Raw genomic sequence first — 47,076 nt, forward strand, 5'->3', positions numbered from 1 at the left:
CTGGTAGTAATCCGTACTGAACATATTATACATTATTTTCAGTATAGTTGAGCTTATTATTGACTAGAGTCATGCTCCGTCCCGCTTACGCGAACGGCAGGGGCTGCCTGGGCTGGTCAGCGGGGTTGTGCTGCTCTTGCTGGGGTTGCCCGCGTTGGCCCAGCCTGTTCCAACTTTTCCAGGACTCTTGACGATGCAAGCCCAGACCCACTCCACCTATCGCACCGGGTTTCAGCGCTGGCGGGCGGGAGAAGCTCAGGGGTTTCAGGACTGGTCAACCCAAGGGATCTGCCTGAACGCCCGAGGGCAATTGATCTTGGATCCAGAGGGTTTGCGGCAAGAAGTCAGCCTTGAAGAGCCTGAGGTGGCGCTAAGGACTCCATCCCGCTTACGCGATCGGGGGCGCCCTTTCTATCCCCTTGGCCCCTACTGGGTGGGAGAAGCCACCAGCCCAGCAGTCCTCACCAGCTTCCCTATGGTCGGGGCAATCGCTTCCTGGAATGCCACCACGCCCCCCGGTACCTGGTTGGAACTGTGGATTCGGGCCAAGCTTTCAGACCGCTGGACAAAGTGGTATCACGGCGGGGTATGGGCTGCGGATCCCTTGACTCTGGCCAGCCACTCAGTGCAAGGACAAGGGGATGAGGATGGCAACCTGTACACGGACTTGCTGGTGCTCAAGGATACCCTCAACGGAGCAGAAGCCTTCCAGGTCAGGGTGCGCCTGTTCACGCAAGAGCCAGGCCGTTCTGCCGTTGTGGATCAGGTGGCAGTTGCCATTTCCAACGAGCCGGTCAGGCCCAGCCGCCTATCCCCTGGGGATCCCAGCCGCTGGGGCAAAATCTTGGATCTGCCTTGGTGCTCCCAGATGGTGTACCCCGATGGGGGAGAGGTCTGGTGTAGCCCCACCTCTTTGGCGATGGTGATGGCCTACTGGAAGCGGGATCCCCGCCCCTGTGAGCTGCTGGTGCGCGCAGCGGTGGCCGGTGTGTACGACCGGGTCTACGACGGCCATGGCAACTGGGCTTTCAACGTCGCCCATGCTGCCGAGCAAGGTTTGTCCGGCGTGGTGGCGCGGCTGGAGAGCTTGGCCCAAGCAGAAGCCTGGATCGCGGCAGGGGTTCCGGTGGTCCTCAGCTATGCTTGGGGTGAGGGAGAACTGGAAGGGGCGCCGATCCCCAAAAGCAAGGGTCATTTGGCGGTGCTGGTGGGGTTTGCTCGCGGCAGCGGTGCGGAGCAGTTTAGCCATGGGGATCCCATCCTCCACGATCCGGCAGCCAAAACCAACGAAGAGGTTCGCCGTACCTACCGCCGCGAACAGCTGGAGTCCTTGTGGCTGGAGCACTCCGGGGGTACCGTCTACTTGATTCATCCGCGAGAATGGCCTGTCCCCACTCTATAGCCGAACCGGGCGAACGCGGGCAGCATCGACTTACAGCGCTACCGCTATGGCCTGGATGATTTCCTGGCCGCTGAAACTGCTATCTGGTCTTTCGGTGGGGATTTGAGTAAGGATAGATGGAGTGAGGAGTGCGACTCACCTGCGGGTGAGGATGGTTGGTCATGAATAGGAATGCGGTTCAGGGGCCAAGGCATTGGTCGAGGTGGCTCCTGCGGCAGAGAGGGTGCTGGGCAATTCTCGCCGGTTTGTACGCTGATGAAGGTAAGCGTGGGGGTTTGGGTTTCCGCCATTTCCCAGTTTGTGGGAGGGGATGAGCTGCATCATGCCACGACGGGCTTCCCTGACACCGCTACCTTGGCCTGCGCTGAGTGCCTTGGTGCTGGCTCTCTCGGGCTGTGGCGAGCTTTCTTCTTCTAGTCTGTCTCCCAGCGTTGTTCCCCCTGCGGCCCTACAGCCGGTTTTAACTCCAACTCCTCTCCCTCCCTCCCCGCTTTCTCTGACTTTCGAGCAAGCCCGCCAGTCCGGCTTGTCGGTGCCCAGCAACCGCATTGTTCTGCTGCTTCAGGAACAGGGATCCGATCTGGTGGCCCAGCTACCGGCCTCAGAGGTGGATCGCTGGCTGGCCCGCACCCCCACCTGGCCGGGGGTGGAAGGGATCGACCTGAGCATTACCCTGGGCACCTATCGCCAAACCGCCACTGCCCCTCTGCGCCCGGGGCAACCGGCCACTTTCACCTTCACCAATCCTCCCGCCGGGGAAGCGGAGCTCAGCGCCATCGCCTATCGGGGATCCACCACTCTGGCGCAGGGGAAGGGATCCCTGACCCTTTCTGCCCGCTCTGGGAGTTCTGGCGGTGCTAACCGTCCTCCCCAAGACACAGAGCGCCAGCGCCGCCTTTCTATGTTGGTGCTCTCTGAGGTGGGGGTACCGCTGCTGCACACCAGCTCGGCAGCGCCCACCCTTGGCCAGCCGTTGCTGCTCTCAGGGGAAAATTTGGAGCGGGTGGAAACAGTTCTCTTTGCTGCAGCAGCCAATCCCGAGCGCATCCTGAGGGGGGAAATTCGCTCCCGCAGCGGTGACCGTTTGGTGGTGATGCCGCCTTCTTCTCTTTCCGGCTCAGTTTGGGTTGCCGTTGCGGATGCTTCCGGGCAAGGGTTGGGCACTCTGGTCTACGATTGGCCTGCCGCTACTCCTTCCCCCAGCCCCTCTCCCACCCCCACTGCTCCGGCAGCATCGGCCTGGGTGGTGGAAACTTTGCTGGATGGCCGCACCTCGCCCGCGGCAGATCCTGTCGGCAACGCCCCTGATAACACCGGCACTGAGTCCAGGATCTACCTGCAGCAAATCAGCGGCATTGCTGTGGATCCTGAAGGAGCCTTCTATTTAGCCGATAGAGCCCAGCACCGCATCTTCCGGCTGTCTCCAGAGGGGGAATTGGAAGTTTGGGCCGGCACAGGCCAAGCAGGCCGCCGCGACGGAGCAGCCAATCAAGCTCAGTTTGACTCCCCACAGGGGCTGCTCTGGGATCCCAAGGGGGGATTGTGGGTGGCCGACAGCGGCAACCATTGCCTGCGCTATATCAACCTGCAACGACAGGTGAGCACCTTTGCCGGCACTTGTATAGCCGGATACCGAGATGGGGGGCTTGACCGAGCTCAGTTCCGGGAGCCATCTGGGCTGGCTTTGGGTTCAGATGGCAGCCTCTACGTTGCCGACCGCGCCAATCGCCGCATCCGCCGCATCACCCCTGCAGGTGAAGTGACCACGGTTGCCGGCACCGGCCAGCCGGGATCCGTCGATGGCCCAGCAGAACAGGCCCAGCTCCTGCAGCCCACGGCTCTGGCGGTGGATAAGGAGGGGAACCTCTGGATTGCCGATGGACATCGCCTGCGCCGGCTCTCTGCTGGCGGACGAGTGACCACCCTCTCCGGGGCAGAGCCAGGCTATCGGGATGGCCCCCTGGCAGAGGCCCGTTTTCAAACCCTGGGGGGGCTGGCCTTCGATGCGGCAGGCAACCTCTGGGTGGCCGACCGAGATAACCATCGCATTCGTCGTCTTCAGCCTGGGGGACAAGTTTCCACCTTGGCCGGACAGAATCAGCGCGGTTGGCAGGATGGCCCCACCTCGGCAGCCCGGTTTGAGCAGCCTGCCGGCTTGGTAGTCTTAGCGGATGGCAGTGTGGTGGTGGTGGATGCCGGCTTGCCGGGCTTGCGTCGCATAAGCCGCGTTGCTTCTGGGCCTGTCACCCCAACCCCTGGGGGATCTCTGTAGGCTCTTGACAGGCCGCCGTCTCTCAGGTTTCACAGGGATCCCCATCTACTCAATCACCACACTCTTCGGGCCGGCGTTCACCTCTGGGCGACCCTGATTGAAGTTGGCCAGGAAGGTGTCTGGATCTTTGAGGCTGAAGACCAGCTTTTTGCAGGGCACTTGCAGCCCCACCGGCCCCAGCAACGGAATAAAAAGAGGCTTTTCCTGCACCAGTGGAATGGCAATTACCCCTTGGGTGCTGGTGACCGGGCCAACGATCCCCTGAAAATCGGTGCGCACGCCCACCCCGTAGTACCAGGGCCAGGGAAAGCGCTCCCCTCGCCCCAACTCGCTCAAGGAGAACGTCTCGTTGAACAGGCTGCCCGCCCGCACAATGAGCTTGTCTTGCAGCAGATCGACATAGGCCGCCTCGCTGCTCACCCCAAACAGAGCCAGCTGCAAACTGGCTAGGGGATTGGAGTCGATGGCCATGTAATAACGCATGAGAAGTCTCCGAGTTCACAGATGGGTGACCAGGTGAGCCGCGGCCCCTAGCCTTGCCAATTATAAAAAATCTTCCCCGTTGCCAGACTGACCAAAAGGGATCCCATCTGCCCATTAGCTAACCGAGTATGATGGGTTGCTTGGAGCGTCCTTTGAGGACTCCGTCCCGCTAACGCGAACAGCAAGCCACTGGCCAGCGAGGAAAACAGGATGGATCTGCGAGCCCTCATTCGCTTGGTGCCCGATTTTCCCAGACCCGGCATCCTCTTTCGGGATATGACCCCCCTGCTGCAGGATCCGGCAGGCTTCCGGGCGGCTATTGAACAGTTGGCCGCCGGCACCACCGGCATGGGATCCCTAGATTATGTGGTCGGCATCGAGTCGCGGGGGTTCATTTTAGGGGCTGCTTTGGCACAACACCTGGGCTTGGGCTTTGTCCCGGTTCGCAAGCCAGGCAAACTGCCGCCGCCGGTGCTCAGCCAGACTTACAGCCTGGAATACGGCCAAGACCAGCTCCAACTGCACGCCCACGCCCTGCGGCCTGGAGAGCGGGTGTTGATCGTGGATGATGTCATTGCCACCGGGGGTACAGCCGCTGCCACCGCCCAATTGGTGGCCCAGAGCGGCGCTGAGGTGGGGGGATTTGCCTTCTTAATCGAGCTGGCCTTTTTGTCCGGCTGCAAGGCTCTTCCCCCTGGGATCCCTGCCCATGTGGTGATGGTAGAGGAAGGCAACTGAGTTCCTCAAGTAAGGTGCACCGACTGTTGGACGAGGATCCCTGGTGTTTTGGGCAAAGGTTGGCTCAAGCGGCTGATCTGAGCCTGCGCCTGCAGTTGTTCGTCAATCCAGTCCGCCAGTTCCCGCATGTAAAGCGCCACATGGATCGCCTGGTCGCGCTGTGCTGGCTCCACACCTTTTTCCGCCAGGCGGGCCAGAATTACGGGATCGCTCAGCTCCTCCAGGGCGGCAAAGTCTTCCGGTTGGTCGAACCCCAGCTCTGCCATTTTCTCGAACACATACCCCAGCCGCAGGCCGGTGGCCTCGCACTGCCCCTCCAGTTGCCAGGGATCCCTCAAGGCCAGGGCAACAGTTCGGTAGGCGGTTTGGGCGATGGAGCGCCAGGTGCCGCGGTGGATGCGCAGGCTGAGTTGCTGCCGAGCCCAGCCCAGGGCTTCTCGCACCAACAGGCCGCAATTGCAGCGGGTGCTGTCCCGCCAGCAGTACTCCCAGTCCCAGAAGCCCCAGTGTTGGGATTGGATACGATCCGCGGTGCGGCGCAGGAGAGCTGCCAACTCAGGTGTGGGGCGCATGAGGCAACACAGAGCTAAACAAAAAACAACAAAACAAAAAACAACAAATATAGAGCGCCTCCAGTCTAGGCAGGCGAGCGATGGAGAACAAGCCCAGCTCAATCTTCTTTACATTCCTGGTCGCAACAGCATTGCGGAGCAACATATTCCTGTTCGGGCCTGTCCTCCGAGGGCAAAGCTCGTTGCCGTTGCCAAGCCCCCCAAGCCACCCCTGCCAACACCAGCGAGGCCCCGCCCAGGTAGGTGCCCCCTGCTGGCAAGCCCGCCAAGGCCAAGGCCAGGGATCCCCCCCAGAGGGTCATGGCGTAGATGAGCAGCACTGAATGCCGATGGGATAGGCCGGCTTTGAGCAGACGGTGGTGCAGGTGGCCTTTGTCGGGATGGAAAGGCGACTTCCCCCTGGCCAGCCGCTTGAGGATTACGGTGGACATATCCAGGATCGGCACCGCCAAGATAAAGAAAGGCAGAGCCACTGCCAGCGTGGTCACCCCCTTGGCCACCCCGATCACCCCGATCCCAGCCAGGGTAAAGCCCAAAAAATAGGCCCCCCCGTCCCCCATGAAGATCTGCGCTGGGTTGAAGTTGTAGCGCAAAAAGCCTAGGCAAGCCCCCGCCAAGGCCGCCGCCAGCATGGCCGCCGCCGGTCGATCCAGCAGCAGGGTTACGATCAGCATCACCACTGCCGCGATTCCCGACACCCCTGCCGCCAGCCCATCCAGCCCGTCCATGAAGTTGATGGCGTTGGCCATCCCCACCAGCCAGAACAGGGTAATCAGCAGGCTCAACCACACCGGAAAGGGCCAGATCCCTCTCCCGGGCAGACTGATGAACTCAATGCGCACCCCTACTCCCCAAGCGGCAGCAGCCACGCCGAATTGCATCAACAAGCGGGAAAAAGGCGACAGGTGAAACAGGTCGTCCGCCAGGCCAATCAAAAAAAACAAAACCCCACCGATCGTCACCCCCCAAATCTCGTACTCCTGCTCGGTGCGCAAGCCCCCAAAAGCTCCGGCTCCCCAGAGCAACAGCAGGGCCACCAAGTTGCCAAAAAAGATGGAAACCCCCCCCAGGCGCACCATCGGTTGCTGGTGGATCTTGCGCTCGTCGGGAAAGTCCAACTGGCCACTGCGGATCCCGACCGCCTTCACCACCGGGGTTGCCCACAGAACCACACAGGCAGCAGCCAGAAAGGCAACCAAGTAGGGCATAGCAAGCCGTGGCGAGGATTGCGGTTATCCCAAGTGGGGGTAGAGGGGGAAACGACGACAGAGCTGAGCCACCCGCTGGCGACACTCTTCCAATACAGCAGGCTCCTCAGGCTGAAACAGACAATCGGCGATGATCTCCCCAATTTCTTCAAATTCTACTGGCCCCAAGCCGCGGGTGGTCAAGGCTGGGGATCCCAGACGCAGGCCGCTAGCTACAAAGGGCGGCTGTGGGTCGAAGGGAATGGTGTTCTTATTGGCGGTGATGTGGATCTCCCCCATCAGCCGATCCGCCCGTTTGCCCGTCATTACCGGATCCGCCGCCCCAGTTTTTTCCAGCACCGCCGAAACCGAGCGCAGATCCAGCAACATCAGGTGATTGTCGGTGCCCCCGGAAACCAGTCGAATGCCTCGCCGTTGCAGGGATCCCGCCAGGGCTTGGGCATTGGCGATAACTTGGGCCGAGTACTGGGCAAAGCTGGGCTGCAGGGCTTCTCCAAAGGCCACCGCCTTGCCAGCAATAACATGCTCCAGCGGCCCCCCCTGGCTGCCGGGGAACACTGCCTTATCCAGCTTTTTGCCCAATTCTGGGTCGCGGGTGAGAATGAGTCCCCCGCGCGGCCCTCGCAGCGTCTTGTGGGTAGTGGTGGTCACCACATCGCAGAGGGGCACGGGGTTGGGGTGATGTCCAGTGGCCACCAAGCCGGCAATGTGGGCAATGTCGGCCAGAAGATAGGCCCCCACCTCGTCGGCAATGGCGCGGAAAGCGGCAAAGTCAATTGTCCGCGAATAGGCAGAGTAGCCGCAGATGATCAGCTTGGGCCGGTGCTGCAGGGCCAGATCCCGCACTTGGTCAAAATCAATCCGCTCCGTCTGCGGATGCACCCCGTAGTGCACCACGCGGAACCACTTGCCGGAGACGTTTACCGGGGAGCCGTGGGTAAGGTGGCCGCCGTGGGCCAGATCCATGCCCATAATTGTGTCTCCTGGCTGCAGCAGGGCCAGGAAAACGGCGAAATTGGCCTGCGCCCCCGAGTGGGGCTGCACATTGGCGTGGGCTGCCCCGAAGAGTTGCTTAGCCCGGTCAATGGCCAGTTGTTCAATCTCGTCAATAAACTCGCAGCCGCCGTAGTAGCGCTTGCCCGGCAGCCCTTCTGCATACTTGTTGGTGAGCACCGAGCCCTGGGCTACCAAGACGGCAGGAGAGGTGAAGTTCTCGCTGGCAATCATCTCCAGGTGATCCCGCTGCCGGTTGAGCTCTTCCTGGATCAGGCGGTAAACAACGGGATCCGTTTCCGCCAGGATGGCCAAGCTATCCCGTGGGGTGGTCAGACTTTGTGGAGCAGCTACCATGATGACGCCAAGACCGAACTTCGCAGGAGAAATGGGCAAGAACTGCTTCGCCGTCGCGACGGCGTTGCGGAGCAACATCGTAGCATGACCCGCAAACCAGCAGCGCAGGCCCCGGCCTTTCTGCCTGGGGTAAAACCCCAAAACTGAGAAAGAATCCCTTGCTTTAGGGGTGGGGAGAATGTCAATCGATCCAAGCAGAGGATCTGGGAGCCACGGTCAAGCGGGATGGGCAAGGGCTGCTTTGTAAAGAATGTTGAGCTTTTCTTCTCGGTGTCAAGGCTACCCCTCAAGCTACGGTAGAGTGAGGGGGCTAACTTTTGTGCAATTCCACTGTTAGGGAGTTGGTTATGACGGACGCACAAGTTTTCACCATCCTGGCGATTGCCTTGGTGCCGGCAGTGATGGCTCTGCTTTTGGGATCCGCCCTGGCCCGCAGCTAAAGCTCCTGCATCTCCCAAAAAGTGCCTCTGGATCCCTTCGGCCTGCCCCGTCACGACAGTGTTGCGGAGTAATAAGGCAGGCTTTTTTCTTTATCAAGGAATGGAAGGTGTGGCTTGCGCTGCTGCACTCCTTCGGTTGTCCTGCCGTTGTTGGCTAAAGTTGGATTGATAAGGAGCACTCCCGGCAGCCAAGCAACTTGAGCCAGGTGGATCTACAGCGGCTTCAGCGCGCCCTTTCCCTAGAAGCAGAGGTGGGGTTTACCGACCTGCGGGGGCGAGAGCAGACCTTCTCCCAATTCTTGGGGAGTGTGTTCGGACAGGATCCCCCCTCTGACTGGGCGCTGAGTGGAGATGACCGGCGGCGATGGAAAGAACTGGGATCCCGCTATACCCTGTATTCCGAGCTGGAGCTGCCCGAACGCCAGCACCTGGTGGCCGAAACCCGCCGCTGGCTGGAGCGAGTCCGACGTCAGCAAGAGCTGTCCCGACCGAGTTCCCACCAACCTGGCTCGTTTGCAGCCTCGTTGCCACAGCGCTCTGGTTTCCCTGCCGTAGGCGTAGCAACAACCCCCCCAGAGGCAGGGCGGAGCACGATTTCCCCATCTCTCCCCGCCGGCCTCAGCCTGGAGCAGCCGCTGCAGTTTCTCAAAGGCATTGGTCCCAAGTCAGCGGAGAAACTGGCACAACTGGGCCTACACAGCGTGCGGGATGCCCTCTACTACTTCCCCCGCGACTACCTGGACTATTCCCGGCGGGTGCTCATCCGCCAAGCCAAGGTGGGGGAGACCGTTACCCTTGTAGGGACGGTGAAAAGTTGCAGTTGCTTTACCAGCCCTAAGAATCCCTCGCTGACCATCTTCAACCTAAAGATTGCCGACAAAAGTGGTGTAATTACCCTCAGCCGCTTCTACAGCGGGCGGCAGTTTGCCCAGCGCAGTTGGCAAGCTTCCCTGGAGCGGCAATACCCCAAGGGGGCCCTGGTGGCTGCCAGCGGCCTGGTCAAAAAGGGCCGGTTGGGCCTAACGCTGGATAACCCGCAACTGGAGGTCCTGGGGGGAGAGGGCGAGGAGCTGGACAGGCTGGGCAAGATCTTGCCAGTTTACCCTCTCTCAGAAGGGATCCCCGCCGATCTGGTGCGCAAGGCGGTGCAACTGGCTTTGCCGGCGGCGGCCTTGGTGGAGGATCCCTTGCCGGCGGATCTCAAGCGGCAGTTGCAGCTTTTGGACTTGCCTGTTGCCCTGCAGCAGATCCACTTTCCTGAGACCCGAGAGCTGCTGGCCCAGGCCCGGCGGCGGCTGGTGTTCGATGAGTTTTTCTACCTACAACTAAGCCTATTGCAGCGGCGACACCGCTATCGTGCCCAAGCTCAGGCCATACCTCGTTACCAGCCGGCTAGAGGGGAGCTGTTGGATCGCTTCTACCAAATCCTGCCCTTTCAGCTTACCGCTGCCCAGCAGCGGGCCATCGACGAGATCCTAGCGGATCTGCGGGATCCCTTGCCCATGAACCGCCTGCTCCAAGGGGATGTGGGATCCGGCAAAACCGTGGTGGCGGTGGCGGCTTTGCTGGCAGCCATTCAATCCGGCTGGCAAACGGCCCTGATGGCTCCCACCGAGGTCTTGGCCGAGCAACACTACCGCAAGTTGGTGGAATGGCTAAGCCAGCTGCAGGTGCCCGTCGAACTGTTGACTGGATCCACGCCCCCTGCTAAGCGCCGGGAGATCCTGCGGCAGTTGCAGACCGGGGAATTGCCCTTGGTGGTGGGCACCCATGCTCTCATCCAGCCGGCAGTGCAGTTTCGCAACCTGGGCTTGGTGGTCATCGACGAGCAGCACCGCTTTGGCGTGGAGCAGCGGGCCGCTCTGCAACAGAAAGGGGATCACCCCGATGTTCTCACTATGACCGCCACCCCCATCCCCCGCACCCTCACCCTGGCCCTGCATGGGGATCTGGATGTTACCCAAATTGACGAGCTGCCGCCGGGGCGCAAGCCCGTGCACACCCTGGTGGCCCGGCCAGGGGATCGCCTGCAGGTGATGCGGCTTATCGAGCGGGAAATTGCCCAAGGGCGGCAGGCCTACGTGGTGCTGCCGTTGATTGAAGAGTCGGAGAAGCTGGATCTCAAATCTGCCATCGAGGAACACCAGCGTCTGCAGGAAAAGGTCTTCCCCCAATTTCGGGTGGGCCTGCTGCACGGGCGCTTGACCAGTAGCGAGAAGGAAGCTGTCATTGCGGCCTTTCGCCGGCGGGAGCTGGATATTCTGGTCTCTACCACGGTGGTGGAGGTGGGGGTAGATGTGCCCAATGCCTCGGTGATGCTGGTGGAGCATGCGGAGCGCTTTGGGCTCTCCCAACTGCACCAACTGCGGGGGCGGGTAGGACGGGGATCCGACCAAGCCTATTGCATCTTGATGACGGGATCCAAAGGAGAAGATGCTCTGCGGCGGCTGAAGGTGCTGGAGCAATCCCACGACGGGTTTTTCATTGCCGAGATGGATCTGCGCTTCCGGGGGCCGGGGGAAGTGATGGGTACCCGCCAGTCGGGGCTGCCGGATTTTGCCCTGGCCAGCCTCATGGACGATCAAGAGGTGCTGCACCTGGCCCGCCAAGCGGCAGAACAGCTCCTGGCCCTTGACCCCGACTTGAAGCGGTGGCCCCCCTTAAGCCGCATACTGGAAGAGCGGCAGGCCCGTCTCCTGGGCCCTGGGCTGCTGACCTAATGGCTATAGGCGATGTATACCCTCGAAGACTTAAAGGCCCACGGCCTTTCCCCAGACGAATACCAGAAGATCCAGCAGCAGCTGGGACGGGATCCCAACCCCACGGAGCTGGCCATGTTTGGGGTGATGTGGTCGGAGCACTGCTGCTACAAGAACTCCCGCCCTCTGCTGAAAAACTTTCCCACCACCGGAGAGCGGGTGGTGGTGGGGCCGGGGGAAAATGCCGGGGTGGTGGATTTGGGGGAGGGGGATTGGCTGGCTTTTAAGATCGAGTCCCACAACCATCCTTCAGCGGTGGAGCCCTTTCAGGGGGCGGCCACAGGTGTGGGAGGGATCCTGCGGGATATCTTTACCCTGGGCGCCCGTCCCATTGCCCTGCTTAACTCGCTGCGCTTTGGGCCGCTAACAGATCCCCGCAACCGCCGCCTCATGGCCAGGGTGGTGGAAGGGATCGCCCACTACGGCAACTGTGTCGGGGTACCCACAGTGGGGGGAGAAGTGGCGGTGGATCCCTGCTACAGCGGCAATCCCTTGGTCAACGTCATGGCCCTGGGGCTGCTGGAGACCCCTACGGTTGTCAAATCTGCAGCCCAAGGGGTGGGAAATCCCGTTTTGTATGTAGGCTCCACTACAGGGCGGGATGGGATCCGCGGGGCCAGCTTTGCCAGCGCCGTTCGCGTCAGCGGGACGGAGTCCTCACTTGGGGAGCACTCCCAACGGGATCTGCCGGCGGTGCAGGTGGGGGATCCCTTCCTGGGCAAATGTCTCATCGAGGCCTGTCTGGAGGCCTTTGCCACAGGAGCTGTGGTGGCTGCCCAGGATATGGGGGCAGCCGGGATCACCTGCTCCACCGCGGAGATGGCCGCCAAGGGAGGGGTGGGGATCCGCTTTGACCTCGACCGAGTGCCGGCGCGGGAAAGCGGCATGGCTGCCTGGGAATACCTGCTCTCGGAATCCCAGGAGCGGATGCTGCTGGTGGTGCAAAAAGGCCGCGAGGCGGAGGTGATGGAGATCTTCCACCGCTGGGGTTTGCAAGCTAGTGTGGCCGGGGAAGTCATTGCCGAGCCGCTGGTGGAGATCTGGCACCAGGGATCCTGCGTGGTGCAGGTGCCGGCGCGGGCTTTGGCCGAAGACACCCCCGTCTATGTCCGTCCGGTGTTGCCAGAGCCGCCAGCCTACGTGCAGGCAGCGTGGCAATGGGATCCCGCCACTCTACCCCCTTGTGATTGCCAGGGGATCCACCTCGCTCAGGCAACGCTGGCATGGAAAGAGGTGCTGCTGCAGCTTTTGGCCAGCCCCACCCTGGCCAGCAAAGCCTGGATCTATCGCCAATACGACCACCAGGTGCAAAACAACACCGTCCTTTGGCCGGGCCAGGGAGATGCGGCGGTTATCCGCATCCGTTCCCAAAAGTTTGGCGTGGGCGAGGTGCCGCCCCTGCGAGCTTCCCGCAAGGCCATCGCTGCCACCCTGGATGGCAATGGCCGCTGGGTGTATTTGGATCCCTACGAGGGGGCCAAGGCAGCCGTGGCGGAAGCTGCCCGCAACCTCACCTGTGTGGGGGCCGATCCCCTAGCTGTTACCGATAACCTTAACTTTGGCAATCCCGAAAACCCGGTGGTGTACTGGCAGCTGGCCCTGGCCTGTCGGGGGATTGGAGATGCCTGCCGTGCCCTCGGTACGCCGGTAACGGGGGGAAACGTTTCTCTCTACAACGAGACCCTCACCCCCCAGGGATCGCAGGCTATCTACCCTACCCCTGTCATTGGCATGGTGGGTCTTATTCCCGACTTGAAATGCATCTGTGGCCAGGGGTGGCAGCAAGAAGGGGATCTCATTTACCTCCTGGGATCCCAGGCCCTCACCAGCTTGGGGGGCAGCGAGTATTTGGCGGTCATCCACCAGCAAGTTACGGGCCGGCCCGCGCCAGTGGATCTGGAATTGGAAAAGCGGGTGCAAGCTGCCTGTCGCCATGGAATCCGCCAGGGCTGGGTGCGCTCTGCCCACGACTGCAGCGAGGGGGGATTGGCTGTGGCTTTGGCAGAAGCCTGTTTGAGCGGAGGCCGCGGCGCAACCCTCTCCCTGGCTCCTGGATCCTTGCGCTGGGATCAGGCCCTGTTTGGCGAGGGATCCAGCCGCATCCTGGTTTCTGTGGATCCGGCCCAGCGCTCTGCTTGGGAAGCCTACTTAGAAGCGCAGCTTGCCGGCCAGTGGCAGCTTTTGGGAGAGGTGGGATCCCCTGCGGATCCCCTGCTCTTAAGGACGGCAGAAGAGGATCCCTTACTGGTGGTGTCTTTGGCAGCCATGCAGGCCGCCTACCACGGTGCCTTTTCGGACTAGCTGAGCCTCGGTTGGGAAACCGTTTTCTGCGCCCAGCTCCCTTCTCCCTTGGGGAGAGGGGCCAGAGGTTGGAGAGGACAACATCCTTAGGGGGATTTTTCCTCACACAAATTGGCCTGGATCACCTCTCGATATTGGGATTTGGGCTTAACGCCCACCAACTGGGCCACCAGCGTCTTGTTTTTGAAAAATTGCACCGTCGGGGTGCCCGCCACCCCCCCTGCCTCTGCAATCTCCGGATCTTTCTCAATATCGATCTCCACCACGTGCAGCTTGTCCGAGAACTCATCGATGATCTTGTTCAAGATCGGCTTGAGGGCATGACAAGGGGCACAGGTGGGGGCGGTGTACTTGACCATGAGCAGGCGGTCGCTTTCGTGGTAGAGTCGCCGCAGGGCATAGCTCCCCTCATGGCAAGTCTTGCTGAAGTCTAAGTCATCCTGTCCATTTTCCTCAAAGCTGGCCTCCTCAACAGCAGGATCCCCAGCAGACTCTGCCGCAGAAGTCGCAGCAGGGCTGGGTTCAGGATGGCTTTGGGGAAGGACGTGATACTCCTGGGCCAAGCCGTGTTCCGAGAGCCAGCGCTCTGCCAACATGGCCGCCATACAGCCGGTGCCGGCAGCGGTAATCGCCTGACGAAACTCGTGATCCTGCACGTCGCCGGCGGCAAACACCCCCTCCACACTGGTGGCCACGGATCCCGGGCGGGTGACGATGTAGCCGACTTCATCCAGTTCCAGTTGTCCTTTGAACAAGTCGGTGTTGGGCTTGTGGCCAATGGCATAAAATAGGCCACCCACTGACATCTCGCGTGTTTCGCCGGTTTGGTTGTTCCGCACTTTCACCCCGGTCAGACGCAGACCATCCCCCACCACTTCCACCGCTTCGCTGTGCCAGTGCACGGTAATCTTGGGATTGTTGAGAACACGATCCTGCATGGCCTTGCTGGCCCGCATTTTGTCGCTGCGCACCAGCATGTGCACGTGGGATCCAAACTTGGTCAGGTAGGTGGCCTCCTCACAGGCAGTATCGCCGCCGCCGATCACCACCAATTCCACCCCTCTGAACATGGGCATAGCCCCATCGCAGACAGCACAAGCTGACATGCCCCGGTTCCAGTAGGTCTCCTCCCCCGGCAGGTGTAGGCGCTTGGCTGTGGCCCCGGTGGCGATGATCAGGCTGTGGGTGCGCAATTCCCGCTCGTCAGAACGGACGACAAAAGGCCGCTGGCTTAAATCCACAAAGGTGACATCTTCGGTGTAAAGTTCTGCCCCCCACCGCTGCGCTTGAGCCCGCATGTTCTTCATCAGTTGGGGGCCGGTGATGCCCTCGGGAAAGCCCGGAAAGTTCTCCACCTCGGTGGTGGTCATCAGTTGCCCGCCCGGGATCCCGCCCGCCTGGAACCCCTCAAACACAACCGGCTTCAGGTTGGCACGCCCAGCGTAAATGGCTGCTGTAAACCCAGCAGGGCCGGAGCCGATAATCACCACATTCTCAACCCGACTTTGCTCTGTCATCCGATGTCTCTCCTTCTGCAATGGGAATAAAAGCCAAACTCATAACGACTACGCTTTAGCTTAACACCCCTTGGCGAACCGGTCGAGGCCGAGGCCTATTAGCCTCATTTTCGCTCGCCTCAGGCCATTGGGGCCTTTTTTGCCCATCCCATAGGGTTATCTCTGCCCAGAGGTTGGCAGGGTGGCGGCCATTGCCCAAGTTTTGGATCCCCAACACCCAATCCCGGTTGACCCAAGCCAGAAGGAAAAGAGGTGTCTGAGATGGCCAGCAATTTGGTCTTGGTCAGAAAGCGGAGCTCAAATGAATTTTGTATCAGAAACTACAAAATACCCGTGTTGGCCTTTCTAGGATGAGTGAGCGTTTTTGGCCTGTCTGGGTCGAAGCGTGGGGATCACCTGCTGGGATCCCATTTGTTTCAGCCACAGTTCCCCCAGTCTTAACCGCAACCCAATCAGGAGAGAGTAATGGCATCCACGCCCCAAGAAGTGCTTCAGATGATCCAGGACAACAACGTCCAGATAGTGGATCTCAAGTTTGTGGATATCTTTGGCACCTGGCAGCATGTTTCCTTCCACACCTCGATGATCAAGGAAGAAACCTTCACCGAGGGGCTTCCCTTTGACGGATCCAGTATCCGGGGCTGGAAAGCGATCAACGAGTCGGACATGTACATGGTGCCGGATCCCAAAACGGCTTGGATCGATCCCTTTCTGGAGGTGCCCACCCTCAGCATAACTTGCAGCATTGTTGAGCCGCGCACTGGCCAGCCCTATAGCCGCTGTCCCCGCAGCCTTGCCGCCCGTGCCGTTGCATATCTGCAATCGACGGGCATTGCCGATACGGCTTACTTCGGGCCGGAAGCGGAGTTTTTCATTTTTGAGGATGTTCGCTTCGACCAAACCCAAAACTCGGCCTACTACTTCGTGGATTCCATCGAAGGTCGCTGGAACTCGGGCCGCGAGGAGAAAGGTGGCAACCTGGGCTACAAGCCTCGCTACAAAGAGGGCTATTTCCCGGCCCCGCCCACCGATGCCCATCAAAACATCCGCACCGAGATGCTGCTGACCATGGGCAAGTTGGGGGTGCCCATCGAGAAGCATCACCACGAGGTGGCTACCGGCGGGCAAGGGGAGTTGGGCTATCGCTTTGCCGATCTGATCACGGCTGCCGACTACATGATGGTTTACAAATACGTGATCCGGAACGTGGCCCGCAAGCACGGCAAAACCGTCACCTTCATGCCCAAGCCCCTATTTAACGACAACGGCACTGGCATGCACACCCACCAGTCCCTCTGGAAGGATGGCCAGCCCCTGTTCTACAGCGAAGGCACCTATGCCAACCTGAGCGAGACAGCTCTCTACTACATCGGTGGCCTGCTCAAGCATGCCCCGGCAATCCTGGCCTTCACCAACCCCACCACCAACTCCTACAAGCGCTTGGTGCCCGGCTTCGAGGCGCCGGTGAACCTGGCTTACTCCCAGGGCAACCGTTCCGCTGCCATTCGCATTCCGGTGACCGGCAACAATCCCAAGGCCAAGCGTCTGGAGTTCCGCTGCCCGGATGCCACCTGCAACCCCTACATCGCCTTTTCGGCCATGCTGATGGCTGGCCTGGACGGGATCAAGAATAAGATCCATCCCGGCGAGCCCTTGGACAAAGATATCTACGATCTGGAGCCGGAAGAGCTGGCCAAGATCCCTTCCACGCCTGGATCCCTGCTGGATGCCCTGGAAAACCTGCAGAAGGATCATGCCTTCTTGCTAGAGGGCGGTGTCTTTACTGAGGATCTGATCCAGACCTATATCGAGTACAAGATCGACAACGAGATCAACCCCATGAATCTGCGGCCTCACCCCTACGAGTTCGCCCTCTATTTCGACGCCTAGACGGTGTGGCCGATTCTGCAGCGGGATCCCTGATGGGATCCCGTTTTTTTCCGAGGAAATAGCACCCCTCAATTGTGGATCCCTTAGGCAACTTAGCTACTTTTGGTCAACAGCACCTCGTGCCAGCGTTGAAGCGTCCTGTGCCGTCCATCGACCTGAGGAAGCTCAACCCAGAAACCAAAAGGGGATCCCCAGCCGGGATCCCTTCTCGCTGAGCTCATGCCAGAGCATCAACAGTTACGGGCAGATCAGCTCATGCTGACACGGCTACGGTCGTAGTTGAGCCGAAAGGTGGGATGCACTTTTCCTTGGATGCGGTTCCAGAAGTTGCGCACGTTGACATGCAGGCCAATCTGCTCTGTACCGCGGAGCAGCATGGATTGCTGGCGAATCCGAATCAAGCGTTGATGGCTCATCATCAAGCGGCGAGACAGCTCATCCAAGACATGAGAACGGCCATTGGCAGCCACCGGGGCAGATGCCTCTGCCGTCTGAACGGGTTGAGCCGGCCCTTCGGCCGCCTTGAGATGATGAGCAACACCCCGATAGAGCAGGTCAAGGTTGGTGGGCAAAACCACCGGCTTGCTCAGGTGGCGGAACCGCCAGTCCAGCCCCCGGTAACGACCCCCCACTTTGCCGGGAGAAACCGCTGCAGTTGCAGAAGAGGGGGTGTAATCGACGCCACGGTAAAAGAGTGCCATGATCTTCGCCTCCAATGAGTTGAGTTTTCATCCGTTCGCCTTCTCCTGAGAGACAAGAGAAGCCACACGGTTACCAGAAGAGTTGAGGCGCGTTCCTTCGGGATATCTCCCTACTTCCGTCCTCTGGCCGTGATGTCGCTCTACCTACATTAACGAGCCGCCCAGCACGCGAGAGGATGAACGATTTCTATCTACATTCTGTATTATAAGCTACGGTTTTGAGGTATTGCCAGCAAGTTTTAACAAAAATTTCCACTGAGTTTCTGGCCAGCTTCCTCTAATCGGGACTAGTCAGCCGGGATCCCTGGGGGAAGTAAGGTGCAGGGCTTGGGGCCAGGTTCTCCACTCTGTCCGAGATGCCAGAGGAAGCATTATCGTGGAAGAATCCTCAGGATTGGCTACAAAAGTTCACATTCCTTGGTGGGTGCCCTGTGCAGGAAGACTTTCGTCTGATTTTGGACATTGTGACGGTATTGGCGGCAGCGGCAGCAGGTGGATTCTTGGCTTCGCTGCTGAGGCAGCCGGTGTTGCTCGGCTACTTACTGGCCGGGATCTTGGTGGGGCCAACCGGGTTGGGGTGGATCAAAGAGTTGGTTCAGGTGGAAACCTTGGCCCAGTTTGGGGTGACCTTTTTGCTGTTCACCTTGGGGGTGGAGTTTTCCCTGAAAGAATTGCGCAAAGTGCGGGGGATCGCCGTTGGCGGAGGCATTTTGCAAATTGGCCTGACGATTTTGATCACGGCGGTGCTGGCGGTGGTCAGCGGCTGGTTGACGCCGGTGCAAGGGATCTTTTTGGGGGCCGTGCTCTCCTTGTCCTCGACTGCCGTGGTGCTGAAAAGTCTCACTGAGACCAACCAAATGGGCACTCCCCAAGCCCAGGCCATGCTGGGGATCCTGATTGTGCAGGACTTGGCGGTGGGGCTGATGCTGGCGGTGTTGCCGGCTTTGGACTCTCCCCTGCCGGAGCTGGCGGGATCCCTGGTCAAGTCGGTAGCGGAAATTGGCCTGGTGGGGCTGGGGGCAGTGGTGAGTGGCATTTGGCTCGTTCCGGCCTTCTTGCGGCTTTTGGCTCAGCAGGAGAGCAAAGAGGTGTTTTTGCTGGGGGTGATCAGCCTCTGCGTGGGGATTGCCCTGTTGACGGAGCGGCTGGGCATTTCCAGCGAGATTGGGGCTTTCATTGCCGGTCTGATGATCTCGGAGGTGGAGTACGCCGACCAAACCCTGGACTATGTAGAGCCTTTGCGAGATGTGTTTGCTGCTCTCTTTTTTGCGGCCATCGGCATGCTCATCGATCCCAGCTTTATCCTCGGCCATCTGTTGCTGATCCTGGGGCTGGTGGGTCTGGTGATGGTGGGCAAGTTTTGCATCGTGGCTCCCTTGGCGCGGCTGTTTGGTTACACTCTGCCGGCAGCGGTGGTGGTGGGGCTGGGCCTATCGCAAATCGGCGAATTCTCCTTTGTGCTGGCCAGCGAGGGGCAGGCTTTGGGATTGGTGTCGCGGCAGATCTATTTGTTGATTGTCAGCACCACAGCCGTTACCCTTCTGCTCACTCCCTTTCTGCTGAGGGGCGCTCCTCGACTGTTTTCCGGGCTACACGGGATCCCCTTCTTGGCCCGCTGGTTGGAATCGGGCGAGCGGCCCCGCGCTTTGGCCCCCGATGCTCCTCAACAGGGGCACGTGGTGGTGTGCGGCTATGGGCAGGTGGGGCAAGACATTGTACGCATTCTCGAAGCCCGTCGTCACCCCCTCTTGGTCATTGATCAATCGGAACGGGTGATCCAACACCTGCGTTCCCGTGGGATCCCTTACCTCTACGGAAATGCGGCCAGCCCGTTGGTGCTGGAGAAAGCTTGCCTGCCCCAGGCCCGCGCCCTGGTTATTGCTCTGCCGGATCGCATGAGCATCCGCCTCTGCCTGAAACGAGCTCTGGAGTTGGCGCCGCAATTGGATGTGGTGGTGCGAGCTACCGACAAGGAAGACATCGAACAGCTCTATCAGTTGGGGGCCAGAGAAGTCGTCCACCCCGAATTTGAGGCCAGCCTGGGGCTGTGCAGCCATGTGTTGCTGGAGTTGGGAGAACCCCCAGACATCATTCAGCAGGAGATCCTGGCCATTCGCAGCAGCCACTACCGCGATCTGCGCCCTCTCCACCCCAGTTGTCTGATCCCCGCGCCTGTCAGTTGGCTGACACCGCCGGCCCCACCTCCCTCTCCCCCCCTCCCCGCCAATGCCAACGGCAGCCAAGACAGCCACCCACCTGAGTCTGTGCTGGCCTGGTGGGAACGCTGGCAGCGGCCTGTTCAACCCGAATGGGCAGGGATCCCTGGCTCTGCCGAGTAGAGATTTGCACCTCAATCTTCGTAGTATCCTGCAAACTGGAGGTGTGGCCACTGCAAGTTGCAAGCCTCGGGACAGTTCCCCCGCTGCCTTTGCGGATGGAGACGCTGGGAGGTTTTCCAGAGGCAACGGAAAGGGTCCTCGGCGTTGCTCGGCACTCTGGGGGGAGGGGTGCCCCATCTGTTTCTGGCCTAGGTTGCCATGCCGACCGTTAACTATCTGCGCATCAGCTTGATCGATCGCTGCAATTTCCGCTGCCAGTACTGCATGCCTGACGAGGCGGAGTTGACGTGGCTGCAAGCCCCAGAGCGTTTAACGGATGAGGAAATCCTCACGTTGGTTCGAGAGGTGTTTTTGCCGTTGGGGATCGATTGCTTTCGCCTCACCGGCGGCGAACCCCTGCTCAGGCCGGGGCTGGAGCACCTCATCCGGGCTCTATACAGCCTGCCTGGGGTGAGAGATGTGGCCCTTACCACCAACGGCTTCAACCTCAGCCAAAAAGCTCAACTCCTCTATGAAGCGGGGTTGCGCCGCATCAACATCAGCTTTGATTCCCTCAACCCCGAGACCTTTCGACTGATCACGGGGCGGGATCGCTGGCGGCAGGTCTGGGCCGGGATCCAAGTTGCCCACCAAGTGGGGTTTGATCCCCTCAAGTTGAATGTGGTGGTGATCCCTGGGCTCAACGAATCGGAAGTGGAAGATCTGGCTGCCCTTACTCTGGAGCGACAATGGCATGTGCGCTTCATCGAGTTTATGCCCATTGGCAATGCCGCCCTCTTTCAGCAGGCCGGCTGGGTGGAGTCTGAGGTGCTGCGACAGCGAATTCGCGCTCGCTTTGGCCTGGAACCCGGGTTTGTGGCCGGCAATGGGCCGGCGGATGTGTTTCGAATCCCGGGGGCAAAAGGCACCTTGGGCTTTATCAGCCAGATGTCGGAGTGCTTTTGCGATCGATGCAACCGCATGCGGCTATCCAGCGACGGTTGGCTGCGCCCTTGCCTGCTCAACGAATCCGGCCAAATCAACCTGCGGGATCCGCTGCGAGCTGGGATCCCTGCCGAAAGGCTAAGACAGCAGGTGCGAGAACTGCTGGACATCAAGCCGGACATCAACTTCAAAGGACGGGACACCGGCAGCCAGGGATCCTACCGGCGCACCATGTCTCAGATTGGCGGCTAGCGGGGATAAGGGATCCGCAAAAGCTGGTTGACCGGTGGGTGGGCCACCTGCAACTGTTTCCCATCCGGCCACTGGATCTGGATTTCCTTGACCCCTGTTTCGGATCCCAGGCCAAAGTGGGCCACCGGCTCCATCTGACAGAGGTAGCCGCTGCCGGCGTCAATGGCCTGGATCTGGGTACGGGTGGAGGTGAGCAGCCTTACCAACGCGCCGCGGGCCGGGGCTCCCTGGCGGGTGAGGGGCAGAACTCTCAGCCAGTTGTTGGCATTGGCCTGAGGGCGATAGAAGCTGAGAGGCTGGGCGCCAGACTCCCCATGGGCAATCAACAATTCCAGACGACCATCCCCATCCACATCGGCCACTGCTGCTCCTGTCCCCAATCCCTGCGGCTCGGCAGCATCTCCAATGTCGATGGCTTGCCAACGGCCGGAGCGCCAAGCAAACAGACGGTTGGGCTCGCCGATGTTGTTGAAAAACAGCTCCGGATAGCCGTCGTTGTCGAAGTCGGCAGCAATGACCGTGCGAATGCGAGAGGGCCTAGCCAACTCCGGGGGGGCTACATCCTTAAAAAAACCGTCGGGGGTCTGGATCCAGAGGCGATGGGGGCCTTCCCAGTTGCCATAGAGCAAATCCAGCCGTCCATCCCCATCCAGATCCACCGCTGCCACGCCGCGCCCATGCTCGTCGGGATCTGCTAGGCCCACCTCAGCGGCAATCTCTTCAAAGGTGCCATCTCCCCGGTTGCGAAACAGAAAGTTAGGTCCCTGCTCATTGACGGCAAAAATGTCCATCCGCTGCGAGACCAAGGGCACGGCCACCAACCCCCGCCCGCCCGTCACCCGATTGAGTCTCGCTTCTGGCGCCACATCGGCGATCATCTGGTTGGAGGCCAGCTCATACAGGCGCATGGGGCCGCCGTAGTTGGCTACGAAAAATCCATAGCTCCCCTGGCCGAGACGATCCACACAGGCTACAGAGCGACCTGCCGTCAAGTTGAGGGCATCTTGGTTTTGCGGCAGGGAGAACAGGTCCACCCAGCGAGATCCCTGCCAGTCGAAGAGGCGATCCCCAAAGCGCTTGCGCCCGCCGAAGGTATCGGTGTTCAAGACATAAAGTTCTTCCTGCCCGTCCCCGTCAAAGTCGGCGGCAGCCACCCCAATTGCCATGCGCCCTGCATCGGCCAGGGTGTCGTCTGCTTGATCCACCAGGGTTTGCCCATCCCACTTCAAGACCCGATTCGAGCCACGGAACCCGCACACAAACAGCTCAAAGGCCCCATCCCGATCCAAATCGCAGGCGGCAACCCCGTAGAAAAGGGCAGGTGGGTTGAAGCGGATCTGCGAGCTGCAATCTTGAAACATGGGGATCCCATCGGAGAACAATAGGAACTGGTGGAGCTTCCAGCTCTGATGGTATGCTGGATCTTCGCTGGAACTTCCCCTTCAACCATGCCACGCATCAAATCTGCCATCAAGCGCGTTCAGATCGCAGAGCGGAATCGGCTGCGCAACAAAGCCACCAAAGCCATGGTGCGCGCTCTGATGAAGAAAGTGATCTCCCTCTCGGCTGCCTACGCTGCCAACCCACAGCAAGAAACTCTGCAGGAAATCCAGGCGGCGATGAGTGCTGCTTTCAGCCGCATTGATAAAGCTGCCAAAACCGGCGTCCTGCACAAAAACACAGCCGCTCGTCGTAAGGCTCGGCTGGCCCGGATTGTGAAGCTATCTGTGGCTTCCTCGGAAAAATCCCAGGCTGAGGCTTTGGGTGGGCGTGATTGACTTCTCCTGCTGCTTCGGAAGTGGTGCTTGTGCGGGATTTCAGCCGCACGCAAACGAGATTTTGCCTCGGTGCCGGCAGGGATCCCAAGTAGCAGCCAAAACCTAATCTTGAGTATCCAACCTGCGCACCAACCAGCGCCGCAGCGGATGCCATACCGGCAAGGACAGGATCCAGCGGGATTGCTGCTCCAGCATGAGACGCTCCACCGGATACAGGCCGAACAGCTCATAGCGGCTTTGGGCAATCAGGATCCCCATCGTGAAGCTGACACAGAGCAACAACCCCAAAGTCGGCCATCCTGGGCGGTGAAACAAGGCATATCGCAGGCCCGTCCAAGTAAAGTAATCCCACAGGCGGGCTATATCCGCTCGCAAAGCCCAAAGGCTAGGGATCCCGACTACCAGCCACAGCAGGCCCAGAAAGATGAAGCTACCACCGTGATAGAGGCGCAGCAGACGCTTGGCTGCCGGAGACAGAGCTTGAGTGCCAGAGGCAGCTTTCTTTTCCGCAGCTGAGCCAGGATCAGGGAGCAAGGGCATGGGGATCCCGATGTTCAACACCTCAAAACCCATTTTGGCCGGGTCTGCGCCGGGAAAGCTCGGTCACATGGGATCCCGACCCGGCTCCCTAAGTCAAACCGCGCAATTTGCCCAAGCAACAATGCAGAACTCAAGGTCAGAGGCAGGTTGGTCGGGGTCAGAGAATGGGAACTGGGCCGGGGATATAATGGCTCTGCACCCTTTTCTTCGGCCTTGCTAGCTCAAAGGATAGAGCACCGACCTTCTAAGTCGATGGTTGCAGGTTCGAGTCCTGCGCAAGGCGCTGGCCTTGCCCTCTAAGCCTTGCTTGGGGTTTCCGACAAGCTGCCCTGATGGGGGCACCACATCTGAACCATCACCTGCCGAGAGTGGCTTTCTACCCGCAGGGATCCGCCCATCAGCTCCACTGCCTTTTGAACCAGCGATAGACCCAAGCCCGTTCCCCCGGCGTTGCGGCAATCCAACTGGGGGAGGCGATAGAACTTTTCAAAAAGGCGGGGCAACGCTTCTGCAGGAATTTCCACCCCTGTATTGCGCACCGTGATCAGCCAGCCGGGACGGCCATTGGAGTTAGCCTGGCTCACACTCAAATAGATGCTTTCCCCAGTGGGGGTGTACTTACACGCATTGTTTAAAAGCTCGCTGACCACCCGCGACAAGAGGCTCTCATCCGTGCAGAGGGGCCAAAGGTCGGGATCCCATTCCACCTGAAACTGTTGGCCCTGTTGGGCAGCTCGCAGCCGGAAGGGCTCGCAAAGATTGGGGATCCACTCCTGGGGAGATAAACAGGTAAGTCTGAGGGCTTTGTTTCCGGACTCGATGGCTTGCAATTCCAATAAGTCGTTGATCAACTCCAGCTCGCGGTTGGTCTCCATCTCCAAAATCTGCAAGTAGCGCCTTTCCCGCTCGGTTAGGTTGGCTTTGGATAAAAACCCAATGGCCAGCTTCATGTTGGTGAGAGGCGTGCGCATTTCATGGGAGACCATGTGCAGAAACTCATCTTTGAGTTGGTTGAGCTCCTGCAACTGTTGCACCTGACGCTGGATCGTTTGATAAAGACGTGCTTGGCGAATGGCGATGGCACATTGGCCGGCTACCCGTTGGATGAGCTGTTGTTCCCGCTCGGTAAATATCTGCCCCGGTGGACGGGATCCACAAATATCTCCCAAAACAAGCAGTTCCTCGTGTTGAGCTGTCAGATCCCTTTTGTCGCAAATGGGAGCGATGATCAGGGTGTAGCGGTCGTGGTTGGGCCAGCAGGGGTGATGGAGATTGCTGAAGTGGCAAAGCTGTCCGCGCTGGAGCTGACGAAGCACATCGGCAAAATCTGCAAACGGGATCTCCAGGGGAAAGCGCCGGATCCCTTCTCCGGCCAAATAGTCCACCGCCAAAACGCTGACCTGCCGCTCTGGGTCATACAGGGCAATGGTGCAATTGGATAGGTTCAAGCTGAGGGCCAATTCTCGGGCCACCGTTTCCAAGATTTTTTGTTCATCCAAAGTGGAGCGAATTTCTTCGGTGATGAGCTGGAGTAGCGCTTCGTCGTTGTAAGCTTGTTCGAGCTCTGCGTTGGTCTGTTGCAGCTTTTGATAAAGCTCTGCCTGCTGAATGGCCACTGCCAGGTGCTCCCCGATGGCCTTGGCCAACTCGATCTCATCGGTTTGCCAATCCGGATCTGAAGTCAGGCGCCGCAGGGACAGGGCACCCCACACTTTTCCCTGGCAAGCCACTGGGATCACCAACCAAGGGCCCAGGTGGTATTCTCGCTTTTCATGGATAGCAAAGGGATCCAAAACTTGCTCGGGATCCGGCGCATGAAAAACTTGCAGCTGCTTCAAGTATTGGATGGCCACAATGTCTGGACTATCCGGGATGTGCAGGTGAAGGGCAGTGGGCAGATCAGGCGATTGGACGTAGCTGGCAACACCTAACCATACAGCCTCAGCCGGCAGGTACTGGTAAAGGGTAACCCGTGCTGCCTGTAACACTGCCCTCACTTCCCGGACTGCCACATCAAACAGGGTGGGCAAGTCGAGCGAGGCGTTGATGGCCTGAATGAGCTGGCTGAACAGCCTTTCTCGCTGCAATTGCCGCTGCAGCTTCAGCTCGGCTTGCTTACGAGGGGTGATGTTTCTAATGATCATCAGGACTTGATCTTCCCCATAGGGGGCGATGCGAGCCTGCCGATATTGGGGCTGAGGGGATCCCTCTGGGCAGGGGTATTCGATCTCTTGAGCTTGCCGGGTTGCTAGGGCCAGCTCCAGATGCTCGCGAATGGCTTGGGCTGTGGGCTCTGCCGCACCGGCGCAGGCGACCTCAGGAAACAGCTCTTCAAGGGTTTTGCCCAGGTAGTAGGCAGGGGGATGGGGGACAGAAAAATGGCTGGGCGGCTTGAACTCCAGACATCGGCCCTGGCGATCCAGACGAAGCAGCATGTCGGGCAGAGCTTCCAGGATCTGGCGATGGCGACGCTCCCGCTCGGCCAAGGTGGCCTCTAGTTGCTTGCGCTCGCTGATATCCAGGGTCACCCCGACAACCTGGCCGGGATCCCCTTTCGGCCCCAGCAGGACAACCCCCTGGGAAAGCTGCCAGCGCATCTGGCCGTCGGCCTGGTAAACCCGATATTCCACCGAAAAGTTGGGATCCCCCTCTACCGCCCTGGGCCCAGCCGTCTGCAAAGCTTCTTTCACCCTTTGGCGATCTTCCGGGTGAACATACTGCAAAAACACTTCTAAGGTGAAGCCTTGGTTTGGATCCAGCCCGTATTTGGCCTTGCATTGGGGAGAGGCAATCAACTTCCAGGTGCGCAAATCCAGTTGCCAATAGCCCAGTTGGGTGGCTTCTAAGGCCAAATAGAGATGCTCTGGATAAAAGCTGCCGTCTCCTGGCCGCACCGGCACCAGGCGGTATCGAGTTGAAGCCATCTCCCTCACCAGATTCTATGAGCCCTGCCTCATTGTGGACGATTTTCAGGAGACGTGAGGGATCCTACTATTCGAACTGTTAGAAATTCCTAACCTTAAGCATGGCTTCAGGGTAACTCTTAGATATGTGTTCTCCGACACCAAACCTTCAACTTGAGCTGGACTTCAACTTCACGGGGAGAAGGCCTAGGGTCACACCCTGCTGATGCAACCGGGAGGCTTTGGGCCGGGCTTGTGGGAAAGGGGGGTGCCTCTGCTATAGTATCGTCAGTTGCATTTCGGATCCCAAGTGGTGGGATCCCCCTGGCAGGTAGGGTCAGGGCAGGCTTCGAGATGTCTTTGCGCTCTTGCGAGAGTTGACGTTGCGTTGAGCTTTCTCGGTGTGATCCTGCCCTTAGCCTGCGTGAAGCGTTTTCTCTTTTTTATGCTTTCCTGTGCAACGTTAAGCCTGACGTTTAATCACAGAAAACTTCTCCGGCTCTCGAGTTTGGGTTTATCTGTAGTAAGACCTGTATTCAGATTTTCCCGATGGGTTGACGGTTTCCTGTTCGCCCTGGCGCGGCTTCTCAAGGTGCCGTTGCCCTCTTCATTTGGTTAGCGGACGGGGAAACAGAAGATTGCTAGATCTGGACAATTAGCAGGGCCGAGGTTGTCTTCACTTCCTTGGGCTTTGGCTTAAGTTTTCCTTTCCCCGGGTATCTCTTGCAGAGTTGCCCGATGTTGGCGATGGCAACAGGATAGTCTGTTTAGCCTGCTGTTAGGTTTTCTGGATTCTTTGAGTTGGGTTGATGGGCTGGCCCGCGGCATGGCGAGCGAAGGGATGCCTTTGACCTTTCTCAGCAGACTTCTCCCTATTTTTTCCTAGCTCAACTCAATCATTTTCCAACCGAAGAATTCAAGGTTATTGCTGTGGTTTGTAAAGTTTCTCCCAGTTTGGATCGACATAGCCAGTCGAGTGAATCTGCTTTGCTTGGCCAGGCTTCATTGCCCCAAGGCCACCCCTTGGATCCCCTCAGTGCTGAGGAGATGCGGCAAGTGGTGCAGATCCTGCGCCGGCAACGGCCCCTCAGTTCTCAGGGGCGCTTTGTAACCATCCAGCTACAAGAGCCGGAGCGGCCTTGGATGGAAGCGTGGCAGCCGGGGCAGCCGTGGGATCGGCAGGCTTTCGTGGTGCTGTTGGATCCGGCCAGTGGCAACACCTACGAAGCGGTGGTCTCTCTGTCAACACAGCAGGTGCGCTCTTGGCAGCTCGTTCCGGGCGTGCAGCCCCCTCTGCTCGACGATGAGGTGTACGCCTGCGACCGCCTGCTCAAGGAGGATCCCCAATTTTTGGCGGCTCTGCAGCGGCGGGGGATTGCCGATGTGGATTTGGTGATGGTGGACTACTGGACGGTGGGCTACTTCGGGATCCCGGAAGAAGAAGGGCGGCGGCTGGTGCGAGGCTTTTGTTTCCTACGTACTTCCCCTTGCGACAACGGCTATGCCCGCCCCATCGAGGGGCTCTACCCCTGGATTGACCTCAACCGCATGCAAGTTGTCAAGGTGGAGGATCGGGGTCTGTGGCCCTTGCCGCCGGAGTCCGGTAACTTCGACGAGCTGTTTTTCAAAGATTTTCGCCAAGACTTGAAGCCGCTAGAAATCACTCAGCCCCAAGGGGTGAGCTTCCAGGTGGACGGCCACCACATCCGCTGGCAGAAGTGGGATCTGCGCATCAGCTTTAACCCGCGAGAGGGGCTCGTCCTCCACCAGGTGAGCTACGAGGATCAAGGCCGCCTTCGCCCCATTCTCTACCGCGCCTCGGTAGCCGAGATGGTGGTGCCCTACGGGGATCCGCGGGATCCCCACTTCCGCAAAAATGCCTTCGATGTGGGGGAATACGGCATCGGGATGCAGGCCAACTCCCTGCGGCTGGGCTGCGACTGTCTGGGGGAAATCTACTACTTCGATGCCTGGCTGCCCACCAACAGCGGTGAGCCCATGCTTTTGAAAAATGCCGTCTGCATGCACGAGGAGGATTTTGGCATCCTTTGGAAGCACACCGACTGGCGCACGGAACGGGCGCAGGTGCGGCGCTCGCGGCGATTGGTGCTTTCCTTTTTCACCACCATTGGCAACTACGACTACGGCTTTTTCTGGTACTTCTACCAGGATGGCACGCTGGAGTTTGAAGCCAAGCTCACCGGCATCATCAACACTTGCGCCACGTTGCCGGGGGAAGAGCCGGAGTTTGGCGTCTTGGTGGCACCCCAATTGTCTGGCCTCAACCACCAGCACTTTTTCACTGTCCGCCTCGATATGGCGGTGGATGGGCCGTGCAACTCCCTCTATGAAGTGCATGCAGAACCTCTGCCTCTGGGGCCGGATAACCCTCACGGCAACGCCTTTCGCGCCCGCTCCACCCTGCTCAAAACCGAGCAGGAGGCTAAGCAAACGGTGGATCCCTTGCGGGGCCGCTATTGGAAGATTGTCAACCCCAATCGCCACAACCGCCTGGGACAGCCGGTGGCCTACAAACTGATGCCGGGGGAAAACGTCCAGCTTTTGGCCCACCCCGACTCTTGGCTGTACCGACGGGCAGGATACCTGGCCCACCACCTCTGGGCCACGCCCTACCATCCCGGCGAGAAGTTCCCAGCAGGGAACTACCCCAACCAACATCCCGGTGGCGAAGGGCTGGTGCAATGGACGCAAGCGAACCGCTCCCTGGAAAACACCCGCCTGGTGCTCTGGTATAGCTTTGGCTGCAATCACTTCCCCCGCACCGAGGACTGGCCAGTGATGCCGGCTAGCTACATCGGCTTTATGCTCAAGCCCCTGGGCTTCTTTGAGTGCAACCCAGCTCTGGATGTGCCTCCTCCCCCGCCGAAGACCAAAGGCTGCTGCAGCTTTATTGACTACCCCCCTGCCTAGAGGGCGAGGATTCTTTCAAGTGCGAACAGCTTGGGCGCGACAGGAGTGAGAGGGGAGGCACTCTTCGCCCACGGGGCTTGAGACCTGGTTTCTGGGTCACCGTAGCAGGTGCCTTCCATTGCTCAGCCCCGGTCTTTGGTGCTGGGCAAAAGCTCTGCTCAGATCTGCTCAGATTGAGAGTTCACAAGCTGCTGCGAATCACAAACGAGTAGTTGCTGCCCGGTTCCAGCAGATAGTCCGATTTTTCCAGAAAGCGGCTCAAGGGCTCGCAAATCAAAGCTCGCCCCACAGAAGGCTCCACTCTGAGTTCCCCGGCCCGAAAGCGCCAGCAAAAGCGCCAAACCCAACCATTGGCATTGACTTCCCCCTCAATGGCACCCTCTTGCCAAGAGCGGCGGGTAATTTGGATGTGGGCAGTGGTCTGAGGCAGTCGGCTCATCCGGCATCTCCCGACGGGATCCCTTGTAGGGTAGCGCGTGGCTCCCTCGCTGCCGCCAGCAGGTCGAGTATGGCGAGTGAGGCAGCAGGAGCTCAACCCGTGGGGAGGGATCCCGTACACAGGGTCAGTTCTTTCGATCTTCTGAGAGCGGCTGCAACAAACCCCCCAGGGTAGGGGGGCTGTTTCCTGGGCTCCTGCTGTAGGAAAAGCTGGCCAGAAGCTAGCGAGCGGCAGTTGCAAGGGTCTTCGAGGATTTTTTCTCCGGCTTTTCAGCCGCAACCTCTGCTAACAAAGCTCGCAGGCTGGGAAAAAGGAAGTGGTTCTCCTCGACATATTGCGCGCCGAACAACCCCTTCTCCGCCCAAAAAAACCGATCAACGGTATGCTCATTTCGCCGCACCAAAATCAGCGCGGGGGGCTGAATAGACTTCTCCTGAATATACTTTCGAGCAGCGGTTACAGACTTCTCTTCACCACTGTCCAGATTAAATTGAGGAATGTGATCTAAAATTTTGCGCCCTTCCAGACGACGGCGACTCTTACGCTTTCTTCTCCTAACCAATGTAAGCCTCCTGTAGAAGGATGACCGAACAACCGCAACCGCAAAGAATATATCAGCGCTGCTTAAGAAAAGCAATAACTTTTACCCATTTTTGTTATCATCTTTTACAAAGGCAATAAAGACAGCAGTCGCCCTCAAAGCCCTTGAAGGGTTACTTATGGACGCGCCCAAAAAAATCTAATCGGGAACCTTTCTCCGAACAAAAAATCCCCCAACAATCGCCTGCAAAGAGAGCTGGCGATTGGGCGTTTGCTAGGTTGACTGCTGATATTGATAGGGGATCCACGGTCTCTGACACCTGCGAAGAAAGTCAGATGCCGATGTGGGAGATCCGCATCAAATCTGGCCCCTAGCCTAACATTAACAAATAACGATACTCAACAGAACATATACCTAAGCTCAGCTTCAAGACAACCCCCTTTGGGCTGAAGTGCTAAGTCAATTGCCAATGCTGCAAGTCTGGAGCTGCTCAACCGAGGAGAGAAAGGGGCACTCCGGTGCCGGGCTACCGTTGAACAGCGCATGTAAGACTGTACAACCAACTTCTTGTTTCTACAAGAGATCCACTGCAGATCCCCAGCATGTCCACACAGCCCTTTCGCGAGTTCATCCTGGGAGCCCTGGAGTGAGGAGTTCTGGTACCGTAGGGATTGGATAGATCCCGCGCCAGGTGACCGGCAAGCTGGAATGGGCTTGATGGGCTGCCAGGACTGCGCTGAACCGATTAGACGGAATTCAGGCATCTTGCTAGCCTTACTTCAGGCTTGGCTGCGCCTCAAGGACTTAAGTCTATTTGGGTTTATCTTGTCTGGGTCTAGGGAGTTTTGAGCATGATGAAATTCGCGTTGCTGATGGGTCTGGGACTCAGCTTGGGATCCCTGCCGGCTTGGGCACAGGGAGCAACCCCGTCGCCTGGCCCTGCTGCAACTGCTTCTCCGACTTCGGGGGGGGCTCCGGCCACAGCAACTCCCAGCCCTGTGGCATCTCCAGCCCTGACCCCAGAGCAAGTCACCGATGCCCAGGTGGAACAGTTGGTGCGGATTCTGTTGGAGTTGGATCCCCTGATCCGGGAAGCGAGCGCCCAACTGCGGGAAACCCAGAACGAGGAGGAGTACGAGCAAATTATGCAGCGCACAGAAACCCAAGCCAGCCGCATTGTCGAGGAGCAAGGGCTGACAGTGCTTCAATACCGCGAATTGATGACCTTGGCGAACGAAAATCCTGTTCTCAACCAGCGGGTTCGGGCCCGCTTGCAAGAAGTTTTGCAGGAAGGGGAAGCTTCCAACTCTCCAAAGCCGGCCACCCCGACGCCTACACCCTAGGCTGAGCTGGCTTGCCTTGGCCAAAGGCAGGGAGAACCCGAGGCAGCCGCAAGGTAAAGCAGGTGTGGCTGGCCCCGCTGTTGAGGTGAATGCTTCCTTGCAACAGGCTTACCCGCTGCTGCACAAGGGCCAACCCCAACCCTGTCCCCCCTTGCCGCCAGGGATCCGCGCTGGGCACCCGATAGAACTTCTCAAATACCCGCTTTTGCTCTTCCAGGGGAATGGTTACGCCGGTGTTGAGGACTTGGATGTCCAGGTGGTCGGAATGGCAGGTGGCCTGAAGGCTGATCAGGTGCTCAGCAGGGGTGAATTTACAAGCGTTTTTCAGCAATTCCGCCAGCACCGACTTTAGCACTCCCGGCAGGGTAAAAATGGCAGGCAGTCCTGGAGGGATCCCAAGGCTGAAGCGCTGATGGCGGCTATGGGCCTCCTGAGCAAAGGGCTCCGCGATCTGGGGCAACCACTCTTGCAGCTCCAACCAGCAGGGCCGCTGTGAACCGTTCGCGTTAGCGGGACGGAGTCCCTTGAGCACCTCTAACTGCTGCAGTTCCAGCAGATCCTCGACCAGTCTGATCTCCCGCTCACATTCGTTCTCCAACACCTTCAAGTACTGAGAGATTTTGGCCGGATCCGGGGATCTGGGAGCGCCCTGGGCAGGCAGCAGGACGGAGCTGAGCAGGTGGATGGCCATTTTCATGTTGGAAAGAAGGGTGCGCAGCTCGTGGGACACCGTGCTAAGGAAGTCATTTTTCAGGCGATCCAGCCGCTGCAATTCCTGTACTTGGCGATCCAGTTGGGCAGTGCGGGCCTGTACCTTTTCTTCCAGGGTGCGGCTCAGTTCCTGAACCTGTTGGAACAGTTCCGCCTGCCGAATGGCGGTGGAGAGGTGAGCAGCCAGGGCCAAGATCAGATCCTGATTGGTGGCCAGCCAACCGGGACGTGCTGTTTTCAGTTGCAGGCACAGGCTGCCCCAAAGGGTGGGGTGGGCCGAGTCAGATTCGGGGCTTTCGCCGCCGTAGAGCGGTACCAGCAGCCAACTGCCAGGATAGGCTTTGGCCATGGCGGAGATGTAGACCCAGCCTTTGGCTTGGTCGGCTGCCTCCAGCAACACCACTTTCCCCTGCTTCAGTTGCCGGGCAATGGGGCTTTCGGAATCGGGGATCTGACAACCCAGATAGCCGTCGGGCTGAGGGGGATATTCGGAGACAATGCGCCAATGCTGTTGCTGAGGCCGATAGATGCTGATGCTCACCCGATCCGCCTCTAGCAGATGGCAAATCTCGCGGGTGGCAACGGCAAAGATCTGATCCGACTGCAGAGAGGTGCGAATGGCCCGGACGACACGGTTTAGGGCTTGCTCGCGGGCCGCCTGTTGGCGTAGGTTCAACAAGTTCTGGCGGGCCTTGAGCAGGTGTCGGATGCGCTGACGCATCACCGGCCAGTGAATGGGCTTGGTAATGTAGTCGCTGGCTCCGGCAGCAAAGGCTTTGTCTACGGAAGCTTGATCCTCGAGCGAGGTGATCATCAAGCAGGGTAGATCCGCATCCAGAGCCTGCAAGCGTTGGCAACACTCGAACCCATCCATGTCGGGCATGAGGGCATCCAGCAGGGCAATTTGAGGCTGAGTTTGACTGAAGAGCAGCAGGGCTTGGTCGCCGTCTTCGGCCTCTGCCACTCGATAGCCTTCATGAACCAACAGGTGGGTCAAGTACCCGCGTATGAATGGGTCGTCATCGGCCAGCAGCACCGTCGGCGAAGCATTTGGCAACGGATATCCAGAACTGGGGATAGGTGGAGATTGCACAAAATTCACTCCACAGAGTTGGCCGTTCGCGACAGCGGTGCGGAGCACTTTAAAACCCCAAAGCGTGAGGGGATCCCTTGGACAGACCTATTTCCGTCAGGATCGGCGAGGTGGTGTGAGGAGTTGCCGTAACGGTTTTGGAAGCGGATCCGGTGCAGGTAGGGGGGCTATCCCGCACTGTAACCTACCAAGGCTATCGCTTTGATATCGGTGGACACCGCTTTTTCTCCAAGTCGGCGGAAATTGAGGCTCTGTGGACGGAGATTTTGGGCTCGGAAATGCAGGTTTGCCGTCGGCTTTCCCGCATTTTTTACCGAGGTGTTTTCTTTGATTATCCAATTCGACCTACGGATGTTTTTGCCAAACTGGGGCCAGGGTTTACCACCCTCTGTCTGCTCAGTTACCTAAAGGCGCGCCTCTTTCCCAGGCCCAATCCTGTATCTTTTGAAGATTGGGTCATTAACCAATTTGGGGAACGGCTGTATCGCACTTTTTTTAAGACCTACACCGAGAAAGTGTGGGGGATCCCTTGTCACGAGATCAGCGCCGACTGGGCAGCCCAGCGGATCAAGGGTCTGTCGATGGCTTCTTTGATCCGCAAAACCTTTTTCCCCAGCCGAGGGGGAGTGATCAAAACCCTGATCGATCGCTTTCGCTACCCTCGCCTGGGGCCAGGCCAGATGTGGGAGCGCGTTCAAACCTTGTTGGCAGAAGCCGGGCAGCCGGTACAACTGGATCGCAAGGTTACAACCAAGGCTATCAAGCTCACATCCAGACCATTCGGGCCTTTTTGGAAGAGGCACTGCCCAATTTGCAGGTGGCAGGTCGCAACGGCATGCACCGCTATAGTAACCAAGATCACGCCATGATGACGGGCCTCTTGGCCGCTCGCAACATTGTGGCAGGGGAACGGCGCTACGATGGGTGGCGGGTCAACCAAGATGCTGAGTATCTGGAAGAGGAGGATTCGACAGAGGCCTTGGCGGGAGGACGGGCCGTGCCCCAGGTGCTGGGTCGCCGGAGTTAGCGGCGGAAGGGATCCTGCTTCGATCCAGCTTCGCCATCCAACACCTCTAGGATGGCCTTGGCAGCGCGAGCCAGAACGCCGGGTTCTCCTAGGGCTGCCCGCATCGCGGCGTAGTCGGCTTGCAGTTGGGCTTTGCGTTCGGGCCGAGTTAGCAACTCCAGCGCCAGTTGGGCAATCTTCTCTGGCTGGGCCTGCTCCTGCAGCAACTCCGGGACAATGGGGCGCATCTGCACGAGGTTGGGCGGAGACATGAAGGGCACCGACACCCTCAGCCAATGGCGGGCGATCCAGAAGGTGATGGGGTTGAGGCGATAGATCACCACCTGGGGGATCCCCAAGATGGCCGTCTCCAAGTTCACCGTGCCCGACTTGGCCAACACCAAATCAGCCGCTGCCAAGGCGAGGTGATGAGCTTTGTGGGGGGAGAAGAAGGGCAGAGCTTGGGGATCCAAAAGGGTGAGGTTGAGCCCAAGGCGGCGGGCAGCCCGCGCAATCGGGGCAGCAAAACGGGGCGAGGCCAGGGGCACCCAAAACTGTGCCTGAGGCAGGTGAGCTTGCAACAACTGAGCCGCCTTGAGCAAGACAGGCAGAACCGAGCGCAGCTCTTGCCGCCGCGAAGCCGGCACCACCACCACCACCGTGGCTTCGGCAGGGATCCCCAACTGGGCTCTGGCGGCAGCACGGCTGGGCACAGCGGCCAAAATATCCAACAGGGGATGGCCCACATACTGGACATGGGCTCCTGCCGCCGCGTAGTAGCGGGCTTCCTCAGGGAAAATCGCCAACATCAGCCGCATCTGCTGGGCCAGTTGGTAGGTGAGGCGGGCATCCTGCGACCACACCCACTCTTGGGGAGCAATGTAATAGACGGCAGGGATCTGCCGCCGTTGCAGCAGACGGGCAATGCGGCTGTTGACGCCGATGTAGTCCACCAGCACGGCCACATCTGGCGGGTCTTGGGCCAAAAAGCGGCGAATCTTCCACTCCGTCCAGAGGGCGGGGCCGATAAAGGGAAGAGCCTCTAAAATGCCAACAGAGCTGATCTCGGTAGTGCGGTGCAATAAACGGGCCCCGGCAGCAGCCATGCGCTCCCCTCCCACGGCGGTGATGCGCAGCTGAGGGCGTTGGCGCAGCAATTCTTCGATCAGATGGCTGGCCTGCAGATCCCCTGAGACCTCGCCCGTGCAGATGAACAGGTGGCTCACTAGAGCTACGCTCCCGACCCCAATCTTTAGTCATCCAGCTCTGAAGTGCTCTGCACCGGCGGATCTTCCCCCCTCCCGCGCAGGGCCGGCAGAGGGCCACGTCGTTGGGGCTGGGAGAGGGAGTCTTCCAAAAATTGCAGCAGATGTTGCAGGGATCCCGTCTCGTCCACCCACTCTTTCCCCTGTAGGGAAAGGACATGGCGCTCTCCCTCCGCACCGCTGTTACAAACGACACACAGGCTGCTGCGCAGTGTTTGCAGCGCTTTTTCCAAAGGCAACCCTGAGCGGTACAAAAATCGGTAGACCTGCCGCAGCAAGGGCAGGGATCCCTCCATCCCTTGGGCTCGCCGCAGCCCCACCAAGTTCAGACCGCGGATGCGAGCCGGATGTCCTTCCACCAACATGTAGGGGGGAACGTCGCGGTCAACCCGGCTCATCGCCCCCACCATGGCCAAGCGCCCAATGCGGGTGAACTGGTGGATCCCGACCATGCCGCCAATGCGGGCTTGAGACTCGATGTGGATATGGCCGGCCAAGGAAACAGCATTGGTAATCACCACCTGATTTTCGATGACGCAGTTGTGGGCGACATGGGTGTAGGCCATCAGCAGGTTGTAATCTCCAATCAGGGTGGCTTCCCCTTCATTGGTAGCCCGGTTGATGGTGACGAACTCGCGGATGCGATTGCCTCTGCCGATTACCACTTGAGAGGGGGCGCCGCTGTACTTCAGATCCTGAGGCTCGGTGCCCACAACTGCTCCCGGAAAAATGTGGTTGCCCTCGCCGATTTCCGTCCAGCCATCGATCACCACATGGGCTCCCACCACCGTATGGGCAGCGATACGAACATGCTCGCCGATCACCGCATAGGGGCCAACCTGCACCGTTTCGTGCAGCTCAGCTTTCGGATGGATCACCGCAGTGGGATGAATCCGCTCCCGTGAGCGGTGCGGCGCACTTGCAGAGATGTTGGGAGTGGATCCCGCTGAAGCGAACGAACTCATTTCCGACCTAGCCAGCAACTGTGGTTACGCTCCCAACCCTGCGAAGGATCACCAAGACTTGACTCCAGGGGAGATGAGCCTTAGAGCTACGCCCCACTGTCGCGACAACATGTTTACCGTATCCCGACAGAAAGGCGCAAGCAGCCCCTGAGCCATCTTTCTATCCCAACACTTTATCTCAATTGCGAGAACACCCACACCGGAGCGCCTCCTGGATGGCCGCTGTTGGCCCATCAATCCACCAGGGAGAACATCAGCTCCCCCTCGGTTACCAGTTGCCCTCCCACCTGAGCGCGGCAGAACATCTTGCCAATGCGCCTCTGGCGAATGGTGAGCAAATCGGCGGAGAGCAGCAGTTGATCCCCCGGCAGTACCGGGCGGCGAAAGCGAACGCCATCGATCCCGGCAAACAGGGCCAAACGCCCGGCCACGTCCGGCAACTTGGTCAACACGATCCCCCCTATCTGGGCCATAGCCTCGACGATTAGGACGCCGGGCATGATGGGTCGGTTGGGGAAATGCCCTTGAAAAAAAGGCTCGTTGAAGGTGACGTTTTTCAGGCCCACCGCCCGTTGCCCCGGTTGATACTCCACAACCCGATCCACCAGCAAGAAAGGATAGCGATGGGGCAAGATCTCCAAAATCTGCTCCGTTGTGAAGACGGGGGGAGCGGTTGCCAATTGAGCGGCTGCTTCAGCCGAGAGAAGGGGAGGAGGAGAGACATCAGAGGCCATGGTGAACCCGTGGAGACAGAAGACAAAACTGAAACCCCGGACGGGGAGGACGGCAGGCCAGAACTCAGCCAAAAGAGCACCCAGGGAGCTGCGGAAAGGAGGGGAATGAAGCGGATCCCACCCTGGGGATCCCCTTGAAGACAAGTGCTCCGCACCGCTCTCGCAACTGAGGATGGCAAGGTTGTTGCTGCGCAACCGGATCCCTTGCTCCCCCTCACTCTTCATGGATCAGCAGGGATCCACTCTTGAGCAACTGCTCGGCCAAACGGTGGTGCAGGGCATGGCCCGCCTTGTAGGCCACAATGTGCCCCTGCAGTCGGCAGCCCAGGAGGCTGAGATCTCCTAGTAAATCTATCAGCTTATGGCGCACCGGCTCATCTGGGTAGCGCAATGGCCCCAACCACTCGGTTTGGCTACAGACAATGGCATTTTCCAGGCTGCCCCCCTGGATTAGCCCCCGTTCCCGGGCCAGCTCCACATCCTGCTGGCGGGCGAAGGTGCGGGCCGGTGCAATGGACTGGACAAAATCTGGCCCGTTCTCCCTCCAGCTCAACCACTGTTCTCCAATGGGGCAATCGGCGAAATCGATGCCATAAGTAAAGCGGGCTGTGGGATGGGGGAGGGCGCTGACAAAGGCTTCCCCCGCCCAGACAGTGACCGGTTCTTGGATCACCCCCAGCAGGGCCGGCTGATCTTGGGCCTGGATCCCGGCCTGGGCAATGGCCTCTACAAAGGGCAGGGCAGAGCCATCCAGAATCGGCAGCTCCGGCCCCTCCACCTCGATGCGGCAGTTGTCAATGCCCAGGATGTAAAGGGCGGCCAGCAGGTGTTCCACCGTCTGCACTTGAACAGAGGGGGATCCCTGCTGCAGCAGGGTGCAGAGATGGGCAGGGGCCAGGGATCCCAACTGGGCCGGGATCTCAGGGGATCCCGGTCGATCCACCCGCACAAACACCCGACCGCTGCCGACAGGAGCTGGATGCAGACTGCAGCGAATCGGCAGGCCGGTGTGCAGGCCAACGCCTTCTAGAGAAATAGAGCTGGCTAGGGTGTGTTGCCGGCCTCTCATCATGCTCCGCACCGCTAGTGCAAACGCTCTTGGCCCCGGTCGAAAACGCGGTAATACAGCTCCCGATAGCCCACGCGCAGGTTACTGCCGGCATCTGCCAACTTGGCTTTGTGACTGCGGGTGCCGTAGGCACTGAACACCTCGTAGGTATCCCCTTCAAAGAAAAAGGAAGAGACATCGGACACCTCTTCGCCCCCCAGCAACTGCCAGCGCCCCTGGCGAAACTGCAGCCGGTAGTGGGCTCTATCCAAGCTGCCGGAAGGACGGTCGATCATGGCGTCGATGCTGCCCTCGTAGAAGGGCTCTGCACCACCATCGTGAACCGACACCTCCACAGCGATATCTCGGTAACGGCAGTTGGGCCGGTTGCACAGGCGAATTGAGCGCATGGCCTCGGCAATGGCTTCCAGCCGCTGCCGCGCTACGGTCAGGGAAAGGTGCTCTATACCCCCATCGCGAGCGAGCTGGGGCGACACCTGAGCCGCCTCTGCCACTGTGGAGGGCAACGAATGGGCAGCCAACGCCGGCGATCCCCAGCAGCATCCCACCAACACCAGACAAATCAAGCTCAGCCAACAACGGTATGCGGATCCCATGGATGCAATCTATGACAAAATCAAGCTCCTCTTCTCTACTCTAGGCACTCTGGGGGATCCCAACCTGATGCCGATATTACCCCACTCTGGCCCTGAACAACTGGCGCAGGTACGGCTTGTATTGGTGCAGCCGGCTGGGCCGCGCAACCTCGGCGCCATTGCCCGCGTGATGAAAAACATGGGCTTCAGGCAGTGGGTGCTGGTGGATCCCCAATGCGATCCCCTCGATATGGAAGCGATCACCACAGCCGTGCATGGGGCAGACCTGCTCCATCAAGCCCGGAAGGTGCAAACTTTGCCCGAAGCCCTGCAAGGGTGTGTGCAGGTTTTCGGGACAACGGGGCGCAGCCAAACCTACCCACCCGAATGGCAAATTCAGTCCCCCCGCCAAGCCTTTCCCGCTCTGCTGGCCGCCGGCCCTGCCGCCCTCGTGTTTGGCCCCGAAGATCGCGGCTTGAGCAACGAGGAGCTGGCCCTTTGCCATCGCCAGATCCAGATCCCCACCGATGCGACCTATCCCTCTTTAAACTTGGCCCAAGCCGTGGCCATTTGTTGCTATGAGCTGTACACCCTCGTCTGCCAGAGCCCTTCCCCTGCTCCTCCTATGCCCTCGCCTCAAAGGCTTGCCCCCTTCGAGCTGCTGGAGGGATTTTTCGACCACTTAGAAGCGCTGTTGCTGCAAATTGGCTACCTGCACCCCCACACAGCCCGCCGCAAAATGCTCAAGTTTCGCGCCCTGTTCCAGCGAGCCGGCCTGACCGTAGCCGAGGTGGCCTTGTTGCGCGGGATCCTGCGGCAACTGCAATGGAGCCAGGGATGCTCTCGTCAGGAACCTCTGGAAGCAAATGCAGCTCCCGTCCCGCCGACGCAACCAGATTCCAGCAGGACCCCATCTTGACCCCAAGGCTGGGCCTCCAGCCCCGCCCTACCGCTACCGGAAGCAAGCTAGAAGGGCGGCTTCCTGCTTTCAGGCGGCGCGGAGCGCTTGTCAAGAATCTTGAGGCTTTGGCCGTGGGAGAATATCGGAGAATATCAATGCTAGAGCTTAAGGGTGGCGCGGGGATCGTAGGATTGAACCCGCTGCAGCCTTTCGTAAAGTTCTCGCTCTTCTTCGGAGATCTGGGTGGGCAAATGGATCTGCACCACCACGTAAAAATCCCCCCGTTCTCCGTTGCCTTTGGGAAATCCCCTTTCCGCCAGCCGCAACTTTCGCCCCGGCTGCATGCCAGGTGGGATCCGCAGCTTCACCACCCCATCCAAGGTGGGCACCTCCACCTGGGCGCCCAAAACCGCTTCGCTGGGGCTGATGGGCAGATCGCAGTAAACGTCGAATCCCTCTAGGCGATAGAAGGGGTGGTCTTTCAGCTCAATTTTAAGGTACAGATCACCGGCACCGCCGTTGGGGTTGGGGTGGCCTTGGCCGCGCAGGCGAATCCGCTTCCCTGGCGTAATTCCCGGCGGGATGTTTACCTCGAGCACGCGATCCCCGCCCACCCGCAGGCGACGCTTGCCCCCCTCAAAAGCTTCTGGAATGCTGATCTGGATGGTGGCCTCAGCATCGTAACTGGTGTTGCCAGTGGATCCCGAAAATCCGCTGCTGCGGTCTGTGGTTTGGCTGCGCACCCGGCCCAGCAGTTGATCGATGAAGTCTTGAAAATCATCAAATTGGCTGAAATCGACGCCACTCCCCCCAAATCCGCTCCCCCCAAAGTCTTGGCTGAAGGGGCTGCTGCTGTAGGTGTAGGCATCGCGGCTGGAGCGAAACCCGCCCTGCTGATAGTATTGGCCAAATTGGTCGTATTGCCTGCGCTTGCTGGGATCCGAGAGAACTTCGTAGGCTTCGTTAATGTCTTTGAATTTCTCTTCAGCCGCTTTGTCGTTGGGGTTGACATCTGGGTGATACTTGCGGGCTAGGCGCCGATAGGCTTGTTTCACCTCATCGGCAGTGGCCGTTTTGCTGACCCCCAAAATCTTGTAGTAGTCCTTAAAGTTTTGCATGGAGGCGTCCGCAGGCAAATCGCTGAGAGTGGGCAGAAAACCACGAGGCTAGGCGTCCCCGGCAAGGGCTCCTTCCCTCCGACCTACTGAAGAAAATGAGGAGGCGGGCTAGACGCCATCGCCCATCCCGTCCCTCCTCATTATCGGCGCTACAAGTAAGGGCGGGATCCGCCCTGGGCCCGCGGCCCACGGAGGGATCCCTGAGCAGTCACTTGCTCTCGGTGAAGTCGGCATCGATCACATCATCGCTGCCGCCGGAGGTTTTCCCTGAGCCGGGAGTGGGGCCAGAGGAGGCCCCCGGCTGTTGATACAGCTCGCTGCTCATGGCGTAGAGAGCCTCTTGCAGCTCCCGCTCTTTGCTCTGGATGGCGCTGTCGTCCTCCCGCTGGATGGCCTCCCGCAGTTCTCGCACCAGAGTCTCGATTTGGCTGCGTTTGCTGGAGGAGATCTTGTCGCCCAACTCCTTCAACTGCCGCTCGGCTTGGTAGGCCAGCGAGTCGGCCTTGTTGCGGCGCTCAATTTTCTCCCGGCGGGCCCGGTCTTCGGCAGCGTATTTTTCTGCCTCAGCAATCATGCGCTCCACCTCTTTGCTATCCAAAGTAGAGGCGCCGGTGATGGAGATGCTCTGCTCTTTGCCGCTGCCTTTGTCTTTGGCCGTCACCTTGAGGATGCCGTTGGCGTCGATGTCGAAGGTGACCTCGATCTGCGGCACACCGCGGGGGGCCGGCGGGATCCCGTCCAGCTTGAAGCGGCCCAGAGATTTGTTGTCGCGGGCCAGCTCCCGCTCCCCTTGCACCACGTGGATTTCCACAGAGGTCTGCCCATCTTCGGCAGTGGAGAAGATCTCCGACTTGCGGGTGGGGATGGTGGTGTTGCGCGGGATGAGCTTGGTGGCCACGCCGCCCAAGGTTTCCACCCCCAAGGACAAGGGGGTGACATCCAGCAGCAGCACGTCTTTGACTTCGCCCGCCAGCACACCCGCTTGGATGGCCGCCCCAACCGCCACCACCTCATCGGGGTTGACACTTTGGTTGGGTTCTTTGCCCAGCAGCTCCCTCACCAGCCGCTGCACCGCCGGAATGCGGGTGGATCCCCCCACCAGCACCACTTCGTTGATGTCGGCCTTGGTGAGCTTGGCATCCCGCAGGGCTTGTTCCACCGGCCCCTTGCAGCGCTCCAGCAGGTCGGCACAGAGGTGTTCAAATTGAGCGCGGGAGAGCTTCAGCTCCAGGTGTTTGGGCCCATCGGCAGTGGCAGTGATGAAGGGCAGGTTGATGGTGGTTTCGGAAACGCTGGACAGCTCGATCTTGGCTTTTTCCGCAGCTTCCGTTAGCCGTTGCAGCGCCTGCCGGTCTTGCCGCAGGTCGATCCCTTCCATTTGCTTAAACTGCTCGGCCATCCAATCGACGATCTTCTTGTCGAAGTCATCGCCGCCCAACTGCGTATCGCCGCTGGTGGATTTCACCTCGAAAACACCATCCCCCACTTCCAGGATGGACACGTCGAAGGTGCCGCCGCCCAGGTCGAAGACGAGGATGGTCTCGTTGTTGCGCTTGTCCAAGCCGTAGGCCAAAGAGGCTGCTGTCGGCTCGTTGATGATGCGCAGCACTTCCAAACCGGCAATGCGGCCCGCATCTTTGGTGGCCTGCCGCTGCGAGTCATTAAAGTAAGCAGGAACCGTGATCACCGCTTGGGTGACCGGCTGGCCCAGGTAGCGGCTGGCATCATCCGCTAGCTTGCGCAGCACCATGGCCGAGATCTCTTCCGGCGCAAATTCCTTGTTCAGGCGGGGTGCGTACAGTTTGACATTGCCCCGCTCGTCCCGCCGCACCTGGTAGGAGACCCGCTTGGAGTCGGCATTCAGCTCATCGTACCTACGACCGATGAACCGCTTAACCGAGTAAAACGTGTTTTCCGGGTTGAGCACCGCTTGGCGGCGGGCCATTTGGCCCACCAGGCGCTCTCCATCTTTGGTGAAGGCGACCACCGAGGGTGTGGTGCGAGTACCCTCAGCATTGGCGATGACGGTGGGGACACCCCCCTCCATTACGGCGACAACCGAGTTGGTTGTGCCCAGGTCAATTCCTACAACTTTTCCCATCGGCTCCTTATTCTCCTCTTCTTGAGTACATTGCTTCGGTTACCGCCGCCAGCCTGTGTGAAGTAGCTTGGGCAGCCAATCTGTGAAAATCCGGCAGATGCTTGGTCACTTCCTGGGTCGATCCTAACCAGCTGGTTGGCGAGGCCAGGGCGAGAATGCCGCCCATTTCTCGGGGCTGAAGGGCAGACCGGTTACGGATCTCCGTACCTGCAGCAGCCTTGCTTTCGGTGCCGCTTGGGGTATGGCCTGGGTTGGCAGCTATTGGCAACTCTTGGGGGACTGCTGCCAGGCTAGCTCTGGATAAGCTGCAGCGCCTCCAGGCCGCGGTTCACAACGGTTGCGGCCAGGGGCAGGTAGCCCATCTCCTCGGCCAGGGCTTGCCCTTCGGTAAGGGCCCAGCGGAGCACAGCTTGCAGGGCGGCGGCCATGGCGGGATCCGAGTACCGGCGGTAGGTCAGGATCCAGGTGTAGGTGACGATGGGATACGCTCCAGGGCCAGCGGGATCCGGCACAAAAGCCCGCAGGTTTTCCGGCAGCTCAATTTCGCTCAAGGCCAGGGCCGAGGCTTCCGGGGAGGGGAGAATGAACTCGCCGCGGCGGTTCTCCAGAGCTGCCACCGACAGATCCAGCTCGCGGGCATAGACCGACTCCACGTAGCCGATCACCCCTTCGCTGAGAAGCATTTGGGCGCTCATGCCCTCGTTGCCTTTCACCCCAATGCCCACCGGCCACTCCAGCGACATGCCAGCACCGACTTCCGAGGCCCAAGCCGGATCGATGGCCGCCAGGTGGCGGGTAAAGGTATCGGTGGTGCCGCTGCCATCGGAGCGGTAGCAGACGGTGATGGGCAGATCGGGAATGGTCAGCTCCGGGTTCAGGGCCAGGATCTCCGGATCCCGCCACTGATCGATTTGGCCGCGAAAGATCTTCACCAAGACAGGTCGAGACAGCTTGAGTCCAGAAGGGATCCCCGGCAGGTTGTAGCCCACGGCAATGCTGCCTGAGGTCATCGGGATCATGACCACACCCCGCTTCACCTCGGCGATCTCGGCGTCGGTCATGGCCACGTCGCTGGCGGCAAAGTCCACTGTCTGGTCAATAAATTGCCGGATCCCGGCGGCGCTGCCCACCGGTTGGAAATTGATCTCCACCTTGGGATCCACCTGGCGGTAATCGGAAAACCAGCGCAAATAAAGAGGAGCCGGAAAGGTGGCCCCGGCTCCGTTGATCAGCAAAACTTTGTCGGAGGACTGGCTGCCGGAGACAGGAACGGGATCCCTGCCGCTGGGTTGGTCAGAACGGGATCCCCTTTGACAAGCACTCAAGGTAGCGCCGGTGGCCAATAAAGAAAGCAACACTTCTCGGCGACGGAAGCGGGGCAGTTGAGCCATGGTTCAGGTTCTCCGAGGTCACCGCCCCGATCCTTGTCTTGCCTGCGGGGCCCTGTCAAGGGTTGCCAGTGGGATCCCCTGCGTAGGTCCACTTTCCCCAGGTGGCTGTCTTTTCCCTCTGCACCATCCCCGTATTCCTCGCTACGCTTCCCAGCAAAACTCAGGATCCAACCCAAGTCCAGAAAGGAAAGACAGAAAATGGAGAATTCAAGAGAAAAACAAAGAAAAACAGCGCAAACAAGAGATTGAGCGAGCTGAGTTCTGCGGCAGTTGCACAGAGATCCCCAAGCCAAAGCCTTGTCTGGCAAGGCTTAGCGGTTTTTGGGCCTGAGTCCCCCCGCACCAGAAAAATCTTGACATATTCTGGAATAGGGCAATATATTGTGGGTTCTGTGCAGAAATCCTGCGCTGTTCACATCTCGGTATCTGGGGGACTACTATGCCGACTTTGACTCGTTCTCCCTGGACACTGCGAGACAGCGAAAAGCTCTATCGCATCTCAGGTTGGGGGGATCCCTACTTCCGTATCAACGCCGCCGGTCATGTGGAGGTGACCCCACAGGGCCTACAGCAGCAGGAACCGGGCATTGACCTGTACCACTTGGTGATGGATCTGGTGGCACGGGGTTTGCAGTTGCCCCTCTTGATTCGCTTTCCCGAGATCGTGGCCGACCGCATGCGGCGGATTTGCGAGAGCTTTCAGCAGGCCATCCAGCGCTTTGGCTACCCCAACGTCTATCGGGGGGTTTACCCCGTTAAGGTGAACCAGCAGCGCCACCTGGTGGAGGAAGTGGTGAAGCACGGTCGCGCCTACCACTTTGGCCTGGAGGCGGGATCCAAACCGGAGCTGTTGATTGCCCTAGCTTTGCTGGATACTCCTGGGGCTTTGTTGATCTGCAACGGCTACAAAGACCGCGACTTTATGGAGACGGCCCTCTTGGCCCAGCGGCTGGGGCGCACCCCGATCATCGTTTTGGAGCGGCTGCAAGAGCTGGAGCTGGCGCTGCAGGCTGCCGACCAACTGGGCATTGACCCCATCTTGGGGGTACGGGCCAAGCTCTCCGCCCAGGGCAGTGGACGCTGGGGCACCTCGGCTGGGGATCGGGCTAAGTTCGGCCTCACGGCCACCGAGATTTTGCAAGTGGTGGAACGGCTGCGGGAAGCGGGCAAGCTGCATTGTCTGCGCCTGCTGCACTACCACATCGGCTCCCAGATCTCGATGGTGAGCGTGCATGGACGGGCCGTGCGGGAGGCCAGCCAAATCTACATCGAGCTGGTCAAGCTGGGGGCCCCCATGGGCTACCTGGATATCGGCGGCGGCTTGGGGGTCGATTACGACGGATCCCAGTCCCCCAATCCTTTTTCCCAGAGCTACAGCATGGAGGACTACGCCGCCACCGTGGTGCAGACCGTGCTGACCGCCCTAGAACCCCACGGGATCCAGCCGCCGGTACTGGTGACCGAAAGCGGACGCGCCCTGATGTCCCACCAGTCGGTGCTGGTGTTTGACGTGCAAGATGTCAACGCCGCCAGCCCCTACCCGATGCCCACCCAGCTCACTTCCGATGCGGAGGTGATCCAGAAGCTAAACCAGCTTTACTACCAAATCCAGCCCGATACTCTGGTGGTCAACTATCGCCGTTGTCAGGAGCTGAAGGAGGCCGCCCTGCGCCAGTTCACTGAGGGATCCCTCAGCTTGCAGGAGCGAGCTGAAGTGGAGCGGCTGTTCTGGAACTGCTCCGACAAGATCTGCACCTTGGCCTACGAGCAGCACCAAGCAGGGCACCCCGTGGCAGTGGATCTCCTGGATCTGGACGAGATGCTGGCCAGCATCTACTACGGCAATTTCTCCCTGTTCCAATCCCTGCCGGATAGCTGGGCCATCGACCAGGTCTTCCCCATCATGCCCATCCACCGTCTGGATGAGGAGCCACGCCAATGGGCTACCCTGGCGGATCTGACCTGCGACAGCGACGGCAAGATCAACCGCTTCTTCGGCGAAGATGGGCAGATCACCTCGGTCTTGCCGCTGCATGATCCTGACGGGCATCCCTACCTACTGGGGGTGTTTCTGGGGGGTGCCTACCAGGAGATCCTAGGGGATCTGCACAACCTGTTTGGCGATACCAACGCGGTGCATATTCGCTCCCGCCCCGGCGGCTACCACGTTTCCCAAGTCATCAAGGGGGACACCATCGGCGAGGTGCTGAGCTGGGTGCAGTACAACAGCGAAGATCTGGTGGAGACCCTCCACCACGCCACCGAGACTGCCCTGCAGCGAGGGCAGATCACGCTGGATCAAGCCCGCGCCTTGCAGCAGCACTTTGAAGACAATCTGCGGGCCTACACCTACTTGCAGTAAACTACCCGACTCCGACCGCTAAAGCGGTACGGAGCGGGCTTTCAGTAGCCCTGAGCCTGCTCTGCTCTACCAGAGAACAAAACAGGCCCGGACCTCTAGGCTGGTTTACGACAGCCCCCAAGAGCGCAATCACATTCGCACCATTCAAATCCGCATCCCCTT

At 59.5% G+C, this 47,076-nt stretch carries 36 protein-coding genes, 1 tRNA gene, 1 pseudogene and 1 riboswitch; of the genes and pseudogenes, 17 read left to right on the forward strand and 21 right to left on the reverse strand.

All coding sequences use genetic code 11. From position 1 onward, the window contains the following. The first annotated feature begins 193 nt into the window (after positions 1-193). Both NW828_RS05515 and NW828_RS05520 read left to right on the forward strand, forming a co-directional pair. A complete protein-coding gene (locus tag NW828_RS05515; RefSeq protein WP_414382267.1) occupies positions 194-1,402 on the forward strand; it encodes a peptidase C39 family protein in 1,209 nt (402 codons plus the stop codon). Between the two features lie 322 nt (positions 1,403-1,724). Beyond that, on the forward strand, positions 1,725-3,674 hold the full coding sequence (locus NW828_RS05520; protein WP_414382269.1) for an NHL repeat-containing protein: 1,950 nt from the start codon (positions 1,725-1,727) through the stop codon (positions 3,672-3,674). Positions 3,675-3,719: 45 nt separating this feature from the next. On the opposite strand, the gene NW828_RS05525 is transcribed toward NW828_RS05520, so the two are convergent. Then, a complete protein-coding gene (locus NW828_RS05525; protein WP_414382272.1) occupies positions 3,720-4,157 on the reverse strand; it encodes a hypothetical protein in 438 nt (145 codons plus the stop codon). A 210-nt stretch (positions 4,158-4,367) separates the two neighbouring features. Here NW828_RS05525 and NW828_RS05530 point away from each other — a divergent pair, with 210 nt between their 5' ends. After that, positions 4,368-4,895, forward strand: a complete 528-nt coding sequence (locus NW828_RS05530; protein WP_011434353.1) for an adenine phosphoribosyltransferase — start codon at positions 4,368-4,370, stop codon at positions 4,893-4,895. Between the two features lie 5 nt (positions 4,896-4,900). Here the strand turns inward: NW828_RS05530 and NW828_RS05535 are convergent, their stop codons facing one another. The 3 genes from NW828_RS05535 to glyA all read right to left on the reverse strand — a co-directional run bounded on the left by NW828_RS05535 (position 4,901) and on the right by glyA (position 8,025). Then, positions 4,901-5,467 carry a hypothetical protein gene (locus tag NW828_RS05535; protein ID WP_414382275.1) on the reverse strand — a complete coding sequence of 189 codons (567 nt, stop codon included), beginning with the start codon at positions 5,465-5,467 and terminating at the stop codon, positions 4,901-4,903. 98 nt (positions 5,468-5,565) lie between these two features. Then, positions 5,566-6,675 carry a glycosyltransferase family 4 protein gene (locus NW828_RS05540; protein ID WP_414349946.1) on the reverse strand — a complete coding sequence of 370 codons (1,110 nt, stop codon included), beginning with the start codon at positions 6,673-6,675 and terminating at the stop codon, positions 5,566-5,568. Positions 6,676-6,699: 24 nt separating this feature from the next. After that, on the reverse strand, positions 6,700-8,025 hold the full coding sequence (gene glyA, locus NW828_RS05545; protein WP_414382318.1) for a serine hydroxymethyltransferase: 1,326 nt from the start codon (positions 8,023-8,025) through the stop codon (positions 6,700-6,702). Positions 8,026-8,372: 347 nt separating this feature from the next. On the opposite strand from glyA, the gene psaM reads away from it, so the two are divergent. The 3 genes from psaM (at position 8,373) to purL (ending at position 13,525) form a co-directional block, all read left to right on the forward strand. Then, entirely contained in the window at positions 8,373-8,465 is a 93-nt protein-coding gene (gene psaM / locus NW828_RS05550; RefSeq protein ID WP_011434349.1) for a photosystem I reaction center subunit XII, read from the forward strand. A gap of 206 nt (positions 8,466-8,671) precedes the next feature. Further along, positions 8,672-11,185, forward strand: coding sequence for an ATP-dependent DNA helicase RecG (gene recG / locus NW828_RS05555; RefSeq protein ID WP_414382321.1), 2,514 nt, complete (start codon positions 8,672-8,674; stop codon positions 11,183-11,185). Between the two features lie 12 nt (positions 11,186-11,197). After that, complete coding sequence (gene purL / locus NW828_RS05560) at positions 11,198-13,525, forward strand: phosphoribosylformylglycinamidine synthase subunit PurL (RefSeq protein WP_414382278.1); 2,328 nt, start codon at positions 11,198-11,200, stop codon at positions 13,523-13,525. A gap of 86 nt (positions 13,526-13,611) precedes the next feature. Here purL and trxB read toward each other — a convergent pair whose 3' ends face one another. Continuing rightward, on the reverse strand, positions 13,612-15,042 hold the full coding sequence (gene trxB / locus NW828_RS05565; RefSeq protein ID WP_414382281.1) for a thioredoxin-disulfide reductase: 1,431 nt from the start codon (positions 15,040-15,042) through the stop codon (positions 13,612-13,614). 465 nt (positions 15,043-15,507) lie between these two features. Here trxB and glnA point away from each other — a divergent pair, with 465 nt between their 5' ends. Then, the gene (glnA, locus tag NW828_RS05570; protein WP_414382284.1) at positions 15,508-16,932 is read left to right on the forward strand and encodes a type I glutamate--ammonia ligase; all 1,425 of its coding nucleotides are present in this window, start codon (positions 15,508-15,510) and stop codon (positions 16,930-16,932) included. A gap of 248 nt (positions 16,933-17,180) precedes the next feature. On the opposite strand, the gene NW828_RS05575 is transcribed toward glnA, so the two are convergent. Continuing rightward, entirely contained in the window at positions 17,181-17,633 is a 453-nt protein-coding gene (locus tag NW828_RS05575; RefSeq protein WP_011434342.1) for a DUF4278 domain-containing protein, read from the reverse strand. Between the two features lie 86 nt (positions 17,634-17,719). Further along, positions 17,720-17,818, reverse strand: a riboswitch (Glutamine riboswitch). Positions 17,819-18,064: 246 nt separating this feature from the next. Here NW828_RS05575 and NW828_RS05580 point away from each other — a divergent pair. After that, positions 18,065-19,972 carry a cation:proton antiporter gene (locus NW828_RS05580; RefSeq protein ID WP_414382287.1) on the forward strand — a complete coding sequence of 636 codons (1,908 nt, stop codon included), beginning with the start codon at positions 18,065-18,067 and terminating at the stop codon, positions 19,970-19,972. A gap of 198 nt (positions 19,973-20,170) precedes the next feature. Beyond that, complete coding sequence (gene moaA, locus NW828_RS05585; protein WP_414382289.1) at positions 20,171-21,148, forward strand: GTP 3',8-cyclase MoaA; 978 nt, start codon at positions 20,171-20,173, stop codon at positions 21,146-21,148. Here the strand turns inward: moaA and NW828_RS05590 are convergent. Then, complete coding sequence (locus NW828_RS05590; protein WP_414382291.1) at positions 21,145-22,509, reverse strand: CRTAC1 family protein; 1,365 nt, start codon at positions 22,507-22,509, stop codon at positions 21,145-21,147. The two genes, moaA and NW828_RS05590, sit on opposite strands and share 4 nt — an antisense overlap. Before the next feature lie 87 nt (positions 22,510-22,596). Here NW828_RS05590 and rpsT point away from each other — a divergent pair, with 87 nt between their 5' ends. After that, on the forward strand, positions 22,597-22,926 hold the full coding sequence (rpsT, locus tag NW828_RS05595; RefSeq protein WP_414355736.1) for a 30S ribosomal protein S20: 330 nt from the start codon (positions 22,597-22,599) through the stop codon (positions 22,924-22,926). A 102-nt stretch (positions 22,927-23,028) separates the two neighbouring features. Here the strand turns inward: rpsT and NW828_RS05600 are convergent, their stop codons facing one another. Continuing rightward, positions 23,029-23,466, reverse strand: coding sequence for a hypothetical protein (locus tag NW828_RS05600; protein ID WP_414341644.1), 438 nt, complete (start codon positions 23,464-23,466; stop codon positions 23,029-23,031). 210 nt (positions 23,467-23,676) lie between these two features. On the opposite strand from NW828_RS05600, the gene NW828_RS05605 reads away from it, so the two are divergent. Next, positions 23,677-23,749 (forward strand) — tRNA-Arg (locus NW828_RS05605). A 13-nt stretch (positions 23,750-23,762) separates the two neighbouring features. On the opposite strand, the gene NW828_RS05610 is transcribed toward NW828_RS05605, so the two are convergent. Next, a complete protein-coding gene (locus NW828_RS05610) occupies positions 23,763-26,390 on the reverse strand; it encodes a GAF domain-containing protein (RefSeq protein WP_414382293.1) in 2,628 nt (875 codons plus the stop codon). Positions 26,391-27,299: 909 nt separating this feature from the next. Between NW828_RS05610 and NW828_RS05615 the strand changes: the two genes are divergently transcribed. Further along, entirely contained in the window at positions 27,300-29,300 is a 2,001-nt protein-coding gene (locus tag NW828_RS05615) for a primary-amine oxidase (protein ID WP_414382295.1), read from the forward strand. 181 nt (positions 29,301-29,481) lie between these two features. On the opposite strand, the gene NW828_RS05620 is transcribed toward NW828_RS05615, so the two are convergent. Together NW828_RS05620 and NW828_RS05625 are read right to left on the reverse strand one after the other, a co-directional pair. Then, a complete protein-coding gene (locus NW828_RS05620; protein ID WP_414329773.1) occupies positions 29,482-29,739 on the reverse strand; it encodes a DUF3146 family protein in 258 nt (85 codons plus the stop codon). Positions 29,740-29,959: 220 nt separating this feature from the next. After that, entirely contained in the window at positions 29,960-30,301 is a 342-nt protein-coding gene (locus NW828_RS05625) for a DUF3155 domain-containing protein (RefSeq protein WP_049749658.1), read from the reverse strand. An 830-nt stretch (positions 30,302-31,131) separates the two neighbouring features. Between NW828_RS05625 and NW828_RS05630 the strand changes: the two genes are divergently transcribed. Further along, on the forward strand, positions 31,132-31,623 hold the full coding sequence (locus tag NW828_RS05630) for a DUF4168 domain-containing protein (RefSeq protein ID WP_414329775.1): 492 nt from the start codon (positions 31,132-31,134) through the stop codon (positions 31,621-31,623). On the opposite strand, the gene NW828_RS05635 is transcribed toward NW828_RS05630, so the two are convergent. Further along, entirely contained in the window at positions 31,613-33,391 is a 1,779-nt protein-coding gene (locus tag NW828_RS05635; protein ID WP_414382296.1) for a response regulator, read from the reverse strand. The two genes, NW828_RS05630 and NW828_RS05635, sit on opposite strands and share 11 nt — an antisense overlap. 173 nt (positions 33,392-33,564) lie before the next feature. Here NW828_RS05635 and NW828_RS05640 point away from each other — a divergent pair, with 173 nt between their 5' ends. Then, positions 33,565-34,296, forward strand: coding sequence for a hypothetical protein (locus tag NW828_RS05640; RefSeq protein ID WP_414382298.1), 732 nt, complete (start codon positions 33,565-33,567; stop codon positions 34,294-34,296). Then, a complete protein-coding gene (locus NW828_RS05645; protein WP_414382300.1) occupies positions 34,293-34,454 on the forward strand; it encodes a hypothetical protein in 162 nt (53 codons plus the stop codon). The genes NW828_RS05640 and NW828_RS05645 overlap by 4 nt, the downstream gene beginning before the upstream one ends. Here the strand turns inward: NW828_RS05645 and lpxB are convergent. From lpxB to NW828_RS05670, 5 genes are all read right to left on the reverse strand, one after another. After that, positions 34,451-35,659: a lipid-A-disaccharide synthase gene (lpxB, locus tag NW828_RS05650; protein WP_414382302.1), complete on the reverse strand. Its 1,209-nt coding sequence runs from the start codon at positions 35,657-35,659 to the stop codon at positions 34,451-34,453. The two genes, NW828_RS05645 and lpxB, sit on opposite strands and share 4 nt — an antisense overlap. A gap of 26 nt (positions 35,660-35,685) precedes the next feature. Beyond that, positions 35,686-36,663, reverse strand: a complete 978-nt coding sequence (gene lpxA / locus NW828_RS05655) for an acyl-ACP--UDP-N-acetylglucosamine O-acyltransferase (protein WP_414382304.1) — start codon at positions 36,661-36,663, stop codon at positions 35,686-35,688. A gap of 233 nt (positions 36,664-36,896) precedes the next feature. After that, positions 36,897-37,397, reverse strand: coding sequence for a 3-hydroxyacyl-ACP dehydratase FabZ (fabZ, locus tag NW828_RS05660; RefSeq protein WP_414382324.1), 501 nt, complete (start codon positions 37,395-37,397; stop codon positions 36,897-36,899). 214 nt (positions 37,398-37,611) lie between these two features. Beyond that, the gene (gene lpxC, locus NW828_RS05665; protein WP_414382326.1) at positions 37,612-38,466 is read right to left on the reverse strand and encodes a UDP-3-O-acyl-N-acetylglucosamine deacetylase; all 855 of its coding nucleotides are present in this window, start codon (positions 38,464-38,466) and stop codon (positions 37,612-37,614) included. A 14-nt stretch (positions 38,467-38,480) separates the two neighbouring features. Then, positions 38,481-38,987 (reverse strand): hypothetical protein, encoded by a 507-nt coding sequence (locus NW828_RS05670; protein WP_414382306.1) that lies wholly within the window; start codon positions 38,985-38,987, stop codon positions 38,481-38,483. Here NW828_RS05670 and NW828_RS05675 point away from each other — a divergent pair. Next, complete coding sequence (locus tag NW828_RS05675) at positions 38,962-39,960, forward strand: RNA methyltransferase (protein WP_414382307.1); 999 nt, start codon at positions 38,962-38,964, stop codon at positions 39,958-39,960. The two genes, NW828_RS05670 and NW828_RS05675, sit on opposite strands and share 26 nt — an antisense overlap. A 140-nt stretch (positions 39,961-40,100) precedes the next feature. Here NW828_RS05675 and NW828_RS05680 read toward each other — a convergent pair whose 3' ends face one another. The 3 genes from NW828_RS05680 to pstS form a co-directional block, all read right to left on the reverse strand. Next, entirely contained in the window at positions 40,101-41,060 is a 960-nt protein-coding gene (locus NW828_RS05680) for a DnaJ C-terminal domain-containing protein (protein ID WP_414382310.1), read from the reverse strand. Between the two features lie 208 nt (positions 41,061-41,268). Next, entirely contained in the window at positions 41,269-43,161 is a 1,893-nt protein-coding gene (gene dnaK / locus NW828_RS05685; protein WP_414329477.1) for a molecular chaperone DnaK, read from the reverse strand. Positions 43,162-43,451: 290 nt separating this feature from the next. Continuing rightward, a complete protein-coding gene (gene pstS, locus NW828_RS05690; protein ID WP_414382312.1) occupies positions 43,452-44,552 on the reverse strand; it encodes a phosphate ABC transporter substrate-binding protein PstS in 1,101 nt (366 codons plus the stop codon). A 439-nt stretch (positions 44,553-44,991) separates the two neighbouring features. On the opposite strand from pstS, the gene speA reads away from it, so the two are divergent. Beyond that, entirely contained in the window at positions 44,992-46,914 is a 1,923-nt protein-coding gene (speA, locus tag NW828_RS05695; RefSeq protein ID WP_414382315.1) for a biosynthetic arginine decarboxylase, read from the forward strand. A 1-nt stretch (position 46,915) separates the two neighbouring features. Here the strand turns inward: speA and NW828_RS05700 are convergent. Beyond that, a pseudogene (locus tag NW828_RS05700) lies at positions 46,916-47,076 on the reverse strand (RNA-guided endonuclease TnpB family protein); the annotation flags it as partial.

This window comes from Synechococcus sp. W55.2, assembly GCF_047461635.1.
Lineage (GTDB): Bacteria > Cyanobacteriota > Cyanobacteriia > Thermostichales > Thermostichaceae > Thermostichus.

Bases quoted from the DNA above. Each gene is read 5' to 3' on its own strand.
- NW828_RS05515 (WP_414382267.1), top strand. From the start codon at position 194: ATGCAAGCCCAGACCCACTCCACCTATCGCACCGGGTTTCAGCGCTGG.
- NW828_RS05520 (WP_414382269.1), top strand. From the start codon at position 1,725: ATGCCACGACGGGCTTCCCTGACACCGCTACCTTGGCCTGCGCTGAGT.
- NW828_RS05525 (WP_414382272.1), bottom strand. From the start codon at position 4,157: ATGCGTTATTACATGGCCATCGACTCCAATCCCCTAGCCAGTTTGCAG.
- NW828_RS05530 (WP_011434353.1), top strand. From the start codon at position 4,368: ATGGATCTGCGAGCCCTCATTCGCTTGGTGCCCGATTTTCCCAGACCC.
- NW828_RS05535 (WP_414382275.1), bottom strand. From the start codon at position 5,467: ATGCGCCCCACACCTGAGTTGGCAGCTCTCCTGCGCCGCACCGCGGAT.
- NW828_RS05540 (WP_414349946.1), bottom strand. From the start codon at position 6,675: ATGCCCTACTTGGTTGCCTTTCTGGCTGCTGCCTGTGTGGTTCTGTGG.
- glyA (WP_414382318.1), bottom strand. From the start codon at position 8,025: ATGGTAGCTGCTCCACAAAGTCTGACCACCCCACGGGATAGCTTGGCC.
- psaM (WP_011434349.1), top strand. From the start codon at position 8,373: ATGACGGACGCACAAGTTTTCACCATCCTGGCGATTGCCTTGGTGCCG.
- purL (WP_414382278.1), top strand. From the start codon at position 11,198: ATGTATACCCTCGAAGACTTAAAGGCCCACGGCCTTTCCCCAGACGAA.
- trxB (WP_414382281.1), bottom strand. From the start codon at position 15,042: ATGACAGAGCAAAGTCGGGTTGAGAATGTGGTGATTATCGGCTCCGGC.
- glnA (WP_414382284.1), top strand. From the start codon at position 15,508: ATGGCATCCACGCCCCAAGAAGTGCTTCAGATGATCCAGGACAACAAC.
- NW828_RS05575 (WP_011434342.1), bottom strand. From the start codon at position 17,633: ATGGCACTCTTTTACCGTGGCGTCGATTACACCCCCTCTTCTGCAACT.
- moaA (WP_414382289.1), top strand. From the start codon at position 20,171: ATGCCGACCGTTAACTATCTGCGCATCAGCTTGATCGATCGCTGCAAT.
- NW828_RS05590 (WP_414382291.1), bottom strand. From the start codon at position 22,509: ATGTTTCAAGATTGCAGCTCGCAGATCCGCTTCAACCCACCTGCCCTT.
- rpsT (WP_414355736.1), top strand. From the start codon at position 22,597: ATGCCACGCATCAAATCTGCCATCAAGCGCGTTCAGATCGCAGAGCGG.
- NW828_RS05600 (WP_414341644.1), bottom strand. From the start codon at position 23,466: ATGCCCTTGCTCCCTGATCCTGGCTCAGCTGCGGAAAAGAAAGCTGCC.
- NW828_RS05610 (WP_414382293.1), bottom strand. From the start codon at position 26,390: ATGGCTTCAACTCGATACCGCCTGGTGCCGGTGCGGCCAGGAGACGGC.
- NW828_RS05620 (WP_414329773.1), bottom strand. From the start codon at position 29,739: ATGAGCCGACTGCCTCAGACCACTGCCCACATCCAAATTACCCGCCGC.
- NW828_RS05630 (WP_414329775.1), top strand. From the start codon at position 31,132: ATGATGAAATTCGCGTTGCTGATGGGTCTGGGACTCAGCTTGGGATCC.
- NW828_RS05645 (WP_414382300.1), top strand. From the start codon at position 34,293: ATGATGACGGGCCTCTTGGCCGCTCGCAACATTGTGGCAGGGGAACGG.
- lpxA (WP_414382304.1), bottom strand. From the start codon at position 36,663: ATGAGTTCGTTCGCTTCAGCGGGATCCACTCCCAACATCTCTGCAAGT.
- fabZ (WP_414382324.1), bottom strand. From the start codon at position 37,397: ATGGCCTCTGATGTCTCTCCTCCTCCCCTTCTCTCGGCTGAAGCAGCC.
- lpxC (WP_414382326.1), bottom strand. From the start codon at position 38,466: ATGAGAGGCCGGCAACACACCCTAGCCAGCTCTATTTCTCTAGAAGGC.
- NW828_RS05680 (WP_414382310.1), bottom strand. From the start codon at position 41,060: ATGCAAAACTTTAAGGACTACTACAAGATTTTGGGGGTCAGCAAAACG.
- dnaK (WP_414329477.1), bottom strand. From the start codon at position 43,161: ATGGGAAAAGTTGTAGGAATTGACCTGGGCACAACCAACTCGGTTGTC.
- pstS (WP_414382312.1), bottom strand. From the start codon at position 44,552: ATGGCTCAACTGCCCCGCTTCCGTCGCCGAGAAGTGTTGCTTTCTTTA.
- speA (WP_414382315.1), top strand. From the start codon at position 44,992: ATGCCGACTTTGACTCGTTCTCCCTGGACACTGCGAGACAGCGAAAAG.